Raw genomic sequence first — 55,794 nt, forward strand, 5'->3', positions numbered from 1 at the left:
AATTTTCATGGTAGTTTAAGTGCAATTCTTCACAAACACCTTTCATCCATAAGATTTAACTAACTTTATATCTTTTATTTGTTCAATATGTCTTTGCTCGTGTATGTACAGTAATTCAATCCATTGTTCTAAAGATAATTGACCAAATGCAGGATGTTTCGCTGCTTTTTTAGATAGGATAGACTTATCATCGATTGCACGAAGAACATTTAATAAATTTTCCCTTGATTTCGTTAATAAATTTAACATATTTTCAACATCAAAAGGCTCTTCAGTTGGTTTGGCAATTTCAGGTGATTCAAATTTTTTGGTTCTATCAGAAACTAAATGTATAGGTTTATGGGCGACACTCTCAAAGTCTTTATCCTTTAACCCATTTTCTATAGACTTGGAAAATAAATTTTCAGACAAATATAAATGATGGCAAATTTGGGAGATACTCCACTTATCCAGAGCAGGTTTGGCATTTAATTGTTCATAATTCAATGCTTTAACTTCCTCGACTAACTGATTGGTTGATTCTAACAATAAATCAAAAAGATTCATTTTATCTCTCCTTAAAATTCGTAGCATTGTTTAATATAAAAGTCATCCTACTTTAATTTTAACACTTGATATTAGTAGTTGGTACTAAAAATTGATTGTTCTTTCACTAAACTGCCTTGTTAGCCACCCATGAAGCGCAAAACCGGCGCTTCACCACAGAGAATGAAAATATTCCAAGGAGGCTATTCTGTTTTAATGCTGGCGAAGAAGGTCTTTTCACTATGGTGCCTTTGAGCCCATCCGTTAGTCTGACTCCAACGATCACGGTGTACCACCGACTGTCGCGCCCTATAGGGGTAGCACTCATGGTGATTAATCCTTTTCTGATCGTTGCTCCAGCTGAACCTTGAATTTATTTTTATGTAGAAAGGTGTCCAATTCACCACCGTTTATCAACCTTATAATAATTTTGCAAGAGGCTCAGCCTTTTTTTTAAAACTGATTTTGCTGGGTCTATTTTTCTATGTCTTTTTTCAGTTTTTATTTTCATGGGAGTGGAACAAGAAAAAGAGTCGCAGCTACGAATCTTTGTTAAACTCAAGCACCCGTTAAAAAGAAGAAAGGGCTTTATTCGTTGTTCCAGTATAACTCCCTTTTAATTTATTAAAGTTTAGTTTCTAACGTTATATTATATAGCCTCTAATTTCATTATTGCACCAAAATATTGTGAAGCAGTGGTAAAGGTAATAAATGCACATAGTTCACTTATTTCCTCTTCTGTGAAACATTCTCTCAATATATTAAAGATTGAATCTGATACATCCCCTTTTTGTTTTAAAAATACTTCTGTAAATCCTACTGCAATAGATATTTTTTCATTAAACTTATCTGGTTCAGGTTTCCCTTTCGCTTTACAATACTCACAGCCATTACTTTGTGCTAAAGTTCGCCTTACTTGTTCCTTTAATCCAGAAGATAGCAGTCCATCTTTTTCCAACGTATCTCCTAAGTGAGACCATGCTTCCATTACTTGTTTGTTATGTCCTAATAGCCTTTGAAAAGACGTTTCTCCAAAATTGGATACAACAATTCTTGCCATAAAAAGTACCTCCTTGTTATATTAAATAATGAGTTAATTATAAAAAATAAACTTGTTAAATCACATTAAATTATAAACAAATAAGTAATGAATTATTTAAATGATTAACGAATTTAGGAGGATTTACTTTAAAAATGAAAATAGATAATATTGATAAGAAAATAATAGATGAATTAAATAATAATAGTCGTCTATCAATGAGTGAACTTGGAAGAAGAGTGAATTTATCTTCCCCTTCTGTAACGGAACGAGTAAGACAAATGGAGTCATTTGGAGTAATAAAAAAATACACCTTAGAAGTTGATTATGAGAAATTAGGTTTACCAATTCAATGCATAATAGAAGCAACGGTTAAAAATGGCGACTATAATTCTTTTAAAAGTTATATAGAGAAACTTCCAAACGTAGAGTTTTGTTATCGTATTGCAGGAAATGCTTGTTATATGCTTAAAATGCATTTTGAAACTTTTGCTAAAGCAGAAGAATTCATTGATACTGTTAGTCCATTTGCACAAACTGTAACACATTTTATTTTTTCAAAGGTTCAAACAAATATAAGATTTGATATGGACTGAACAGCTTTATCTAAAGATTACATAATCCTATTTCATTTTTTCGTAAATAAATTGACAAATTTAATAAATTTTCGTCTTTTAAAATAGAATTTTTTTATTATCGTTATTCAACTAACCTGCTCCGTTACTTCAATAAGATATATTGTTTTCCTTTAGTGTTGAACGTATTTCGTAACCGAAATTACTAGGGAAAATTTCAACAAAGCCAATTTTACCTTCATAAACTTCGATTGTTCCTATCTCTTCAAAATCAAACCCTTCAAGTTTATCCTCGTTTTCTAAATATTCATTAAGGTAAAATGAACCACAATCGGGGTCGCCACATTCACATAGTCCTTTTATTCGAAGATTATCAACTTGATTTGTCAAGTCAATTCTGCATTTACCGATAAAATAATATTTAATTCTGTTTGCCAAGTGAGGTAAAACATCAATAAGGAACGGAAAATCCTCCATATTATCAACCCCTTTTTGGGACACTTTTATGACTATTTTAGCAGTTGTTCTTATTAAACTAAACTGCCTGTGACCGCTTGAAAGAGATGACACAGTTTTTGCTTGATAAATTGGGACACTTTTTTCCAGTTTGAAACGTACATTTTCACATGGAGAGGCATACATGATTGCCATGGTTAATCAGGCAGACCCTTGTTTGGCTGTTTCTGGAAATTAATTAATGTATGTTTTGGCAGTAAATTTATGAATCGATACTCAAGAAAAAATGTATATAAGCTAATATTTATACATATTTGTGAAGTTATACTTGCTGCACAAACGGGCAGTATAGCTTAATAGTGTTATATTAAATATAAAGAGCTTGGAGAATTTTTTCTCCAAGCTCTTTTAAAGGCTTTTTTCCTAATTTTAACTTTAGATAAGTCCTCTAATAACTAGTTAAATCATCATTATACTTTTTTCACTTCTAAATATTGAATATGATGACCATCACTTTGGTGTACTTTAAATAGATAGCCTTCAGCTTCTATTTCAGTCCCCGTTTTAATATCAAAATTTTGAGTTAAAAACCAACCGCCAATTGTATCCATGTCTTCGTTGAATAAATCAGTTCCTAATAAATGGTTTGCATCTTCAATGAGTAATTTAGCGTCTAGGATAAAATGATTTTCATTTACTTTACGAATTTCAGGCACCTCATCTTCATCAAATTCGTCTCTAATTTCACCAACAATTTCTTCGAGTATATCTTCAACAGTGACTATACCAGATGTACCGCCATATTCATCCATTAATATCGCTATGTGTATTCGTTCTTTTTGCATTTTTACTAATAAGTCATGAATGGGTATTGTTTCTATAACACGGATAACTGGGTTAATAAATGACTCTAATTTCAAGTCCTCATTACTATTTTTATTCATTATTTGATCAGTTAAAAATTCTTTAGCATTTATGAAGCCTAGAACATTATCTTTGTCACCATTTACTACTGGATATCGAGTATAGCTTTCCTTTTTCATTTTATTCATTACATCACTAAAATTATCATGAATTGAAATGCTAATCATCTCAGTACGAGGGACCATAATTTCTTTAGCAGTTCTTTCATCAAATTCAAAGATATTGTTCATATATTTTAACTCATTCTTATTAATTTCTCCACTCTTATAACTTTCAGACAATAAGATACGGAGTTCTTCTTCAGAGTGAGCTACATCATGTTCGGATGCAGGTTTTAACCCAAAGATTCCAACCAACATACGAGCAGAACCATTTAAGAACCAAATGAATGGATACATGATTCGGTAAAACAAAATAATTGGACCTGCAAAAAGAATTGTAATGGTCTCAGCTTTTTGGATAGCAACGGTTTTAGGAGCCAGTTCACCTACAACAACATGCAAAAATGTTACTAAGGCAAAAGCAATTCCAAAAGATAAAATATGTGTAACAGACTCATTCAAATTTAAACTCACAAATAATGGATGCAACAACTTTTCTACTGTTGGTTCACCCAACCAACCTAATCCAAGTGCTGTAACGGTAATCCCTAGTTGGCAGGCTGATAAATATTCATCTAAATGGGTTACTACCTTTTTCGCAGCGACTGCACCTTTTTTCCCTTCAGCGATTAGTTGATCAATTCTTGACATACGTACTTTTACCATGGCAAATTCTGTTGCCACGAAAAATGCGGTTAAAGCAATTAATAGTACAATTAAAATTAAGTTAATAGTGGTCAATGAATAGTCTTACTTGAGTAAGACCTACACCTCCTAGTATAGTTAGAAAATAACTTTATTCGTCTTGCTGATTTTCTTAAAATTCCAAAAGTTAATTAAGTATTAAAAGCAGAGTTTGTATTAATGACAGACTTTCATGTGAAATATTTTTTTTAATATATTCGATATTTTTTAAATCACTTTGAGCTAAAACCTCGGATACATCTTGTTCTAATCCTTTAATTTTTAGTCTCAGTTCAAGAACATCGATTTCTTCGGCATCTTTCTCTAAGATCATTTTTTTAATTTCATCTAATGACATATGGTCCTTTTTACATTGTTCAATAAAATTTAAACGCTCTATTGAAGATTGATCATAGTAACGATAATTAGAAGTAGAACGTTCTACTTTCAACAGACCAAGATTTGTATAATAGTCAATCGTTCTCTTGGTAACATTAGCTCTTTCGGCTAATTCTCCAATTTTCAATTTCTCAGTCCCAATGTTACCCCTCCAAACTATAACGTGATGGTTATGTTATAAACTATACAATCAAAATGATTTGTTATCAACTAATACGTAGTAACTATATAAAAGTTTTCAAATTTTCAATAAATTAGATTCGTCAAACTTATTAATTAGTTTGAGTATCTTTTGAATTGGGAAGATTTTCACTTAAAGTAACGGGTGCTTTACTGAAACAAGGAATAAACTAAGAAGTGCCTAAATTATGCAAGTTTTTATTCACTACTTGTATATTTAGGCTCTTTTTATATTCATAAAACATAATGCCTTTTTATTTGCCAAAAACAGTTTGACTTCGTTTTATAAGAGAATCATGTTCGTAGAGGCTCCGTGTTAAAGGACATTTATTTTAATCTAATTTCCATTTAAGTGTGTCACTTAAATGAGCAAAAACTGTGTCATTTAACTAGACGGTCACACTGCCCCGTTACTTCAATAAGATATATTGTTTTTCTTTAGTGTTGAACGTATTTCGTAACCGAAATTACTAGGGAAAATTTCAACAAAGCCAATTTTACCTTCATAAACTTCGATTGTTCCTATCTCTTCAAAATCAAACCCTTCAAGTTTATCCTCGTTTTCTACATATTCATTAAGGTAAAATGAACCACAATCGGGGTCGCCACATTCACATAGTCCTTTTATTCGAAGATTATCAACTTGATTTGTCAAGTCAATTCTGCATTTACCGATAAAATAATCTTTAATTCTGTTTGCCAGGTGAGGTAAAACATCAATAAGCAACGGAAAATCCTCCATATTATCAACCCCTTTTTGGGACACTTTTATGGCTATTTTAGCAGTTGTTTTTATTAAACTAACCTGCCCCGTTAGCTTAAGTATAATTGTTCACAATCTACTTGTTTTGTATATTTATATTTGATTATTTCACATAGTATATAACGCTTTCCAATAGCTAAAAATAAAATACAAAATTAAAGGGGTAAAGATAAATGCGGCAATTTATAGAAAATTTAGACTTAGGAGCAAAGGGATTGTGGTTTCCTGTTGCAGCAAGTGTTTTATTTGCTATAACAGCCCTTATAATCCCCAAAAAGAACATTTCTTGGAGGGAAATCTATATTACATTTGGGGTAGTAGGGTTTGTTACTTGGTTTAGCGATGGTTTAATTGCCAGGGGTTTCGATCTTTTTGATATAGGGGATCCGAATAAAGCTGGACTTGGAGATATTCTCAGTTATACCTTTATACCAACCTCACTTGCAATACTTTATTTAAATTTCCTTACAAAGGATAATAAATGGAAATTGACAATCGGTTTCACTTTAATATCACTTTTAATAGAATTTGGGATGGTCTATGTTGGGTATATGAAATTTAAAGGATGGAATTGGTTAATTTCAATAATTGTGTTTCTTATTGCTTTCGGTCTTATACTACCAATTCATATTAGGTTAATTAGAAATAAGTAACTATTGCTAGATAGAATCTGCATACTTCTAATAAATTTACAAATAATACCTCTAATTGCATACATTTGAGGTGAAAGATTTGTATCGTAAATCAATTGATAATAAGTTGTTTTTGCTTATTTTTATGGGGATAGGAAGTGCAATCCTATCCAGTATCTTTAGCGGTATTATCATTACTTATCTTTAAAAGGACTGAAGCAATCGTCAAAAACCCAATCTAAAGGTGAAGTTGTTAATCTTGACAGTAGGGTGAGAAGGGGCTATTAATTTTGCCTTTTATGACGCCCTTTGGGTCAAATATGACATAAAAGAGTACAATATTTCACATTCTTGCTCTCTATGATGGGGTAGCGCCAGGAAAATGTATATCGTTAAATATAAAAAGCCCAGCTAGATCGTTGAAATGAAATGGTGCTTTCAAGTTGCTGATGAAAATATATCTTTCGTTTTTGGGATTTGCTAAGGTGCTTCATGAATGCTTCTTCCCACTGTTTCCGAAGATCGTTCTTTTTGTTTTTGAATTCTCACATTCTAATTTCTTATTAAATCAGTGAAAGACAAATTTCTTAAACTATCAATTTGTTTCTGTCATTCTAAATTATAAGGGAGTTTATTTCATAGGAGATAACTATAGATTCCTCTTAAACAATATCCCCGCTTGTTCTGCCATCACACGAGATGGAACTGTCATTCCATTCTTAAGCCACCATCCAACTAACCCTACGAAAGCTGAACTGAAAAATTGAACAAAAATTTTTTAAAAAAGGACCTACTGTCAGTGACATATTACTGTCGATGACAGTATACTGTTATTAACAGTAAGGTGTTGCCGAAAAAATTTTACATTCAAATTAGGGGGTTATATATTTCATGAAACATACAGGGAGACATACAGGTGCATTTCTTCTGCTGTTTTTAACAGAGGGAGATAGCTATGGAGGGAAACTTCTGCAGAAATGTGAAGAAGAGCTTCCCATCAATCCAATTGATAGTGCCATTCTTTATCGCACATTAAAAACATTAGAGAAAGAAGGTGCTGTTGAGTCTTATTTGGACACATCTGATCAAGATAAGCTGATAAAAATGTACAAAATTACTACAGTTGGAAAAAGAAAATTAGAAGATTTTCAAATAGATATCGAAGAAAAAATGAAGAACTTATCATTTTTCTTAAATAAATACAAAGAATGGAAGGAGTCTAATCATGATTAATGGTGCTATCCTTTACGCTATGGCTCTTATTCTTCTCAGTATTTCTTTTATAAAAGATCGAAATAAAACAAGAGATGCTCTATTAAAGTCATGGAAAAGCTTTCGTAATATTATACCTGACATGCTATCAATTATGCTTTTCGTTGGACTATCACTATCTATATTAACTCCATCCTTAATTTCTTCAATCATTGGAGATAAATCTGGATTGACAGGTATTGTTTACTCAGCATTAATTGGATCTATTGCACTAGTTCCAAGCTTTGTTGTATTTCCTCTTGGACATACATTAGTCCAAAATGGTGCAGGACTCCCTCAAGTAGCTGTATTAATGTCTACATTAATGTCAGTAGGAATCACAACTTTACCTATGGAACAAAAGATATTTGGGCGAAGTTTTGCCTATTCTCGCAATGCATCTGCACTGTTAATGTCTCTAATATTTTCATATATTATTTGGGTGGTGATGGGATGAATGAATTAAAAAGATATCGTTTCTTTTTCATTTTATTATTTGGGCTCATTATCCTTACTTTTATTAACCAATCGGTGGGATGGAACGCGTTCCAATTAACAGGAAAAAGCATTTTAGATATGCTGTTTCTACTCCCTCCTGTCTTAATCTTCGTAGGTTTGCTTGACAAATGGGTGGAGAAAGAAACACTAATTAGATATATGGGGAGGAAATCAGGCATCTATGGCATTTTGTTCTCCCTATTATTAGGAGTTATTGCAGCTGGTCCCCTCTACGTAGCTTTTCCAATTGCGGCACTTTTATTAGAAAAAGGAGCAAGCATACGCTATATTGTATTTTTTTTAGGGGTTTGGACAACTGCAAAATTACCGGTTATTGTATATGAATTTGCTTCATTTGGAGTTAAATTTACACTCATTCACATTTGTTTTGGTTTGTTATTTTTCTATTTAATGGGTATTATCTTCGAGAAATTTTATAAGCATCGACAATTGTTAAAGTTTGATATAACTAAAGACGTTTAGATTTAGATCGATAAACTTCGTGGCATCTTTTCGTAAGAACATTTTCGAAAATTGCCTAGAAACTTAGTTTATGGCCCTTATTAAGCCCCAAAAGCAACAAAGTTTACGAAAAGAGCCTTACTAAAAAAGGGGGTTATTCCATTTCAAGGGCTTTCGTGCAACTTCAACAAGGTTTTGTGCCATTCCAACAGGGTTTCGTGCAACTTCAACAAGGTTTTGTGCCATTTCTAATGGGTTTTGTGCCAAAATCTTGGGGTTTTGTGCAATTAGACAATATATGGAAAAATACCCACCTGAATACGGTGCTCCTCATCGAATCAAATGAAAAAAATTTCGGTGCGATTGCGGATTTTTCGAATAAACGGAAACTGGTCCAATTTGTTTAGAAAGGATTAGAGCTTTGAAAAGGTGTTCAATAGAAAATACCTACACTATTAAATGTAGGTATTTTCTTTGTTTTAGTCTTAGCTTTGCTACTTTTTAAATTTTTGAGTAATTTTACTAAAAAAGGGTGTGATCTCTTTAAGTAATGGTTTATATTGTTTGGTTGTCGTAACGAAGGTGTCATAGGTTTCCATAAGTAAGTCAATATCAACATTGTTCATAAAGTTTTCTATTTTACTCTGGGTGTTTTGAGTCTGTTGCTGCCTGTTTTTATGAGGTGTTGCAGGTTCCTTTTTTCTACGTCCAAAAAACCAATCATCTAAAGACGATCGTTTGTTTTGTTCCGGATTTTCTTTTACATGATTTTCACTTTCTTTGCGTGTTTCTCTACGTTTACGGTTTCCAAACATGAATCTTGAAAAAGGGTCTATTTCTCTCGTCGGCTTTTGTTCTTGATGATGATCCCCGTCCAAAATACTTCTCCACCTCGCTTTTATCCTCTCTTAGATAAGCTATGATTGATTTTGTATCAAAGTGTGGATACTTGTACAAAAAAATAAAAAAGCAGGCATTTTGATTATTTTTAAAAAAATTCAACCCTTTCTCAGCGCTTGTCCAGTCCGCTTTATTCTTTTTGCATAGTTTATTAGGGAGAGACAGGAATCTCTCATCCGCCGTAAAAAACAGACATATTATTACCTCCGAAAAGGAGCGGATGACACCAGCATTCGCTTCTTTTTGTTTTTTATCGGTTGATCCAATTTACGGTACGATTGCGGATTTTTATAACAAGCGGGGACTTGTCCAATCATGTTTCGGTGGAAAAAATATATTAATTGTAGGGATGGAAATTACTCCCTCAAAAACGAATAGGTGGTGAAGAAGATATGGGCTATGGTTGTGGAGGTTCCGGTTACGGCGGCGGCTACGGCGGTGGTTATAGCGGCAGCAGCTTTGTTTTAATCGTTGTATTGTTCATTCTATTAATTATCGTTCTTTCAACATTCTAGTTTTAGGGACAATCTGAACGTGTTTCATTTTTGATTTAAATCATCATTTTCAAAATGGGGTGAGAAACATGAGTGATGGACATAGAAGTAGTTCAACTGCGTTAATCGTTGTACTTTTCATCTTGCTTATCATTATCGGAGCTTCCTTCATGGGAGGCTACTAATTCAATAAAGTGACAGGTCACTTTTTTGAAGGAAGGAAGGACAGGATGGAATAACCCTGTCCTTTTTTCATACATAAATCAACAGAATACCTCGTATTCTGAGCAGCCTGCTTGAGAAAGGAGGCAAAAAATTTTTCTAACCTTTCTCAACGCTTGTCCAGTCCTTCTTATTCTTTTTGCATAGCTTATTAGGGAGAGACAGGAATCTCTCCGCCGCCACCAAGCACAGACATAGAGTCACCTCTGGAAGTAGCGTATGTGATAATGCATACGCTACTTCTTGTTTTTATCGGTTAAGAAAATTGACGGTACGATCGCGGATTTCTTCAAAAAAACGGAGCACGTCCAATCACGTTCTCTTGTAATAAATATAATAATGGTGGGGATGTAATTAACATCCACAAACGAAATAGGTGGTGAAAAGATATGGGATTTTGCGGTTACGGTGGCGGATACGGCGGTGGTTATAGCGGCAACAGCTTTGTTTTAATCGTTGTATTGTTCATTCTATTAATTATCGTTCTTTCAACATTCTAGTTTAGTGGAACAATATGAGCTTGTTTCAAAGGAAGGACAGGCTGAAATAATCCTGTCCTTTTTTCTTACCTATTTAAACATTAGTTAACTTTTGAGTATTTGATTTCTGCATAGTTTCAACAAATTCACAAATAATATCTTTACTTAAATACATTTGAGGTGAAGGATTTGTATCGTAAATACAATTGATAATAAATTGTTTTGGCTTATTTTTATGGGGATAAGAAGTGCAGTCCTATCCAGTATCTTTAGCGGTATTATTATTACTTTATCTCTAATAGCCTTAAAGAAATCGTCAGATACGCAATCGAAAGCTATGTAGTAATCTTGACAGAAGGACTAAACGGGGCTATCGAACAAAATTACATAAAATAAAACATCGTCAGTCAAAAAGGGGTTTATATATGCCTATTACTGAATTGATTCTTAGACTTGCTATTGCCTTTATTACATTATTAGCCTTAACAAGGGTTATGGGCAGAAAAGAAATATCCCAAATGACCTTTTATAATTTTGCATCTGCGATTTCAATTGGTACATTAGGTGCTTCGCTTGCCATAGACCCTTCCATAAGTATCACAAATGGACTAATAGCGTTAATTGCCTGGAGTGCTTTTACAGTTATCACGGGATTTTTGGATTTAAAATCCTCAAAATTCCGATTAGCTGTACAAGGTGAACCCGTAATTCTCATTAAAAAGGGGAAGATAATGGATCAGGAGCTTCATAAAGCCCGTTTAGACTTAGACGCTTTAAATTCTTTATTACGTAAAAAAAATATATTTGCTGTAGCTGATGTTAATTATGCCATTTTTGAAACAGATGGGTCTCTTTCTGTTATGAAAAAAGAATCGATGCAGAATTTGACTAAAGGTGATATGAATCTTAATCAGAAGTATGATAATGTTCCCCCTATTTCAACATCTGTCATAGCCGATGGTGAAATTAATCAGAAGAACTTAGAAAAATTACATCTCAATAAGAAATGGTTAGAGCAACAATTGAAACAATCAGGTATAGATTCTATATCTGATGTCTTTTATGCCGAAGTCCAAAAGGATGGAACACTTTTTATTGATGCCAAAAATGACATTCTACACTAACCAATTCCGGAGGGGGTTATCGCCCTCTTTTTTATTTAAAATTGATTCGATTTAAGATTTTTGCTTTTTGATAATGAAAGATGGATTTCGATAATTCAAAGATGGTTCCGTTCGTTAAGCATACGGTATTTTCAATAATCAATGCCGGATCGAGCGGATGAACCTGGAGCAGTCCCGCACTGGCTTCATCGATTTTTTCGCAATTGATGACTTTGTCCGCAAAACCAATCGTTAATTTTAAGTCCTCTATCAGGTAACTATAAATAGAACTCGAGGCGATGTCTTCGTTTAAGTAGGGGACAATGTCTTTTTTAAAATAACTTATTTCAATCGAGAAGGGTTCTTGATCGACGATACGGAGCCGCTTAATGTAATAAAGCTTGGTTCCGACTTCACAACGCAGTTGTTTTGCTTTCTCTTCATCGGCTTCTAGCACGTGTAAATCGAGAATTTTCGTCTCAATTGTTTTTGAAGTCAAATCTTTTGTTAAGCCTCGAAGACTGCCTAAATTGATCGTATCGGTTTCGGATTTTTCCCGTAAGAACATCCCGCTGCCTTGGACCTGATAGATGTAGCCGCGATTGACGAGCTGAGTAATTGCTTTACGGATCGTATTTCGGCTCACTTCGAACGTATTTATCAGTTCATCTTCGGTCGGCAGCTTTTTCGTTTGATCAAATTTCCCATCCCGAATGTCCCGTTCTAATTGATCCGCTATTTCTTTATATTTTACCGCCATATAATCTCCCTATTGTTTCGTTCCATTATTTACTGACTTTATTATACATCAAGCCTCCTGATTAATATCAAGAGGCTTTCTTTTTTACTTACAGCTCTTCGCCTCTTGTCTCAATGATATGCTTATACCAATGAAACGACAGCTTTTTCTTTCGGTTTAAGTGATCCTTGTGATCGACGTATATGAATCCGTATTGCTTTTTATAGCCGTTTAACCAGCTTAACAGATCAATGACCGACCAGGCGTAATACCCTTTTAAATTTATACCTTCTTGGATGGCACGCTTAACGACTTTTAAATGTTTCTCAATATATTTAATCCGCGGAACATCGACGATTTCACCCTCAATAATCGGATCCTCATCACCGAGTCCGTTTTCGGTTACATACATTTTGATATCACCATAACGCTCTTTTAACATATGGAGCCCGTCTAAAAATCCTTGCGGTGAGATTTCCCAGCCCCATTTCGTATAGGTTTTATCCTCCATTTTCACGGTCCGATAAAAGCCATCAAACGACGGGTTCCCTGGTGTTAGTGTCGAGGTTTCTCGTGAATGTTCCATGGTTGAAACGGCTTCGTGATTTTTTTCGACGCGAATCGGCTGGTAATAATTCAGTCCGATAAAATCATTTTTTCCGGCATTTCTTTTTAAGGTATCCAGCTCTTCGTCTGTCCAGCTTGGCGTCCAGCCTTTCTCCTCCAATTGCTGCACCACGTAAGACGGATATTCGCCTTTTAAAATGGGGTCATAGTACCAAAACGTTTCATATTCATTGGCATGCCGGGCCGCTAGGGCATTCTCGTGTTGATCATCTACGCTGTAAGCGGGTAAGAATACATGAGTAATCCCAATCTCGCCGTAATGGTTTAGCCCCTTATAGACTTCGACGGCTTTTGCATGGGCATAAAACACGTAATGCGTCGCTTGAAAGTATTTATTCTCATCGTTTTGGATCCCAGGCGGATGCGCCCCTTTTAAATAGCCTAAGCCGGTAAACATAACCGTTTCATTGAAGGTAATCCAATGTTTGACGCGGTCGCCGAAGGACCGAAAACAAATTTCTGCATACTTGACGAAGGCTTCCGCTGTTCGCTTTTTCGTCCATCCCCCGACTTCTTCCAGCGTCAGCGGCAAATCCCAATGATAGAGGGTAACAAATGGCACAATTCCGTATTTTAAACATTCATTGATGACATTATTATAAAATTCTAGACCCTTCTCATTTACTTCACCGTCTCCAGTTGGCAAAATTCGTGCCCATGAAATCGAAAACCGGTACGACTCCAGTCCCATCTCGGCCATTAATTGAATGTCTTCTTTGTAGCGATGATAATGGTCGATCGCTACATCTCCGTTGGTACCCTCATACGTTTTCCCCGGAATCTTTGAAAAGACATCCCAATTGGTTACCCCTTTACCATCTTCATTCCACGCTCCTTCTACTTGATAAGAAGCAGAAGCCGCGCCGAATAAAAAATCATGTGGAAACTTCATTTATTACCCCTCCATTTTTATGCCAACTTATTAAATTTATCACTATCTATTATATTTATAGGTACAAATAATAAAATAATTATATACTCTTTTTTTATATTTGACTAGAAAAACTTCCTAGATAGTATCTACTGAAATGGATCATTAAATCCGAGTGCGATTTATTATAACCTTCCCCCTTCGTTCAACTACTAACAAGAATGCTAAAAAGCCAGGGGGTTTTCCTGGCTAAGGTCATTGTGTTTGCCTCTTATGGAGAACCTTTTATTTTTTGGACTGGATCTCGGACCGTGGCAGGATTTTAGTTACCTTTTTTAATCATGCTGGGATGAAAATTTTAGGTTAAGATACTAGATTCCCATTCTAGCAAGTATAGCAACAACAAAAATCAGAGTGATAGTTTGGCGATAATGGATTTGGCCGGTCTGATCAGGAATTCCGCTGCTTATCAGATCTATTTCGCCATCCAGTAGATTCATTCCATGGTTTACTGTCGACTTTCTTCATTTTACTGTCCACTTTTCAATTTTACTGTCCACTTCTATCTACTTACTGTCCACTTTCCCCTGTTTACTGTCCACTCCCACAATTTCAACCTCAAACTACTCAAAAATCCAGTCGCTAGACTGGATCAGGTAATTTTTATTCCTACTTATTCCATTGGACCAGCCTAAATTCAGGATCTAAAACCATTAAGTTACCTTCTGACGCTTTTTTCTATTCAAGCAGAGTAAATTTCAAATTTATGAGCATTTTAAGTAAGTCGAGTAGACAAAAATATTCGCATACTACATCAATGAAAAAAGGGTTTAAAAAATGACAGTTGGAAAAGATGTTCAAACCGCTTTAGCAAGTTTAAAAGGTGCACAAGCAAGCTTTGAAACTTTTGCTTTAGCAACCGATAACCAGATTGCAAAACAGCTTTATCAAAAAGCCGCTCAACAAACAAAATCCGTGCTTGAAAGCCTTGAACCTCGTCTTCAAAAAATTCAAGGGGAAGAACCTCAGTACAATCAGCAATAAAGTGTAAGCGTCTTTATCAAAAATGGTAAGATATCCCAGATACATTTTCTGGCGGTCGGAATATGATGTTATATAAAAAATTCTTGTCCATTTTCCAAAACCATCCTTTCTAGGATGGTTTTGTTTTTTAGAACACCATTTATTCTGTTACATATGTTTTTAGCTAAAGTACATCAGAAAAAATCACACCCGAAAGATGAATTAGTTATTAATTTTCACTTTGGATTCTCATTAAGATGATAACATAATTGAACAACACCTGAAGGAAACCTTTTTGTTTCAACCAGTTTTAAATTCACCCGCTGCTTTATGTCAATAAACAAGGGTTTTCCTTCTCCCAAAATAATAGGGTGAACAGATAATCTAAATTCATCAACAAGTCCTAGATTTAAAAAGGTTGTAATAAGACTTGCCCCACCATAAAGCCAAATATCTTTTCCAGGCTTATTCTTTAATTTAATTACTTCTTCCACAATATTTTCATTTATAAATTTTACGTTATTTTCAGACTCTTTTTGTGTTTTGGAAAACACATATTTCTCTTTACTATGTACCAATTCCCAAATTTCTTTTTCTGTATCAGAAACTTCAATATCAGGGGTATACTGACCCCATAAATCATAACTTTTTCTTCCATATAAAATAGTATCAATATGATTTAAGAAATTATTGAAGTCCATATCGGGGTCCATAATGCACCAGTCTACTTCCCCTTTTGGACCTTCAATAAATCCATCTAAAGTAACTGCCAGATCTAAAAGTATTCTTCTTGGTCTTTCGTTATTAAACACGTTTTTTCCTCCTTATAGTCAGACAACATAAATTATATCCACAAATTTATGTAAAATCTCTTCTAATTTATCAGCCTTATTTTCCAGTTTAGATTACTAAAGTACTTCAACAAATCACTGATAATATTAAGCAACATAAGTCTGTTTGTTTGAGGATTATAATCCCCAACTGTAGCCGTAACTGTTAGGAAAATCCTGCTGGCATAGTACTAGATACCTGTGGTGTTCGTGCCCTCTGTACCGGTGGGCAGTTAAATGGGAATTTGAGTTGTAAAAAAGCTGGGAAGACCAAGCTTTTTTTGTATGATTCAACAAAATGAACCCAATAATAAATGAAAGCAAATCAAGGGATTATTAATTTGAGGTGATATAATGCCAATCCTCGATGTTGATGAGAGTACCCTTTACTACACTATTAAAGGTAAAGGGATTCCAATCATATTTATTCATCCACCTGTTCTAACTTCTATAAATTTCATATACCAGTTAGAAGAACTATCTCGTATTTTTCAGGTTATCACCTTTGATATACGAGGCCATGGAAGGAGTCCCTTTTCAAGAAAACCTGTTACCTATCCACTAATCGTTGAGGATATAAAAAAACTAATGGACCATCTGGATATTAAACAAGCCTTTTTATGCGGATATTCAACAGGGGCATCTATCCTATTGGAATTTTTGTTATCAACATCAAAAGGGCGTGCTTTAGGTGGAATCATTATTAGTGGAATGTCTGAGGTAAGTGACTGGCGTCTAAAAAACAGAATACGCCTTGCTAAAAACCTTGCAAGGATTGGGGCATTGCCTGCATTAGCTCGGTCAATATCCAATAGCAATTCAAATACAAAAGAGTTGTTTGACAAGATGTTACTAGAAGCTAAAAAAGGTGATGCTAGAAACATCTTGCAATACTATGATTACAGTTTGAACTATAACATTTCCGATCAACTAGAGAACATTACAATGCCAATTTCCCTCATTTATGGCGGAAAAGATAAAACATTTTATCGTTATGCACAACAACTACATACGAAACTACCTCAAAATGAAATAACCTTTGTTGAAGGCATTAAACATCAGGTCCCAACAAAAGCAGCAAGTGAATTGAATCAAGTTATTTATCGTTTTATCCAAAATTTTTCAGAAACAGAGGTGAATAAGCTTGGATGTTAAACTATTTCGTTTAATAAATTTGCTTTCCGGACGTCATTTATTAATAGATAAATTAATGATACTTATTTCCAAAAAGATGAAATTTGTTTTCTTCATTATTTTAGTGATTTTGCTTTTTAAAAAAAAGAATGTAACTATTGAAGCAGCCGTGTCTATCATGATTTCGTTATTCTTGCATTTTATAATTAAGTTATTTTATTTTAAGCCTCGTCCATTTTTAGAAGGGAGAGTAGGTATACTTACCCCTTCTAAATTCGATTCATCCTTTCCAAGTAAACATACACTACTAACTTTCGCCGTTTCAACAATAGTCCTCTTTAATCAACGCATCCTTGGATCTATTATGTTGGGGTTTTCTTTTTTAACGGGATTGTCACGAATCTGGATAGGACATCATTATCCATCTGATATTGCAGGAAGTGCTGTATTAGGCTCTTTTACAAGTGCGATTATTCATAAATTATTTCAAAGAAAATGGCAATGAAAACTCTTAAGAAATTTCACTGCCTTCTTTCCTTGGTTTACTTTCCGCTTTCTTCACTTTACTGTCCGCTTTTGATTTTTACTGTCCACTTCTATCTACTTACTGTCCACTTTCCCCTATTTACTGTCCACTCCCTCATATCACCTCAAACTACACAAAAAGCCAGTCGATAGACTGGCTCTGGTAACTTTTACTCCTACTTATTCCATTGGACCAACCTAAATTCAAGACCTAAAACCATTAAGTTACCTTTTTAATAAACCCCACCTAGTCAAGTCCATTTAAATGGAAAGGAAGCCTACTCTGGGTTCTTTCTTTCATTATGTTTATTTCGAAAAGGGACATGATTGATTTAGGTTGTTCATAAATTGTAAGAGCGATTTAGAAAAGGGGGAAAAGATATGGAAATTCCGGTTACTGGGTTTATCATTCATTCAAGTGATTCAGATATGGATACTGAGCATTCTCACCAATTATATCTGACGTCTTGGAACGGCACACCTATTCATAGACATCATTTTTCAGGAGTGACCTCTTTTATGGGAGGGCATGACCATAGATATACAGGGGCAACAGAACCTGCCGCTACTGGTGTACAACATACTCATAATTACTTTACCGTGACTTCGTTGGATGATGGCCATAAACATGAAATCCGAGGCACAACGGGTCCTGCGATTCCCTTACCTGGTGGAGTTGGACATTATCATAATTTTCACGGAGAGACGACAGTTAACGGAGTCCATCCTCATTCACATAAATATAGTGGTACAACTAGCCCTAGCGCCTAGGGAAGTTTCACCCCATTTAAAAGCCGATTTCCTGATGGTTAAGGAATCGGCTTTTTTTTGGCTTCTTAACTGGGGCATCCGTAAGCTTAATAGGGGTACCACTCCAACTCATTTCTCTATTAATTTTTCACTATCCGTTTCACCCATGTTAAAACACACATAGACTAATGATGACTTTACAAATTATTTATCTAAGGAGATGACTGTATTTTGTATAACCCTTACCAATACAATCCTTATCACTTTAATCAACAACATCATTATAGCCCACACCATTATAAACACACAGTATTAAGTAACGTTGAACCTCTTGTTCAATATGGATTACATGAAGCCCAGCACACTTCTTTTCCTCATGCCTTACGAGAAGTTGCGGCTATTACGTACCTTATGGGTATGGGATATGAACCTGCTGTAGCCCGCAAGATCGTTGAGTCTTGGGAAATCAACGAGGCATTTTACCCAGGGCAGATATAATTCCTACCCTTTCAAAAGGGTAATGAAGCACCGTTTACACGGTGCTTTCTGTAAATTTACTTGTCTATTTTTTGATTACCCTCTATTCTATAGAACGTACATATTCGGCTATTTTTAAAATTTCACCGTCTGTAAATGCAGGCTTTCCTTCATATCGAATTCGCTTAATAACCTCTTCAATCGTATTAGCACTGCCATCATGAAAATAAGGTGCAGTTGCCCATACCCCTCTTAATGTTGGAACATCAAAGTGAAGAGTATCTCTTGGGGTTGTAAAACCTTGTCTAGCATTACCTTTAGATGGTTTATCTAACGGATTAGTAGTACCGATATCATGCAAATAATTAGTATTGCTAGTTGTCAAATGACCGTTTTTATCTATAGCCTTTACGCTATCTGTAAATTGAGCCCCTGCATGACATGCAATACATCCTGCTTTCCCTTCAAACAATTTTCTTCCATCCTCTGCTGTAGAGGTTAGGCTTCCATCCTTATTACGGTATGGACTTTTTGGGACTGGGAATGAATCTGGATCATCGAGATAAGCAAACATCGCATCATACATATGCTCGACATCTTCAGGGAGTGGTTTTCCCGGATCAAATTCTGTCATGCCACCCATTTCACCCTGCACAGTCAATAGATAATCCGTAAAATCATCACGACTGCCATCCCACATAAATAATCCGGTTTTAGTCGTTAAAACATTGCTTGGAACATCTCTTGGTCCTTTTGGAGTCTTTAAAGTAAGTCCATTTATTTCACCATCAGCATGACAAGAAATACAGCTCATCCAATTATTCCCTGTAATTCCTGTCGCAAACTCCTCGCTATTGGCACTATAAAAGATCGTTTTCCCTTCTCTTACTAGCGGGGACAGAGGATCTTTTGATATCAACTCAAGATTTTCACCTTTCATTTTTGCACGAGCGTATGGACTGTCTCCTCCTATAGAAATCTCGGCAAGATCATGACTCATAGCGTTGTGAACATAAACGGATTCGCCATCTGGTGAAATCACGGCACCTCTTGGGTTATTTCCTTCTATTCTTCTTAAAATCTGTGTTGCATTACCACCACGATTTAAATCGAACACCACGAGATCTTCGCTTCCAGACATGACAACATATGCTTTGTTACCGTTTGGATGAAAGACGACATCATAAGGATTTGAGGTAATGATTGTGTCATTCTTTTTATCTGTAACATTTATTTCTTCGAACAATTCTTTCCGTTCTTCAATCAACTCTTCATCAGTCGTTAAATCAATGACAGAGATGGCTGGAAAAATCGTTTCCTGAAAATGAATAGGAGTATCAACATTTGTTAACAAGTGTGGAATCCAAGCTTTTTTTCCATCGGGATCAATCACAAATTGTTCTAATGTATTTGGAATCCCTTGGCTTTTTTTGCGATCGTTATTATCTGGTGAATCGGCAAGGGAAATTACTTTACTTATTTTTTCAGTTTCGGTATTAATCACACTAATTTTCGCATCTAAATAATGCGGAACATATAACTTATGCCCATCTGCCGTAATCGCTAATGTTCTAGGTCGATCGCCGACTTTAATCTCTGACTCAACCTTTTTATTAGTTAGATCGATTACTGATAATGTACTAGATCGATAGTTTGCAACATACAGCTTTTTGCCGTCCTGATTTGTTACAACACCATATGGTTCAATTCCGACATCAAGAGAATCAACCACTTTTTCTTTTTCAATTGATATGATGTCAATTTTATTGTCATACCTACAGGAAACATACAAACTATTTTCATCTGGTGAAAGGGTTAGTTGTACCGGGGATTTTCCGACTGGTATTTCAGCTGTCACCTTTTTTGTTTGACTGTCAACAATGGTAACTGTATTTACATCAATATTGGCTATATAAATGGTATTACCCGCCTTATTCATAACAATATTGTTGCTGTTAACAGCATAGTCCCGAACAACTCCCGGCTCTTTCTCGTTTACTGCTTTTATTCTTTCCTTACAACCAACTAACGCCCCCATCAATAGGAGCGTTAACCAGAAAAGGGCAATTTTCTTCACGATTACCTACCCTCTTTATCTTTATTTTTTTACTTCAACAGGTACAAGAACAGGTGCAACGCCGTATTTACCATGACCAGCTTGAGTTTGTGGAACTTGATCTCCATCTGTGTTTCCTGACTCATCACCATCAATGTAAAAATCACCTGTATCCCAGAATTCACTTGCCTGCATTCCTTGTTTAAGATCTGGACCATCTATGACAGTTTCATAAAAATCAACATATCGTGAAATAATGGTTTCCACTTCTAATGCTGCTGGCTGTTTTTCATCACCTTCCATATTGCTTAAGTTATTAATCGCGACACGTAAGACAGCAGATACTCCACCTGCAGTAAAGGCATCATATTTCATTTCGCCTTTCACAGTTTCATAGGCTTTTGCCTCATTATCCCAAAGCATTTCATCCATTGCTTGATAAACGGTACGAGCAGCATTACGATATTTTTCATCCTTTGTTGCAAGATATGCTGCTGTTAAGCCGCGAACGGCCCCAAGTTGTGCATTTAATGTTGTTTCCTCATCTGCACCTTTACCGAATGTATAGCCTTTTGCAACTAAGCCTGAATCTGTCATCAGTTTATCAATGATAAAATCTGCTTGTTTTGTAATTAGTTCAATTGCACGTTTACCTTCAGCTGTATTTAATCCTTCAGCGTCTTCCGCATTTGCATATCCAACTGGAAGACCATCAATTGCACGCTGGAAAATACGAAGTGATTCAATTGTATAGCCTGCATTAAACGTATCTACATAATTTCCTTGCTCTTTACCATTATGTTCAGCTACAAATGCACCTTCTTTTTCATTAAAGTGCATGGCGTCAATATTTTTAAACACATGAAGCAGTACGTCACGGTTAACAGAGTATGGATCATTTACAATCACATCGTTTTCTGCTTTGTTATCAAGATTTACTTTTGGAGCAGCAGGATAAGGATCACTATCAAAAAGTGCTCGGAATGATGGTGCGACATTTTTATTTTCCGGACGCTGATCTGTCGTGCCGAAGAATTCAGATGAAGGGTAAAGCATTAACCATTGATCTGTTAAAATACTGCGCGCATCTGTTACTTCTAGTGACGCGGCATTAGGAACGTCTGAATTTCCGTCCTCTTTTACTTGGATTGTATGAGGTAAATAAACATAGCCTTTTGATGGATCATACTGACTTCCAACACTTGCAGGAATTAATCTCTTATCATTTGCCTTGAAAAATAAGTGATTACGAACGTAATTTAATTTGTTCCAAATTTCCTCTACTAGAATGGCCCCCTGCATACCATCTGCTGAGCTAACACCAATGGCAACACTTTCATCATGATCATCTGTGGGTGTTTCACCTTCCAATTCTTCATCACCGTCTACAGTATGAAACCCACCCATAAAATCTCCGGCCCAAAGAGCTTGTTTTAAGAATGCTCCACCATATGCTGCCGGATTTAAGACTTTATCCATTTTATTACGATCCCATCGAAGCGACTTAAAGTTAACTTGATATTGAGGAACGTATGTATTTTCTTCTCCTGAAGCATAGTTAGAAGTATCTACTTCTTGAATATAATGAGGATCACCTTTTGCATATTCAATAAAGGTAGGAAACATATTCCTATGAATCTCTTCACGAGGATAGCCAACTGCATCAGCTAATTTATAGAAACGCTCTGCTAATAATTCATGTGATTCTTTCCCCTGCTTTTTAGCTAATTCCTTGACAACTGGACCATTTATTAAATGTAGCCCTAATCCTGATTTTTCTACAACTTCATACATTGCTTCCTCTGAATATTCATACGATTCAATTCCTGCTGTATAATCAAACTTTGTGGGCGAATCTAATTTTTTTGGATCAAGAACATCCAAATCAAGTCCTAGTCCCTCTACTAAGGGTTCTCCTGAAAGTTCAAATTCTGCATATGCGAACATGTTACCTGCTGTATCAAACGTATAATTTGTCACAGGTACTGTTACAGAAGCGTTTGTCACTTCCTTACTTACATGTTGCTCTTGTTCTGAGTTTTTTTCTTCTTTAGCAACTTTCTTATCGCTCGTACATCCAGCAGTTAGTACTAAAGTGGATGCAAGTGCAATAGATGACATCACTTTCCATGGCTTGTTTTGCATAATAATATCCTTTCAACATAATAATTTTATCTATCATCATAATTAAATAAAAAATAAATTGATTAATAGCTAATAAACGACTATTTTTTCAACTAATCTATAGAAAAAATTCTTATTAATTAAGAAATATTCTTAAGAATCCTATTTGGTATAACAGGCTCTTCTAACTTTTTGTTCTTAAAAGAAAGCTTTTGATCTATTCCAAAATATCGGTCTAAACTGAAAACATAACTACGTTGTATAAAAAATAAAATTGCAAATGCGCTTGTATAAAGGGTCAGACTTATTAAATTCATATTTCCTGAAAGAATAAAATTCACATGCATAAAAAGACAAATAAAAACAGAAGGAATAATCATCAATCCAACGATCAAACATATTCCCAAAATAATTTGCACAATAGGAATTGTATAATTGAAGAAAATAACATGATCTAATGCTACATGTTCAATGAAATACTTATAAAATTCTGGAACATTCGGTTTTTCTACTGCTGTTAATAAATAATGTTCGATAAAAACACCAGGTTCACTAAACCAGTGTTTTTCACTAATCTTCGTTACACCTGCTAATAGCCATCCTACACCAAAAAGAATACGCATTACAGTTACCAATAATTGCAAGACCACTTTATTAATTAATGTACTCATTATTATCACCTCCTACGAATCTATTAAGAATATTCCATAACGAAAATGATAATGATTATCATTTTCGTTATGATTTTATACTTAAATGATAATCATTGTCAATCAAAATTGAGTGAAAATTACAAAATATATGCTATAATGAAAAATTTGATAGTTTAAAATAGAGTAGTATAAATATTAATTGTAAGAATAAGGAGAAAAAATGGATCGATTTAAAAACGTTTTAATTATTTCTTTTTTAATAGCAAATATTATCGGACTTTGTGTTTGGATTTTTTCTATATTGAAATAGAAAAATTCCTTTATTAACAGCCTCCTTGAAAAGTTAATTTTTTAATGGAGTAACCTTATTCCACTAACCTGAACCGTTTTTGAACAAGAAAAAAAGGCTGCCAAAAAGACAACCATATCTTGATACAAACAATTTTTCATAAGAAAAAAGAGTGACTAATTAAGTCACAATTCAGTTCAATTTCCAACTATTATTTGATTTTTTTTACTAAATGTTTTAAAGAAAGGAATTGAATAAAAGATTTTTAAATTCCCCTTTATATAAGGACTTTTCACTTTGTACTTTATTCAGTTATCAATTCCAGACAATAATTGATAATCATTATCAATATCTTATTTAAATAATAATTGAAAATGATTATCAATGTCAATAATAAAAAAGAGCGACTTTTCAGTCACTCTTAAAAAATTTTTCTTTATAAAAATATAATAAAAGCGTTATCTAATTAGAAATTTTGATGTTATTTTCATCATAGGGTATCATCCAAAGTTCATTCGTCAAAGATAAGGAAAAGGAGGTGTGATACGAATGGCACAAGATGTTCTTTGTGAAGTAAATAACTGTACCTACTGGGGCAACGGAAACAAATGCAATGCAGATGCTATTTATGTAGTCAGTCATAAAGGCAAACAGGCATCCAATAGTGAAGAAACGGATTGCAAAACATTTGTTCCAGAAGTATAATTTTCGTTGGGATAGCCTTTTAATGGTTATCCCTCTAATATTTATAGTATTGATAATAATAATCATTTTCATACATGTTTATGGATATTTCTTATATTATTGGAAATAGGAACTGAATAGAAAATAACATTAGAATTTTTATTACAAAAAAAGAGCAGCATTTCAGCCGCTCCGATGTTATCCCTTTCTTCTTATTTTCGCTTGAACATCTGATAATTTTGTTTTAAATAATACCTTGTAAATCAGATTAAACTCCAATTTCCTCTTTATAAGCATACGATTCTTTGAATAGCTGTTCCCACTGTTCATATAGGCTTTTAGCTGTCTGATAATCATCGAAATCCGCTTTTAAATCTTCCTGTAATTTCTCTTTTAAATTGCGGCATGATGCCTCCCATTCCTCTAAACTTTTTATATCAAAAAGTTTTGAAAACCTTGGTTCCATACTTTCCCAATTAGAATAAATGGTATTACACCATTCCAACAATTCTTCACGGTATTGTCGTTCTTCGTCTAAATCCACACCTTTTTCTGTATCAACTTTAATCTCCACTTGATAAGCAGCCCTTTCCATTAATCCTTCATGGAATGGTTGTTCCTCTTCCCATTCCAAACGTGTATCAGAACCGACTTTAATCTCTTCTTGATAAGCATTCGTTTCTTTGAATAGCTGTTCCCACTGATCATATAGGCTTCTAGCGGTCAGATAATCATCGAAGTCCACGTTTAAATCTGACTGTAATTTCTCTTTTAATTGACGGCATGATCCTTCCCATTCCTCTAAACTCTCCCTATCATAGTGCTTGGTAACCTTTGGTTTCATACTTTCCCAATTAGAATAAATGGTATTACACCATTCCAACAAATCATCGCGGTATTGTTTTTTTTCTTCCATTTTGAAACATTCCCCTCACCAAGGTTATTTATTTTTTCTTATCCTGATTATAAGGACCACAAATTTATACTATGTTCCACGATTGTCCTAGGATTAGACATTCACCCATAGGTAAATAACAACATGACATCATAAAACGGAGAGGTTTCAAGATGCTATTTATCAGCTCTAAGTTTTTATTCATGATTAAATTTTTTATTGGCAATCCAAAAATTTGTTACCCAGAGTGTCAGCAAAATACAAGCAATTGTTAGTAGTACATTGACTATTTCGTTTAAATTTACCGAACCTGTGATTAGGGATTCCATTGCATGTTTACTCATGCTGGCTGGATTTACATAATCAATTGCTGGATTCAAACCGACGATAATTCTGCAACCCAAAAGGTAAACAATTGAAATTAGTGCGATAATACCTTGACTGTGAAAAATAGTACTAATCATCGTAGTAAAAGATACGATATAAAGAACCCATACAAGATAAAACATTAGTGCAGCAATCATGTCTAAAAATGGAACATCTTCGAAAAGATAATTTACGTAAAGAAACGAAGAAAGGTACCCAATCGTTACACTAAAAGCTAGTATCAAATAATTTGATACAATTTTTCCAGCGATATATGAAATAACAGTAACAGGTCGTGTTAAGATAAAGGCCAACATACCATTTGATTTATCTGTTTGAATTATCCCCATCATTGAGATAACAATAATCATAATCCCAAGCTGATCAAATTGGGACCCTAACGTGGTGGCTAGTACTTTTCCTCCTTCTTGAGCTGTCACACTCGAATCTATTGTAATGCCAGTCCCTCCTCCTAACGATTCCAAAATGGATGGCAAGTAATAAGTTACAATTGGTTGAGTTATTCCTAAAAAGAGAAAGACAATCGGTAGCCAAATAACTTTAAAATCACGTACCATTTGAACAAATTCTTTTTTTGTTAGTACAGTAAAATTATTCATTTTTCACACCACCAATTTTAAAAATATTTCTTCTAAACTATCATTATTGATTTCAAATTTTACGATGTCCACGTCGTGAGAGAGTGCATTCATCAGGAGCATATTTTTGTTTTTTTGGATGTTTTCAACCTTTATTTGGACTTTATTCCCTATGACCTCGACTTCCTTCACATAAGGTAATTTTTTTATCATGCCAATCCATTTTTGATCATTCGATATGATTTCTAAATTTAATTTATTTTCGTTATTTCGGTTCAACAGTTCAGTGATTGTTGTATCTTCTATTTTTGTTCCATTTTTTATGATTACAAATCGTTCACATATTTCTTCTGCATCGCCTAATATATGGGTTGATAATAAAATAGTAGTATCTTTTTTTATTTCCTCGATCAGGTTTAACACTTCTCTTCGCCCAATTGGATCTAATGCAGATACTGGCTCATCCATGACAATAAGTGAAGGCTTATGTAATAGTGCTTGTGCAATACCAAGTCTCTGTTTCATTCCACCAGAAAATGTGCCGACTTTTGAATTTCCTTCACCTTCTAGTCCGACTTTTGCCAAAATTTCAGGGATCCCGTTTGTTAATTCTTCTTTTAGCATTCCAGAAAGTTGACCCATAAACGTAAGCGTTTCTTTCGCTGTCATCCAATGAAAAAAGTTAGGGTACTGTGGCAGGTAACCAATTTCCCTTTTCATTTTCGATATTTTTTTCCCATTCAACAAAACTTCACCAGAGTCTGAATTGATAATGTCTGAAATCACTTTTATTAATGTGGACTTCCCTGCCCCATTCGGACCGATTAATCCGACACATTCTCCTGAATTCAGTTCCATCGAAAAATTATTGACAGCAATTTTTCCTTTAAATTTTTTCGTAACATTTTTGATTTCTAATTTCATATTCTCTCACTATCCTTTCTCCCTATGGTGAAGTACAGAATAGGTCCAAGTGTATTGGCAAATAGAATAATTAGCACCCATGGGAGCATATTTTTTCTTGTCTTTCTATGTCGGTATAAATCAATTAATGCAATTAAAATTAATATCGTACTTACTACAATAACTGGCATTATTATAGGTAGAAAAGCCATAAAATCAATATCCTTTAGGTCACCCAGACCATATTGCAGCTTCATTTCCATCATTCCCTCCAATTTCATTCTCATTCTTAATAATGATAACTAAATTGCAGGTGTGTTGCAATAGCTATTCTCATTATTTATAATGAGATTAAAATTAAACAATGAATGAGGTGAAATTGTGAGTAACAAAATTGAAGTTATCATGCATCCAGTAAGAATGAAAATTTGCCAAGCATTAATGAGAAATAAAGAAAATGGACTAACACCATTAGAAATGGTAAAAATCATTAAAGATGTACCTCAATCAAGTCTATATAGGCATATACAAACCATGGTGGATTCCGGTGTCATCCACGTTATTAATGAAAAAAAGGTGAAATCTGTTTCCGAAAAATATTATGCCTTAAATGAAGAAGAGGCAAGAATTGACGTAGATGAATGGAAAAAAGCTTCTAACGAGGAAAAATTAACCTACTTTTCCTATTATCAATTATTACTTATGACTCAATATCAAGATTATCTTAAGAAATTAGGAGAACAAAACTGCCAAGAGGACCTTGCTGCTTTTTCTGTAGTTGAATTAAAGATTGATGAGGAACACTTTATACAATTTCAAAACGAATTAAACGATTTATTGACTAAATACTACAATACTACGAGCAAGAAAACAGAGTCTCCGGTTCGAACAATTGCTTTTACAATTATTCCAGATGCTTAACACAAGTCATAATTGACCATTTTCTAAATGGTTATAGCATTAACTAACTTGCTTCGTAAGTAGAAGAAGGAAATAGGGATATTGGTCTATCTTACCCCATAAAACTTAGTACTTTACACTCGTTGACTAAAATATCAGTTTAAACGATAATGATAATCGTTATCATTGATAATAATTATCAATTATTTAGGGGGCTTTATTATGTTTATTAAATTTTTAAAGGAAAACCGTTTGGTCTCACTGCTGCTTACTTTACTTCGACTCTATCTTGGTTGGCAGTGGTTAAATGCTGGTTGGGGAAAAATCTCAAGTGGAAAATTTGATGCAAGCGGCTTTTTGTATGGAGCAGTAAAAAATATGTCTGGTGAACACCCTGCTGTTCAACCTTGGTGGGGAAATTTTTTAAAAGAGGTAGCATTACCATATGTCGATCTTTTTAATGTAATCGTTCCTTGGGGTGAATTTTTAGTAGGTCTCGGATTAATTTTAGGTATTTTCACTTCATTTTCTATTCTAATGGGGCTTACTATGAACTTTGCGTATATGTTCTCTGGAACAACAAGTACAAATCCACAAATGGCTTTACTAGGGATGTTTATTCTAGTTGCTGGACTAAATGCGGGAAAAATTGGTTTGGATCGATGGTCCATACCATTTTTAAAAAGATTATTTTTAAAAAAAGCAGCGAAAGAACAATTTCCCCAAAGTGCTTAAAGGGAACACAAAATCAGCGATTTGCCTAAAAAAACGAGAAACGTCTGCTTTATAAGCAAACGTTCTTTGGAGGTAAATCTTTATAAATATTTGGATTGGGTGTAGTAATAATATATGTACAAGATATTAAAACTGAATAGGCAAGTGCTGAGCTAAATGAAAAAAAGTTCTCCAAAATCAGGCTTAACTCATTGGTTATTCACATGAAAGGCTGCATAAGCTAGAGTGTAGCCAAAACCCCATAACCAATCCATGGACCATACACCTTCATGAGTTATCGTTTCAACCAAAAAAGCCCTTAAAGGGCTTTTTTTAGTTAAGAATAATTGTTTTTTCTTAGAAACAGATGACTGCTCCTACGATGATTAACAAGATAAACAATACAACAATTAAAGCAAAACCGCCGCCAAAGCCGACACCGCCGTAGCCACAACCACCAAAACCACCATAACCAAACATATTATAGACCTCCTTTAGGATTATTCCTTACAATTTATGTTAAGAAATTAAGAATGGGAAGGGCTTTTTCACTAGGTCTTTTACGAGACAACTACATTCCCTCTTACGAAACCCGCCTTATGTTACGAATAGCTCATTTCTTTAAAATCTTAAAACCTAAGAAAAAACCATTCGGCAGTTTTTTGTCGAGTAGATATAGGACGTAAGCCGTTACTTTTGTCCAATGGTTGCATTTATTATAGTAATTGCTTTTAAAAGCGCTTTGATAAAGGGTTTTTAACCATATTTTAGGCAAATACACTAATTGGACCATGTGGAGGGTATTGAATGGCAGTAAAAAAGAAAGACAAGTTCTTTAATCATTTAACTCGTATTTCTTTAAATTTAAAAGAAAGTGCGAACTACTTTGCTGACTACAAATTAAAAAATGTTAGTGATCTTAAAATTTTTTCCGAAACGATGAAAGAATTTGAATTAAACGGAGATGCCATGGTTCATGACCTGATTAGAGATCTAAATAATGCCTTTATCACTCCATTTGAGCGTGAAGATATTTTAGCTCTTTCCATCAGCATGGATGATATTCTGGACGGTTTATACCATACAGCTGCCCTATTTGAAATGTACTCTATAATTGAAATGGACGACTTTACGCTTAAATTTGTTGATGAGATCAAAAATTGTGCCACGGAAATTGATGCAGCGATTGAACTGCTTTCCACTAAGAAATTGCTTCATATAAGGGAACATGCAATCAAAATTAAAGAAATTGAGTCGAATTGCGACCATATTCTGCGTGCATCCATTAAACATTTATTTACCGCTGAGAAAGACCCTGTCCGAATTATTAAATACAAACAAATCTATGAAGGACTAGAAGAAATCGCGAACTGCTGTCAAGCAGTAGCGAATTCGTTTGAAACCATTATTATGAAGAATGTGTAACACGCTTCATCCTCCAGAAAGTATTTGTTCCTCCATATTGCACTATATCCCACGAAAAAAAGCCTCAAACCTGAGGCTAATTTTTTTGGTACAATTTATTGTATAGATAGTAAAGTCATTTGTTGACCCCTTTTTCCTTCAAGTGTTAGGGTCACTTTTTCCCCTTGATGTTCAAATAATTCATTTACCATGCTGCCTGATGCTTTGGCAGCATAGGTGATCCCATTAGATGTGATAAAACGAAACGTTCCTTGAGGGTCAACCCCACCTATATATGCTGCAACTTTTATTTGATTCGCAGCCGTTGCTGTTGTGGCAGGGATTTTGATTTCTTGGCCAATTTTCAACTTGGCTGAGTCCACGGTTGGATTTAGTTCTTGAATCGATGAGACCGAGATCGTAAGGGCTTTACTGATTTTTGTAAAATTGTCACCGGGCTTAATCACATACACTGATGTACTTGGTTTGGTTGTTGCTGGCAGGTTCGTAGTTAAATAGGTTTCACTCACATACGCTGCTTTGCCATTGAAATTAATCTGAGCCCAACCATTTATAGATGCTTCGACAGAAACGCGATTGTTTAATCGCAACGTACCTATTACAGCACTGCTCGTAGTGGCAGCTTCCCTCACTCTCAAGGAAGTGGCCGTTACATACATGGGTTTGGCTTGAGTGACCGCTGGTTTCGTCGTTTCTTCTTCTGTGGTAAGATAATTGGCACTCACAAAACAAACTCTTCCTTTGATCAGAATGCCAGCCCAGCCGTTTTCTATGAAGGAGACCTTCACTACATCCCCTTGTATATATTTTCCGATGACACGGCTTTCTGTGGTCGGGTGTGACCGAACATTTAGCGTGGTGGCGGTAACTGTTCTGTTATGTACTTTTGGTAAAAGAATTTTTTTACCGTTAATGGATGTTCGTCCATTGGCCTCTACTATTTCTTGTGCTGTTACTCCATGTGCTGCAGCAATCTCTTCGATTTTTTCACCGCTTTTTACCTGATATGTATATTCCTGAATAAAGGCTGCATTTGATGTGCTTGCAAAAAAACTAAGGACTACGGTAAAAATACCCGTCACGACAAGTTTTTTTACTGGGCTGGTTTGTATCCATTGGTTCACCTGTGACACATATGTATTCCAATTGGCACGAATATCTTGTAGGAATCCTTTGACATCTAATACATTTCGAATATCAAAATAATGGACGCGTTGATCATATTCGCGTTTTTCCATCCTTGAAGTGAACTCTGGGACAGGTTTGGGTTGCTTGCTTTTTCCGTGGGTTTCTTTCCTGATTCGTGTTAATTCACCATTTACAAATAATTCTTTCGTCATAATAACTTGTTCTCCTATTTCCTGTTTAGGGTCATTCATTTGTTGTCATTTAAGAAAAATGGACGATTATGTATTTTTATTAAGGCAGACGATCATGGTTAACACTAAATGCGGCCCATGACCATTTACCTCCCCTATGTATATTTCGACATTTTCCATCATTTTCTGTCCCAATTTTCGTTAGTTTTTCAGAAATCTACGAAAATACTGGAGACTGACTACATCACAATGGCAAATTTTTCAAGGGCATTCCCCTATATATTTGCATACGTATATAAAGAAGGAGTGAAATACAGTGAATGCTCAAACAGAAAATACAAAAGAATCCAAGGAAAATAGTAATTCTGACAAGGAGGAACTGATTTCACAACTTGAAAAACAAGTTTCCGTTGCTGTCTGGATTCAATTTATTGGTCAAATAATGGAGGCGTATTATTTATCTAAGATTATGTTGATTGATGAGGAAGTCCGATCGGATGCCAATGAAAGACAGATATTACTGGGAGCATGGATTCAAACCATGGGACAATTTTTGGAAAGTGTTGGTACTACGAAACAAGTATTAACGGATGAGGAAAGGCTCACGTTGGAAGCTCAAGAAATCACCAATTTGGGAGATTGGTTACAATCCTTAGGGCTTGTATTAGAATCAAACGCAGGTACGCAAATTATTCTGGAGGAAAAAAAGAAGGAATTGGAACCGACCGAGGAGTTCCTGCCATAACTGTTATTTATTTGTTGAAGTTTGAAGACTTAAATTGTTACATGGCTAAACAACTACATTGAAAAAAGGAATGGGTTGGAAATGAATCAATCGAGTATGCTCTTGTTTAATGAAAATGATAAAAGACGGATATTTCTGCGACCTCATGCTTTTTATCACCATTTTCACTATGGGATACCACATTTCGGCGCCCCTTTAATAGGCGGGTTTATGGATGGATGGTTTAACCGCCCATTTTACTCTCCATATGGTTACAGTTCCCCTTATTATGGTTATGGTTATCCTGGATATTATTCTTATTATTAGTTTAATGTCTTTTTTAACTGCCAGGTGCAAGAAATTATAGTTGAAGATGGGGTTGCGGCTGCAACTCCTTTTCTAATTCCACTAACGGCCGTTTAGTTTATTAAGATATCTTCCATCTGTTTAATTGAGTGCCAGCTCATGTTATAATGAGTAACTTAGGATCATTACTACTTTTACTTATAAGTGAACGGATGCCAAGAAAAGCCTCCGCCTAGCGATAAAATTTGAGGTGTAAGAGAATGAATAAACGATGGACGATTGGTAAAATTAAAGAATTTGTTGAGAACCATTCGGAAAGCAAGTTGCTAACGACGGAATATCAAGGTTTTTCGCAAAAGTTACTATTTACATGTGCATGTGGCAACAACTTTGAGAAAACATTTACGAAATTTAAAAATAATAACCAACGTAAATGTGACGTGTGCCAACCTCCAAAAGCGACACGATAACGTATAGCGAATAAACGAAGTGCCAATTTCTATTAAAGAGAAGTTGGCACTTCGTTTATTTTATAGGGGGAATAAAAGTGGATTTAGTTTGTAAGTTTTTCATTAAGATACTATTTAAAAAAACGGTATGAAAAGACTACTTAAAATGGATATAAATTGCCGTTGATTGGAAAAAATATAGATTTTATCCCTTTTTAAATCGAAGGTCCTATTCTAAATGAACTGTCTATCGACTACCAGACTATTTTTCTATTTACAATCTACATATTCAATTAATAAATCCCCTTTATAATCAAAGCCGTGGTAAAGAATGTATTCTGAGAGGGGAATATGAAGCATGACAAATGAGAGATCTTTGGACGAATTAATTAGGAGTTTTAACGAACAAAATTTGAAAAAGAATGTAGACCGCCGCAGCTTTCTTCATGGAGCCGGCAAGATTGCGGGGCTGTCCCTAGGGTTGGCTATTACTCAATCAATGGGAGGATTTAAAGTAGATGCTGCTCCGAATTTCAGCGAATACCCGTTCACTCTTGGTGTTGCTTCTGGCGATCCGCAATCTGACAGTGTCGTTTTATGGACAAGGTTAGCTCCGGATCCGTTAAATGGCGGAGGAATGCCCTCTCATATCGTTCCCGTCAATTGGGAGCTTGCAACAGATGAAAACTTCCGCAGCGTAATCAAACGAGGAACAGAACATGCTTCTCCCGCCCTCGCCCACTCTGTCCATGTAGAAGTGAGCGGCCTGAAGGCGAATACGGTTTATTATTACCGTTTCAAGACCGGAAATGAACTAAGCCCTGTTGGAAAAACAAAAACCCTTCCGGCAGCAGGTGCCAGCGTAGCAAGCATGACGTTCGCATTCGCTTCCTGCCAGCAGTATGAACACGGTTATTATACTGCGTACAAGCATATGGCGAAAGAGGATCTCGATCTTGTGTTCCACGTTGGCGATTACATATATGAATACGGTACGAACGAGTATCTTTCGGCAACGGGCAATGTCCGTGCCCACAAAGGCGATGAAATTATCGCGCTTGAAGATTACCGCACTCGCCATGCCCAATATCGTTCAGATGAACACCTAAAGGCTGCACACGCTGCCTTCCCATGGGTTGTTACATGGGATGACCATGAAGTGGAAAACAACTACGCAAATGTCATTCCAGAGAAAGGCCAGTCTGTTGAAGAGTTTATCAAGCGCCGGGCCGCTGCTTACCAGGCTTATTACGAGCACATGCCGCTTCGCAGGTCGTCATTGCCTCACGATGGAGGCATGCAATTATACAGGGATTTCACGTATGGTGATTTGGCAAACTTCTATGTTCTTGATACACGCCAGTACCGTGATGACCAGGCGAATGGTGATGGAACGAAAGCTCATACGCCGGAATCCTTGGATCCAAAGCGCACTCTTCTTGGAACAGAACAAGAAAAATGGCTGCTTGGCAATCTTGGAAACTCGAAATCCCATTGGAACGTCCTTGCCCAGCAGATTTTCTTTGCGCAGCGCAAATCCGGAAGCAGCACGGCCCCGAAATTCAGCATGGATTCATGGGATGGCTATCCGGCCGCACGCCAGCGCGTTACGGATTTCGTTGCTGGACATAACATCAACAACGTGATCGTTATCACTGGAGATGTCCATGCAAGCTGGGCTTCTAACCTGACAACGGATTACAACAATCCAGACGCTCCGATTTTTGGAGCAGAGTTTGTGGGTACATCGATTACTACAGGAGGAAACGGATCGGATTGGCGTGCAGACACAGCCAAATCTTTAGCGGACAACCCGCACATCAAATTCTTTAATAATTACCGCGGTTACGTTCGCTGCCAGGTCACTCCGCAACAATGGCGTGCAGATTACCGTGTCGTTCCATTCGTAACTGAGCGGGGAGCAGATATTTCAACAAGAGCGTCATTTTGTTTATGAGAAAGACCAAAAAGGGATAAAGGAAATTGCAGCCACCACGGTGCCTATGGGTATCAAAATGTCTGCAGAAGTGGAAGAAGACCGCCACAAAGCCCACGCACGTGCGCATGAAATCCAAATGGAGAAAAAGCGCAAACGCGAAGCCGTTCCTAATTAAATAAGATAATACCTGTAGAACAGCGGGCGTTTCATACGAAGGATACAAAATAGAATAGTCTATTTTGTATCCTTTTTAATTTGAGGCATAATATCGTAGTTATTCCTAGAGTACAAAGATTCAAACTCTGAAATAAGAAATTTTTACAGTATAGATTCAAAGATAGTGAAAGAATGGGATTTTTATTGCACCTGTCAGTTGAAGAGAAAATAGTAATAATTTTAAGCTTTTTGGTAAATTTTAAAATAAAAACTGTTGAAATTAGGTGTTCCTATTGCGTGTTGTTCTGTGCCTAACTCTGGTACTTTGTTGCTGGAAATTTGGAGATCTAAAAAATTGGAGAAAATATTACCCCACTATTTTATACCTGATTGTAAATAATTTATTATATGGCTTCTTTGTTAACGGAAAATATTTTCTATGGAAGTTGAAACCTGACTTTTTATTAAACCATACCTTTTCAGTATTAATTCAAACCTTCATCAATTTTCCATGTATTGTCATACTATTTTTGTCCTATTTACCTAAAAATCGGAAGAATCAAATAATGTATTTACTAATATCGGGAGTAATTCTTGTTGGTATCGAAGGTATAATGTTTATTGGTGGAAAAATCACCTATCATAACGGTTGGAACTTCTGGTGGTCCATCGCCTTTAATTTCTTGTGGGTTATTATGTTGAGATTTCATTACCTTAAGCCGATTCCAGCTTGGTTGGTTTCTTTTTTATTTACAGCTTTTTTTGTCATTTATTTTCATGTGCCGTTGCCTTAACACAAGTAAACAACGGAAAAAGATTTTTACCGTTGATTTCAGACTTTAAAAAAATTTAATACCTAATCACACCGAACTTATTGTAGGTGCATTGGATACAAAATTCTCTATTCAATAATCCCAGTGAACGGAGCATATTAGACGGAATGGGACGGCAAAAAAATGGTTTAAATGGACGGGAATTTTTTTCTTACTTACCTGCCTATTGGATATTATTGCTTCCCTTGCTTTTCCTCAGTAACTAACTGGGACGAAGATTATTAAGACCGCTTCGAATCTTGAAGGGGTCTTTGTATGTTTATATAGATGGGCTGATCTAACTAATGATTTAGTTAGATTTTTTTGCGATGGGCATACTCCTACTCAAGTTTACTGGTATAAGAGAGTGATAGTTTGGCAATAATGATGATAGTTCCATATTCGAGGGGGTTATGAGGGTGAAAGAGAATAGGTTATTATTGTCAGAGTTTGCGAGTGAGGAAGGTTTTGAGCTTAACAGCTATCTTACCAGTTTGTTTGAATATTTTTCTAGTTTGACTAAAAATGAAGGTACAAAGATCGAGCCAACCCCTTGATTTGTGAGGAGTGGCTTTTTTTGTGTGTTCATTTTACTGTGTTGGGGGTTGAGAATGGGGTTTCAGGCATTTTAGGATTTTATTCTGGCAAACCTCCAAATTGTGGATTCCGCCTACTTGTGGAGGGATTCCGCCGATTTTTGGATTTATTCCGCCAAACTGTGATGGGATTCCGCCAACTTTGACTACTATTCCGCCAAACCCCTTTTTAGTTACCTTTTTTAAGAAGAATCTTGCCTAGATTAGGGTCATTTTAGATTTGGAGTGATTTATCGGCCACTTTCTGGATTTATCGGCCACTTTGAGCATCTTATCTGCCACTTTTCGATTTTATCGGCCACTTGTCTTTTTCCTGCTCCAAATCCCCTAGAAAACCACTAAAAACTAAAAATCCAAGCGTTCAGCCTGGATCAGGTTATTGTCTTTCCTTTTTTGCAGCGGACCACCCTAATTTCAAAACCTAAAACCATTAAGTTACCTTTTTTTATTAAAACCCTGCTTCCGCCTGAAATTTGGTGTCATGAAATTTGGTGTCAGGCACCACGAGTTTTGCCGTCGATTTACCTGAAGTTTGGTGTCAGGCACCACTATGCTCGAAGGAGTATTGGTGTCAGGCACCACGATAATTGCTTTGAGATGAATTGCGGTGCGATGGGGTTTTCGCAAACGTTTCCTATTCGGCGAGGGCGATTTTGGGTTCATTTTTCAAAAATATGTTTTGGATTGAGGGTTGCCTTCCTCTTTGGGCGTGTTTTTGGGTATAATAGAGGAATATGGATTTTTTGGAGGGGGTTGTGGCTTTGGAGTCGACGCCTGCAAGTGAACGGATTGAGCTTTTTGGGGATCAGGTGCGGGAATTGCTGCACCCGACGGTGACGGAGGATGCGAAGCTGGTTCAGAAGGGTTTGATGTTGTACCGGCAAGGGCTGGTGAAGCAGTTACAGATATGGAATGAGCAGATTACTGCGACGGTCCAGGATGTGACGCCTTGTTATGTGAAGTTGAATTTTGAGTTTTTGTCGCGGAGTGAGTGCTCGTGTCCGACTGAGGGGTTTTGCCGGCATCAGATGGCGGTGTTTTTGAGTGCTTATTCTCGGGTTGGCAGTGTGGCGGATTGGGTTGCTGAGTGGCGGGAGCCGATGCGTGAGTCGAAGGCGGTTTCGGACTGGGGGCTGCAGACGGCGAAGGATTTGATTAGGGCGAATGGGGTGTCGAAGCCGGATTATGGGCGTTGGGTTCATTCGTTTGAGGTGAGTTTTGATACGCTGCTGGCGACGAAGAAGTATACGAGTCCGTATGTGATTCCGGAGTTGTTTGGGATTTATGAGCGCCGGATTCATGCGAGTGCGCCGGTTGAGCAGGAGTGGCGCTTGCTGTATGAGTTGGTTGGGATTGTGGTTTCGTTTCGGAAGCTGGCTCGGCTGAGTGAGCAGCTCGGGCATGATGAGGATATGGTGAAACGGGCTTATTTGCATTTGTTCCATAATTTGATGGATGATGCGGAGGAGCTTTCGATGAAGATTGGCGTGCAGTCGCTGCCGTTTGATTTTGATGAGTTTGTCGATAAGTTACGGGAGGATACGTTTGAGCTGTTGACGTGTACGCAGGGGTTGGCGTATGAGCGGATTTTCTTGTACCGGTTGTTGTGGATTCATTTTTTCAAGAAGAAGGCATGGCGTGAGGAAGAGTTAGTGAAGATTCAGGCGCGGATGAAGGAGCTGCAGGATTGGGAGAGCCCTGCCCCGCTGCTGCTGGCTGGGATCCATTTGAATTTCTTGCTTGGGGATGATGAGGCGGCGTTGAAGTTGACGGGTCCGTTTGGCGATGAGGAGATTGCACCTTATTTGGTGTATTGGATTGAGTATTTGTCGGGTCTGAAGGCGTGGAAGCGTGTTGGCCCGGTGATTGAGTTGTTTTTGCAAAAGGTGAAGGGCTATTTGGAGTGGCTCGGCGGGTATCATAGTTGTTCGACGTTTGTGCGGAATGCGCTGCGGGCAGTGGCGCCTTATTGTGCGGAGAGTGACCGGGTGGATTTGTATGAGCGGGCGATGCTTTCGATGCTGCCGTATAGTTTTGGGGATTATGAGTATGTGTTGTTTGAGCGCGGGCAGTATGATCGCTGGGGTGAGCTGCAGGCGTTTGTGGGCTTGGATTATTATGAGTTGCCGAAGGACCGTTTGAAGCTTGTGGAGAAGGAGCGGCCTGAGGTGCTGCTGGCGATGCTGCATCAGACGGCGCAGCGTGAGATTGATCAGAAGAACCGGGCGAGTTACCGGATGGCGGTACGGCATTTGAAGAAGCTACGGACGCTGTATAAGAAGCTGAAACGGGTCGATGACTGGGAGTATTTCTTGGATACGTTGATGGAGCGGACGAAGCGGCTGCGGGCGTTTCATGAGGAGTGTAAGCGGAGTAAGTTGATTGAGGGTTGATGGGTTTTTCTTGATAGAGCAAAAGGTGCCAATTCTCGTGGCACCTTTTATTTTTGTTATTTTTACCAGGGGCGGTGGTGCTGGTTCGTTCGGATGTAAATTTGAACAGGGATGGTTACTGTTGAAGCAGGCTAAGTAACAATAACGAATGTATGTTTTGGGCTATGGCCTGATAGGTAATCTCGAATTCTGCATGGTCCCCTTCTGCATGGCTGACGGGAATGCTAATTCCGAGGGAGTCGCTGGTGAAATAGCTAAAGGTGTCGGACTGATTTTTGGTACCGATATTGTCGAGTGAATCGGCGTTTGTGAGCATGTTTAGTAGGTCGCTTGGGTGTATGCTGTTCAGGATGCCTTGGTGTTCAGGCTTCATGGATTTGGCGTTTTGCTTGAGATTTCTGACGAAGTTTTCATCGATATTGATCATGTCTTTTAATTGTAGAATAGTTCCCGTTTCGATGTCGATATTGGTTGTATAGTAATGATTATTGGGATGGGCTGCACCGTTCATGTACCCCACTCCTGTGTATTGAATGCTCAGCAGGCTGGGACTTTTGGATTTGATTTCATAATTGATTTCGAGGGTTAGTTCTTGAACCTCGGGCAGGTAGTAGTTTAGTACTTTGATGGCTTCTTTTTGTATTAGTCCGTTAATGGTTTTCTCCTTTTGCTGATCGCTTGATTTCGTGAGTTGGGGATAGTTTATTTTGATATTGTTTTCTGTGTAGGTTGTTTTTGTTATTTCGTAGGGATTACTGGATGGACCTGGATTGTTAGGGCTGCTATTGTTGTTATTGTTGTCGGGTTGTTCGGCGGGTTTTACGCCGGGGTTGGTGTCAGGTTTTTCGGCGTCGTCGGGTTTGTTATCGGGTTTTTCAGCGGGTTTATCGTTTGGATTTTCAGTTGCTGGCTCCGGTTGTGGATCACCATTCGTTTTCGAATTATTCCCTTGGCTGCATGAGGTTAATAACAGAAGTAAAAAGATTAATAGCGTTATCATGAGATTCTTCTTTCCCATATACGGTCTCCTTGTTTTTTGTCCTTAAAAGATGCAAAACCACAGCTGCTGCTTCCATTGTTAGTTCCAGGTGGAACTGGTTTTCGCCATCAATTATATGCAAAGTTATTCGTTTTATGTTACTACTGCGGGTTTTCCTTTCTCAGGTCATTGTCTTTCCGATTATGGAGAACCAGCACTTATTAGGGGATGGATCCCTTGCCGGGGACTACTTTTAAGTTACCTTTTTTAACAACAAACCACGTACAAATATACTACTTAAGGAAGAACTTCAAGCCTCGCCCTCCTCTAACCACACTTTTTTGGGTATAATAGAGGATATCGATTTTTATGGAGTAATTAATATTTCATTTATGAGATTTTTTGGAGTTAATTTTGGTGTCATTTTTGGTGTCATTTATGGTGTCAGGCACCGCTCGTGGACACTTTAGTTATTTTGTCCATATGGAGCGGACATTTAGTTAGAATTAGCTAGGTTGACTGGTATTGTGGCTTGTTTATTTTAAGGGGAAATTTGTTTTGTGCTATTTTGGATGGGTTTTGTGCCATTTTAATAAGGTTTTGTGCCAATTCAGGGGGCTTTTGTGCCATTTTTAAGGGGTTTTGTGCAATTAGACACTTTTTGGAAATTAACAACTAGTAAATAGCTTTGATGTTTGTAAAATTATGCATTTTTTGGAGATTTCCATCTAACTTTGTTCTCTCCCCCAATAAAGGAGTTTTGGATCGATGCTTAAAACAAGGTTTATGAAATTGCTGACAACTAAATTAGGGGAAGGTCGCTTTCTTCTTACTGCGGAGGATGAACGGGGTCATGTGATGAGCCCGTTTAGATGGAAGAATCTCGTTTTCAGCAGTCATGAGGAAAGCTTCTTTGGTACGCTCCTTGAGACCGAGACGGTGAACGACGTCGAGGGTGTGGTGGTGAGCGGCTGGCATCTGGTTTCGCTTTTTGCCAAGGAGTCGTTTAATCGCTATATCGAATGGGATTGGAATGAGCAATCTGAGATTTGCCTGGCGGCCGCCCATTCCCTGTATGAAGGCATCGTCGAAAAGGATTGGCTGCCGGACTTTTCGGTCTGGGAGCAAGGGGATTTCCGTTGGAAGCTTCCTGAACGCGTGAAGGATGAGTTTGACCCGTCGTTTTGGGAACAAAGGATTGAGGAGTCTGAGCCCGCCGTCGACGAACTGGTAGGCCATGAGCTTGGGACGACCAAAAACTATATCTCAGATTTGTACAACGATGCCCTCGATGGCTATTTAACGCGGAATTCAGCAATGAAGGAGTTATTCGGGCCGAAGCTTGATTTGCTCCGGAAGCAAAATATTTCCGGCGGTGAACTCGCTCGTTATTTTGATGAGGAAAGCTGGCTGGAATGGGTCGGAATTAAGGAAAGCGACACACCTTTTACGATCGGGCTGCGCTTAGATGAGCCGGTTGATGGCGAAGGTGCGTGGAGTCTGGATTTATTTTTACGAGGAAAGAAAAATGTCGATGAGGTTTATGATGTAGATGGGACCACCAAGATCCCAGCGAAGTGGCGTCCATTTTTAGAAAAAGTTGACCGGGAGCGGGAGCGCTGGGTGCGATTGATACCTTGGTTGGGCGAAGAGGGCTACTTCAAAACGCATCTGAGCGAGGAAGAAGCATGGATGTTTTTGACGGAGGCGAGTGAGACGCTGGTGGCGTTAGATGTCGAAATCCTTCTCCCATCCTGGTGGCAGGCGATGAAAAATGCCAATCTGAAAGTGAAAGCATCGCTGAAAGGTGGCTCGAGTCACCGGCCGTCCTTCGTTGGGCTTCAGGCTATGCTTGATTTTAACTGGCGCTTTTCGATGAATGGTGTCGACTTGTCCGAAGATGAGTTTGGGAAACTTGTCGAGGAAAAAAGACGGCTTGTCTTCATTCGCGGCCGTTGGGTGAAGCTTGACCCGCAGTTTATTCGACAAATACAGGATATGATGAAACGTGCTGAAAAAGAAGGGCTGCATGTCCGTGATTTGCTGGAACAGGAATTGATGGAGTCGGATACTGCTGAAGATGAGTTGGATAATCCAAAGGCGTTTGCGAAAATTCAAATTGAGTTGAACCGCCAATGGAAGCAAATGATCAAACAGCTGGCGGAAGTCCACGAAATTCCTCTCGAGGATGTGCCTTCTGGTTTGCAGGGTGAGCTTCGTCCTTATCAGCAGCTGGGCATGAGCTGGCTCTGGTTCTTGCGCCAGTACGGGTTTGGCGCCTGCCTAGCCGATGACATGGGTCTCGGAAAAACTGTCCAGCTGATCTCTTACCTATTGAAGGTGAAAGATGTGGTCGGGGATGAATTGGCTGTGGTGCCTGACACCCAAACTGAGGCGAAAAAACGCCGTAAGAAGGATGAGGATGCGGCTGCAGTTAAAGTTCCAACGAAGGCTGCGTTGATTATTTGCCCGACTTCTGTGCTTGGAAACTGGCAGAAGGAGCTGGAGCGCTTTGCACCAGAGATGAAGGTGTATTTGCATTACGGGTCGAACCGTCTGAAAGAGGAGGCTTTTGCGGAGAAGGCAAAAGATGCCGATATTGTTTTGACTTCGTATGGCCTGAGCCACATCGATTTGGCGGAGTTTGAGTCGCTGATTTGGAGCTCGATAGCGATTGATGAGGCGCAAAACATTAAGAATGCCCAGACTAAGCAATCGAAGGCGGTTCGCAGGCTGCGCGGACGTCATCACATTGCGCTGACAGGAACACCGATGGAAAACCGCTTATCGGAGCTGTGGTCGATCTTTGATTTTACCAATCATGGCTATCTTGGCAGCTTGGGGCAATTCCAGAAAAAGTTCGTGATTCCGATTGAAAAAGATGAGAAGAAAGACAAGGTTCAGCAGCTGCAAGCGTTGATCCGGCCATTCTTGCTGCGTCGCACGAAAAAAGATGAAGAGGTTGCCCTTAACCTCCCTGACAAGCTGGAGCAAAAGGAATATTGCCCGCTCACCGCTGAGCAGGCGTCGTTGTACGAACAGCTCATCCATGACACGTTTGCGGAAATTGAAAAACTGTCAGGCTTCGAGCGCAAGGGGTTAATTTTACAAATGTTAAGTAGATTGAAGCAGTTGTGCAACCACCCTGCCCTCTATTTGAAGGAAAAATCGGCTGGGCGCGAGCTGCTGGAGCGTTCGAATAAGCTTGAGAAACTTGTTGAATTAATTGATGCCGTTTTGGAGCAGGGCGAAAGCTGTCTGATCTTCACCCAATATATCGAAATGGGTGAAATGATTCGGAGTACATTGAAGAAGAAGTTTGGCATTGAGGTGCCGTTCTTGAACGGAAGTGTGCCGAAAGTGAAGCGTGACGAGATGATTGAGCGATTCCAGAATCAGGAGTTTCCTGTGTTCTTACTGTCATTGAAAGCAGGCGGAACCGGGCTGAATCTGACGGCGGCCAATCACGTTATCCACTACGACCGCTGGTGGAATCCGGCTGTTGAGAACCAGGCCACCGACCGTGCCTACCGGATCGGCCAATCGCGCTTCGTTCATGTGCACAAGATGATCTGCACGGGTACCCTCGAGGAGAAAATCGACGCGATGCTAGAGAAGAAGCAATTCTTGAATGACCAGATTATCCAGAGTGAGAACTGGATCACCGAGTTATCGACAGATGAGCTGAAGGATTTGGTTTACCTGGGGTAATGTGGTTTTTCGTGTAATGATGGTGTCTGTGCTGGTAATGGTGTCAGGCACCATCTTGTAGGACAATTTTGAGGAGCTAAATATTGCATAACAAATTAATAATAAAACCGCTCAGAATTATCACTCTGAGCGGTTTTTTTCACTTAAAGATACTCTTAGATTAACATTTGCATTTTATTAATTTCCTGTGTAAAGGAAGGAAAAAACTATATACTACAAAATACAACGGTATTGAAATGAAAAAGCTCCAGCCGTGTGGCTTCATATATCCTACTTTTCTCATTCCCCATTCAATTAATATAGAAATTATCGTAAATATAATGACTAGTATCCATTTATTTGTTTTCTTAAAATAGTTTAAAAAAATAACGGAAAGAGAGGAAGGAATTAAGCTGTAACTAATAAACTCACCGATTCCCGTGATATTCGGGTGGCCATAATCAACAAGGTCAAACATTTTTCCTATTAAGGAATCAGAAATCCAAGCAAAATAACCAATGACTCCAAATGTAACATACAACTCTCTCCAACCGATCTCTTTTTTGGGCATAAAAAGAGCATATAAAAACAATAGCAAACCCACACTGATCGGCAGCCAATTTCCCTGAGCATGTAAATCTAAATTCTTACTCAATGAACTCAAACGAATCACCTCTTATTTACTTTCTCCAAATTTATTGTGATTATTTCAAGTTTTGTCCTACGGATTGACTAGTCATTTAATTTAAGATTTGTAGATTATTACATCTAATTGATTTAAGCCGCAAAAAAATTCATTCTCAATAGAATGACTTTTTTACTGCTTTATACAAATTGATCTGTCGGATTGTTAAACTCTTGCACCCGTTAGTGTAAGTACATTCCTTCACAATCTTCCAACCGAAAAATATCAAGAGCTGTCCAAGAATAGGACAGCCCCTCGTTTTAAATATTTATTTTCGTGGACGATGTATACTCTAACTCAAATTAATAAAGCGAAGAACTTATGAATAGTGGGGTTTTTGTCTCCTGAATAGACACCGAAGTTGTCTATTTTTTTATTAAATGGTTTTATATGTTTTGTGAGAATATTGTCCATAATATATTATATGGGTTTCTTTTAACGACGACAGTATATTGTTATTTTATTGCCTTTTTATCACCATATTTAAGTGTTTATTACCACTTTATTGCTACTTTTAATACGACATCAATTATTTATTACATAAAAATCAAAAAATCCCCTGTCAAAAAACACCAGCGACTCATCCGTACTGATGTTTTTTTGACATTTTATTAAAGTAATTTTCCTAAATAATACGGCATATGGCGTCGCCACCAAATCCAATCATGCGAAACATCTTCGCCCCACTCATCAAACCATGCTGGAATTTGTTTTTCTTCAAAGGCTTCTTTTAATGTATAGTATGAAGGCAGCCCATCCTGTTCCCAATCACCCAGCCCGGTACAAATAATGATATCTGCTGAACGATATCGATCAATAAACCAGCCGTCATTTTGATTCCATATGTAATCACTCGGTGAATTTTCGTATACAAGCGGATCATTTCCGTAATCCCCAAAAAAGAAACGCACATCGTAAACACCGCTTAGTGCAACGGTTGTTTGGAAGACATCCGGATGTCTCAAGAAAAAGTTCAACGCATGATATGCCCCCATACTACACCCCGTTGTCATCATTGGATCAAACCAACCTGTTTTATGTTTAATAAATGGAATAGCTTCTGAAATCACATAACGGTCATATGCCTCATGAGCTAATGCACGGTCATGCGCCGGTTTTGAGTCGTGCAGCCAACTTTCGCTATCTATACTAGCCAATGTAAAAAATTGAACTTTTCCGGATTCAATAAAGTCATGACACACATCAATCATTCCAAAATCATAGTATTCAGAATGCGTCCCTCCAGATGAAGGAAAAACTACGATTGGCATGCCACTGTGTCCATATCTGTTTAACAGCATTTCACGTCCTAATTCGCCACTCCAATGGTTTAACTGTTCTATATGCATAGAGAAATCTCTTTTCCCAAATTTTTTCGTTCATGTACAAAACGGATAATGTCATCCACTTCTTCATGCGAATCTGCATTAATCGCATAAAATTGATTTCCTTGGAGTTCCGCAAACGCATCTGGCATGCGCTGTTCAAACTTCACACGGTCGCCAAATCGTTCATAAATAGCATTCGTATCATGTTTATACTCATACGCATCACGCTGTGTTACACCGACACAAAACTTGTTTTTTGCATCGGACTTCTTAAATTCTCCTCCTGTCACAAGAGAAGCATACTGAGCAAATAAATCAATGGAGTACGCGAAATTGTACATATCAATCGTGTAGCCGCCAGCCAAGCGGTTATTGTATTCAAGTGCAACATAATCCCCATTTTCTAATTTAAAAAACTCAATATGGAAAAAGCGTTCTTTCATGCCAAAAGCTTTCACAATCGCCTTTCCATAAGTTTCGAGCTTTGGATCAATTTCTTTTTGAATCACATAAGCTAAATCCAACTGACCATTAACGAGTTCCAGAGTTGGCACATTATATGTAAAGCTTGTTTGGAAAACAATGTTCCCTTCCTGATCCACTAAACCATCAAATGTACAAAGCACGCCTCCTTCGACATATGGTTCTAAGAAGTACACCTGTGCTTCTCCCCATTCTTCTTCAAAATGACGTACAGCCTCTTCTGAACTTAATTTAAAGGTTGCAGCTGATCCAACTCCATTATCCGGTTTAGCGATAACTGGCAGTCCTAATTCATCAATGGCTTTAGATAACTCCTTTTTAGTTTTAACGATTCTTCCTTCTACAACAGGCACATCTGCTTTTTTAAACAGCTTCTTCATTTCAGATTTATACTTAACTTTTTTCAAGTCATTCGTTTTATTGCCGTACACGTTAAATTGCTCACGCAACTGCGCATCAAGTTCTAACCAGTATTCGTTATTGGATTCAATGCGGTCAATTGGACCATGTTTATAAAATAAATATGCAACAGCACGTTTCACTTCATCTACATCTTCTAAATTATTCACACGATAATATTCTGTTAAAGAGTTTTGTAATTCGGAACCTAATTGGTCATATGGCTCTTCGCCAATTCCTAAAACATTGACACCTGCGTCTTTCAAACGATGAGCAAATGACTGAAAATTACCTGGATAATATGGTGATATCAAAATATAATTCATAAAAAAAGCTCCTTTCTCAGAATCAAAAAATTCATTATTTTTACGACTAAGGTACAATTATTTCAATTTATAATCAATCTAAACTTCCAAAAATATCCAAAAAAGAGATAGATTCCTCCCATGATCAAATTCAGTCAAATATAATTATTCAGTTCATTCAAGACCACTTCTCACTTAAGAAACGTAAACATTCTGGCAAGTGTTTTGCCCAAGATTTTTCATTATGATCTTCATCCGCAAAAATATTTAAACGAATGCTATCAATTGGAACAGAGCCTTTTATCAGTTGCTTATAATACTTAAGCGAGCAATCGATATATGCCTGCTTCATATTACCATACATCAATTGTCGATCGGCATCATCGCCTTCCTGAGTCCCAACTTGAATGTACACGCGTTGTTCAGGATCCAACTCTTTTCTAGCAATATAACTGTCAAAGGCTTTACTTGTAATCCAATTGGCTAAAGAAAAAATGCCTAAACCACCAATTTGATCTTTATATTCAATACCCATAAAAGCCGAAATATTTCCTCCAAGTGAACTGCCAATCATCGCTGTATGATATTTATCCGATTTAGTTCGGTAATGCTTATCCATAAACGGCTTCACTACTGTCATGACAAACTCAGCAAACTCCGCGCCTCTTCCGCCTAGTTCAATATCTTCAGGAAGTGGGCTTTCAGTAATTTTCCAAGGCGTATATTCATTAATTCGATCTTGTTCAGCGTTATCTATCCCAACAACAATCATCTTCGGAAAATCGGGGTTTTGTTTAATTGCCGGAATAACTTTCCATGAATACCCGCTATAAGCTTCACTACTGTAGAAAACATTTTGTCCATCATGCATATAGACAACTGGATAATTTTTAGCCTCATCTTTATCATAATTTTTCGGCAATAAAACACGCACGCGACGTTTTTCATTTTTATAAGACATATGTAATTGATGTGTTTCTAGTTTTAAATAAAAATAGGATTGATTCATTTTACCTTCCTCACTCCTTTGATATTACTTACTAAAGGTACTTATCCAGAGTAACAAAGTAATCAATTGAGTGAAGTTCCTTATTCAATTCGTGAAGATAATGTGTTACAGCTTCTACTAATACAGTTGTGGAAATGTATTTGTCTGTTTCAAACTCTTGCCAAATTGAATAAATTCTCCAATTATCTTAAATATTTAAATTACCTGTTATATAACCATTCATATAAGATCCATAATATTCTGGTCCAGTTGGTACATCTGTGTCTAAAACAAACGAAAATCTTATATCCATAGAATCACTCCTCAGAGAAATATTCTACATTAAAATCACGATTCCTTCTTCCACTTACCTGCGTCGTTAGTTAAATAAGAAAACAACAATTAATCAATAAGCTGTATCTGTCGGGGCATTCAAAAAAAACGGTATTACCTTAATCCTCTTGTGAAAAATACTCACTGACTTATGTAATCAGTGAGGAGAATGTGTGACGGTTCTGCTCCAATTTCTTCCTTAATACACAAACAAATTGAGAAAATAATAGTTATAGGGAGGTGATAAAACATGAACAATCAACCGGAAGGTACAAATGAACAGAGCGTCAAACTAGGAGGATTTTGTGAATTAGATGGAGACCCCATTCCAAATGGGGTCGTAGTTTGTATGTTTGATGAAGAGTACAAATGTGATCATGGTAGTTGGAAACCTACAGGTAGACCCTGTAGGGATAAGGATTAATTAAACATTACTTGCGCAATTCTGGAACAAGACAGTATAAATTGATCAAACTGAGACAAACTTCTCTTATTTTTCAGTATAATTTTGCTATTTCGCCTATTATGTAACCGCTTTTATGTGAAGTGATTCACATGTATAATAGGTTTATAAGGAATCCAATAACCCATTCCAGGGAGGAATCATGATGCTTACTGATTTTTTGTTTGAACTCAGAAACTGGTTGCTTGGCGAGCCAATGGATGAAATCCACGAATTCGAACGATTAGAATCAAAACATACCAGGGTTCACCACGATGAATATATTTACGAGATTATCCGGGTCCATTAATCCATTTTATACGTCAAAGAAGCCTTCATAATTTTAGAGGGCTTCTTTTTTTCGAACGAGACGAAAGAAATTCAGCTAGCATAGCCTCAAAAAAAGAAAGCAAACTAAAATCGTGGGGTGCTGAAATAGTTGCAGCCTTAAAGGAATAACTAAATGGGTGGTGAAAAAATGGCTAAAAATAAGAATAACCAATTTAGAAAACATAATACGGCTCTGCCAAAAGCAGATTTGGAATTTGCAGAGGAAAGAGGAAATGGCTTTGAAAAAGTCGCATTAAAAGCCCAAAAAAGTCATAATAAGTAAACAAAAACGGGACAGTTAACCTGTCCCTTTTGTTGTCTAATGGGGCGTTTCTGTTATGTGAAAGTATTGGAAAATTAAAGAGATTGGAAATTCCTAACGGGTTGCTTTGGTTTTCCTATAAATCTTCCGTTAACCCCTTCTTCAACTATCCTGCTTGAATTCTGTCGAAAAAGCAAAGGGATCGCCGCAGCACTCCCCGATCTTCAACTCTTGAAACCGTTAGTTGAACAATTTCGGGTTCATGTTTTTTTTAAAAGTTTATTTTTGAGGAAGAATAATCCTTACCTTACAGGAAATTCTAAGATTTAATTAGGAAAAATAAGGGGAATGTAAAATGGATATACCAAAATTAACTCCAGCAGAAATGACAAATTTATGGAATTCATATTTAATTAACACAATGACACAATGGGTTACAAGCTATTTTATAGCGAATTGTCAGGATGAAGATTTACGTCCTATCCTTGAGTATGCGGAAGAGATGGCAATAACAGAAGTCCAAAAGTCTAGAACTTTCCTAGAAGAGGCAAATCATCCACTCCCTCAAAAGTTTGATGCTGAAGATGTGGATGTTAATGCTCCTGCTCTCTTCACAGACAAGTTTATCCTCATTCTTAAAGGTGTGTTGTGTCAAGAGTCACTAGGTGTTTATTCACTTTCATAAAGCACTTCAACACGGACTGATATTCGTCAGTTTTATGAAGATTGCCTAAAAAATTCATCACAACTATTTAATAGGTTGGCTGACCTTATGATAAAAAAAGGGTTACACCATCCGGAAATACATATTCCTACTCCAGAACTTGTTGAAAAAGTTAGTAAGCAGAACTTTTTGGCTGGTTGGTTCACTGAACGTCGTCCACTAACATCTTATGAAATCACTCAATTAGTAGCCAACATTCGAATTAATGAAGTAACAAAAGAGTTTATGAGAGGTTTTGCTCAAGTCACTCGATCAAACGAATTTAAAAATCACTTTCACCGTGGAGCAGAGTTAAGGCAAAAGCATATTGAAATATTCCAATCAATTCTTCTTGCTAATGAATTACCTCAACTACCTTCGTGGGAAAGCGAGGTTACTGACACAACCGTTCCTCCTTTTTCCGATAGACTAATGTTGTTTAAAATGACATTGCTAACAGGAGCAACGGCAGGACATTATGGAGTTTCACTTTCAAGTGTCCTAAGAAAAGATATTGGAGCTCACTATACACGTTTAATGGCAGAGGAATTACTATATGGTGAGGATTGTATCAACTTAATGATTGAACATGAATTTTTGGACCAACTTCCAATGGCAAAGGAACGGAAATAAAGTCTTTTATTTGGAGATTAATAATGAAAATTATAAAGAACAATATATTTTAAAGTGTCATCTTTTCTATATATACAAGATGACACTTGATTTGTTTAACAGATAACGACCTACTTCCACTTTTAGAAATAACTTCTGTAATAATATAACATTACTCCAAGGGTAACAATGGTATAAGCCAGGGAGGTAAGGAAAACAACATTTGGTGAAAACTCGTACTTTTGTTGGTCAACTTTGACCCCAGTGGTGCCTTGAACTGTCATATCTAAATATCTTGAAGTGTGCCCGCCTTTTGAAGTAAAGAACCAAATAAAAACGGTGACTGCTAATCCAATAAAGAATGAATAATCAATGAATTTTGTATGGGTATAATACGTTATGCCATAACTCAATCCTGTTAAAACTAAAAACGTAATCATGATGGTAATTAGTCTTTTCATTATTTTTACCTCCCCTTTTAAAATAGTTATCTCTATATACGGAGCTTCCGCAAAGAGGTTCCAATTTTTGGGTTTATTTTAATATTTGTTTTTTATTTATAGAGGTACTGAAATCATTTAACCAGTCTTAAACAAAAAGAAGGACCCATATGGTCCCCCCTGATTACTCTTTTATCCCCAGCACCCGAATCCGCTTATAATCCGCGATCCACTCACCGTTACGGAATAAAACTTCTCTTAAGTTCTCTTCTACTCTCGTGATGATTAACTCTTTGGTGTCGCTTGTCACACCTTCGAACATGCTGGTGGCGAACATCTCGATCCAATTTCTTAAGCCTTGCTCTCCAGATAAAGGGGTCGGCCGATCAAAATGCTGGGCGTGGGTGACCCGAAATCCCACTTGTTCCATTATGGATGTGTATTCGCCAATGCTTGGGTAATACCAAGGGAACTGGAGCTGCTCTGATTTATACGTGGTTCCGTGTTCGCCTAATTGGTTAATGATTGCATCGGTAATTTTCTGGACGTTGCCTTTCCCGCCAAATTCAGCGACAAATCTGCCCCCAGGTTTTAAGGCATTATAGATGGACTGTAGAGCCTGTTTCGGAGTTTTAATCCAATGTAGTGTAGCATTAGAGAAAACTGCATCAAACTCGTTGGTGTACCCCATGTTCACAGCGTCCTGTACCTCGAAGGTGAGACCCGGGTACTTTTTTTGTGCCTGCTGGATCATGTTTTCGGATTTATCAATCCCAATAATATCGACGCCCAGTTGATTCAGTTGGTTGGCTAGATCCCCTGTTCCGCAGCCAAGATCCAGAATCTTTTCACTTGACTGTGGTGCTAGCCATTGGACCAGATCTCCTCCAAATTGAGAAACAAAAGAATGCTTCGTATCATATAAACTTGCATTCCAACTATCCTCCTGAACTCTATTAGCCATTTTCTCACAACCCCTTTTAGATACTCCATTTAATAATTATAGCAAAGGAATGTGAAAAATACCTGCTTGATGTCCCCCGCAGGAGGACAGGTGTCCATGCGCGGTGCCTGACACCATTATTGTGAAACCATTATTGTTTCTCGGCGGTTTTACTTATGAGAGACATGAGAATGCGCACGATTAAAAAGGTGGCTGCGATGGATGCGAAGCTATGTAGTGAGGTCCAGGATTTTTTATATTTGATTAATTTTGTGTTTTTTTCGAGCCAAGATTCAACTAGTGTCGATGGTAGTGTAAATAATAGGCACTTGGCCAGAATTCCTATAACACCTGAATTTCTAGTTACTTGATTGAAATAAATGCAGCTGATTGGGAAAATGAGATAGCTAAATAAAACACTTATGTCAAAGCTTTTTGATAAGTTAACAGGGTATTTTAAGTATCCTCTTTTTACTAATAAATTATCGAGAATGGTGGCAATATAGCTCTTCATTAAGAAAATAATCAGCCAGTCCTTTATAGGTGGCTTTCGAATTAAGTTCATAAACGTACCAATTCCAGAAACAAATAAAAACCTTAAGATGTTTTTTTCAAGCTGATTTCGCATTTTCTTCACCCCTCAAGCATGTCACCTTAGTTTATCCAATAAAGCTGAAAAAAAAGTACTGCATTTATTATTGTTGCTTTAATCTCTTTCCATTTACCGCCAGTGCTGCTTTCGCTTTGACACGGTAAATGCAAGCATAGAAATAAGGCCAATCTCAGTAGCGAGATCGGCCTGTCCACACCGAGCGGACGAATAGGTGCTTTTGTCCACGAACGGTGCCTGACACCAATGATGGATGACACCAATGATGGATGACATTAAAGATGTAACACCAATGATGGCACTAAAGATGGAACCAAAGGTAATTTAAAAGTCAAAGTTGTCGGGGTCTGGGCCGACGCGGTGGTTTTGGTTTAGGTTGTTGATTTGGTGCATGTCTTCTTGTGTTAGCTCAAAGTCGAATACTTGTGAGTTTTCGATGATTCGGCGTTCTTTTGTTGATTTTGGGATGGTGACGACGCCGTTTTGCAGATCCCAGCGCAGGATGATTTGGGCGACTGATTTCCTGTATTTTGCGGCGATTGCTGCCAATCCTTCATTGTCTAACAATTGGCCTTGCATTAACGGCGACCAGGCTTCCATCTGAATTCCCTGTTCACGGCAGAATGCTTGGACTTCCTTTTGGGTTAAGCGCGGATGGTATTCGACTTGGTTTACCATTGGCTTAATTTCTGCATCTTTCACCAGGTCTACAAGGTGGTGCACTTGGAAATTGCTTACCCCAATCGCACGTACGCGCCCTTCTTTATAAAGCGCCTCTAATGCTCGCCACGCCTCCTTGTATTTGCCCGCCACAGGCCAATGAATCAGATAGAGGTCCAAGTATTCTAATCCTAGTTTATCTAGGCTTGTTTGATAGGCCGCTAATGTGGATTCGTAGCCGAGATCGGCATTCCAAACCTTTGAGGTGACGAATAGGTCTTCTCTGGCTATCCCAGATTCCTTAATTCCTTGCCCGACGCCCGCTTCGTTTCCATAGATGGCCGCTGTATCAATGCTGCGGTAGCCATGTTGGATCGCTGTTTTCACCGCGTCCACTAACTCAGGACCTTCCTCTACTTTAAAGACGCCAAGGCCGAACCAAGGCATTTTTACTCCGTTATTTAATGTAGTTGTACTTTGTAAGTTCATCTAATGTTCCTCCTCGAGATTTAAGTTGTTAATTTTAACCTAGCAAGATCGTTTTACATGTTCTGTTAGGATGTTTTCGTAAAGATTACTGCTTTTTACTACTTTTCAACGCCTTAGCCGCTTAAATTTAGTGTAAAATTACACCCCATCAGCCGATTTTAAGATATATCAGCGGAAAATTACCTTTTATCAGCGATAAACCGATTTTATCAGCGAAACTAAGTCATTTATCAGCGGAAACACGATTTTTTCAGCGAATCAATATTTTTGGTACGCGCTTTTAATTATTATTGCTTTAGCAAGCTTCTTCTGATAATACTGATTGATCTCTCCGTTCCAACGCTCGACTCCATCCTGTTAGGATGGATGCTGTGAGGACCATTAAGGCTCCGATCCATGTGGTGTGGATGAGGCCAAGTGTGTCGGTGATGGTGCCGCCTAGGTAGGAACCGATGGCGATTCCGGCGTTGAAGGCGGCAATGTTGATGGCAGATGCGACATCGACGGCACTCGGAACGTAGCGTTCCGCGAGGATGACGACGTATACTTGCAGTCCTGGTACGTTCATGAAGGCGAGTAAGCCCATAAAAATAATCGTGATGAGACCCGCGATTTTGAATTGTGCGGTGAACATCAAGACGAACAGGACCACGGCCTGGACGATAAACATATAAAATAGGGAGCCAATCGGATTGCGGTTCGAGAGCTTTCCGCCCGCCATGTTGCCAATGACGATCGCCAATCCATAGGCGAGTAAAATTATTGCAATCGAGCCTTCTTTAAAGCCGGTTATTTCCTGTAGTAATGGTGACAAATAAGTAAAGACAACAAATGTGCCGCCATACCCCAGTGCCGTAATCGTGAATAGAAGTAAGAGCCGGCCATTGGTCAGGAGCTTGAACTGGTCTCGAACGCTGGTCTGGGTTCCTTTTTTCAAAAAAGAAGGAATGAGAATCCAGTTGGCGATGAAGCCGATGATGCCCACGGCGATAATGATGACGAAGGCGAGTCTCCAGCCATATTGTTGGCCAATGAATGTTCCGAATGGCACGCCGGTGACGGTGGCGACGGTGAGGCCGGAGAACATGATTGATATCGCGCTGGCGCGGCGGTTGGCCGGGACGAGGTCGGCGGCGATGGTGGAGCCGATCGACATGAAGACGCCGTGCGACAGCGCGGAAATCACGCGGGCCGCGAGTAGGACTCTGATACTTGTTGCGCTTGCGGCGATGCTGTTACCGATGATGAAGACGATCATGATCCAAAGTAATAAGGTTTTGCGTGACATGCGCGCTGTCAGTGATGTTAGGACGGGCGCTCCGAATGTGACCCCGAGGGCGTATAGGGAGACGGTTAGTCCGGCCGTTGTGACGGGAATGTGTAAATCGGTGGCGATGAGTGGCAGCAAGCCGACGCTGATAAATTCGGTGGTTCCGATCGCGAAGGCGCTGACGGCTAGGGCCAGTAGTGCGAGTGTGCTTTGCTGTTTATTTAAAGGCATGAATTTTCCTCCTTATTTGTGTGCGTTTATTTAAAAGGATATGATTGTTTTCATCCGGCAAATGTTATTATGGGATATATGAGGAATATTAGGAAGTACGCACTTTTAAGTGATATAGGTACCTTTGGGTGCGGTAGGTACTTTTCGGTGCCTGTCTGAATGAATGAGGAGGAGGATGTGTGATGGAGAAGAAGAAATACAATATATCGGTGGAAGCGACGCTTGAGGTGATTGGGGGGAAATGGAAGTGTGTAATTCTCTGCCATTTGACACATGGGAAAAAGCGGACGAGTGAATTGAAGCGGTTGATGCCGAATATTACGCAGAAAATGCTGACGCAACAGCTCCGGGAGTTGGAGGAGGATGGCGTGATTAATCGGATTATTTATAATCAGATTCCGCCGAAGGTCGAGTACGAGTTAAGTGAGTATGGCCGGAGCTTGGAGGGGATTCTGAATTCGCTTTGTACATGGGGCGAGAATCATATTACGAGGGTCTACGGGGATAAGTTTTCTGTCCTGGAGGAAAATGTATTGAATGATCATCTTAAATAGATGGTGGTATCGGTGTCAGGCACCGTTTGTGTTGTGAGTCTAGTGGCAATAGTGTTTTTGGTGTCAGGCACCATTTGTGATCTACGTCCACTG

The 55,794-nt window shown here is 37.7% G+C and carries 61 protein-coding genes and 1 pseudogene; 31 read left to right on the plus strand and 31 right to left on the minus strand.

Annotation, left to right across the window (positions count from 1 at the left end):
• Positions 1-42: 42 nt before the first annotated feature.
• Together J7E63_RS11825 and J7E63_RS11830 are read right to left on the minus strand one after the other, a co-directional pair.
• Complete coding sequence (locus J7E63_RS11825) at positions 43-546, minus strand: DinB family protein (RefSeq protein ID WP_215012329.1); 504 nt, start codon at positions 544-546, stop codon at positions 43-45.
• A 628-nt stretch (positions 547-1,174) separates the two neighbouring features.
• Positions 1,175-1,585 carry a carboxymuconolactone decarboxylase family protein gene (locus J7E63_RS11830; RefSeq protein WP_215012331.1) on the minus strand — a complete coding sequence of 137 codons (411 nt, stop codon included), beginning with the start codon at positions 1,583-1,585 and terminating at the stop codon, positions 1,175-1,177.
• 134 nt (positions 1,586-1,719) lie between these two features.
• On the opposite strand from J7E63_RS11830, the gene J7E63_RS11835 reads away from it, so the two are divergent.
• The gene (locus J7E63_RS11835; RefSeq protein ID WP_215012333.1) at positions 1,720-2,160 is read left to right on the plus strand and encodes an Lrp/AsnC family transcriptional regulator; all 441 of its coding nucleotides are present in this window, start codon (positions 1,720-1,722) and stop codon (positions 2,158-2,160) included.
• A 129-nt stretch (positions 2,161-2,289) separates the two neighbouring features.
• Here the strand turns inward: J7E63_RS11835 and J7E63_RS11840 are convergent, their stop codons facing one another.
• From J7E63_RS11840 to J7E63_RS11855, 4 genes are all read right to left on the minus strand, one after another.
• Complete coding sequence (locus J7E63_RS11840; protein ID WP_215012335.1) at positions 2,290-2,616, minus strand: hypothetical protein; 327 nt, start codon at positions 2,614-2,616, stop codon at positions 2,290-2,292.
• Positions 2,617-3,065: 449 nt separating this feature from the next.
• Positions 3,066-4,361 (minus strand): hemolysin family protein, encoded by a 1,296-nt coding sequence (locus J7E63_RS11845; protein WP_215012337.1) that lies wholly within the window; start codon positions 4,359-4,361, stop codon positions 3,066-3,068.
• 91 nt (positions 4,362-4,452) lie between these two features.
• On the minus strand, positions 4,453-4,830 hold the full coding sequence (locus J7E63_RS11850) for a MerR family transcriptional regulator (protein WP_215012339.1): 378 nt from the start codon (positions 4,828-4,830) through the stop codon (positions 4,453-4,455).
• A 468-nt stretch (positions 4,831-5,298) separates the two neighbouring features.
• A complete protein-coding gene (locus J7E63_RS11855) occupies positions 5,299-5,625 on the minus strand; it encodes a hypothetical protein (RefSeq protein ID WP_215012341.1) in 327 nt (108 codons plus the stop codon).
• Positions 5,626-5,861: 236 nt separating this feature from the next.
• Between J7E63_RS11855 and J7E63_RS11860 the strand changes: the two genes are divergently transcribed.
• Positions 5,862-6,299, plus strand: coding sequence for a hypothetical protein (locus J7E63_RS11860; RefSeq protein ID WP_251033504.1), 438 nt, complete (start codon positions 5,862-5,864; stop codon positions 6,297-6,299).
• Between the two features lie 628 nt (positions 6,300-6,927).
• Here J7E63_RS11860 and J7E63_RS30110 read toward each other — a convergent pair.
• Positions 6,928-7,053: a TetR-like C-terminal domain-containing protein gene (locus tag J7E63_RS30110; RefSeq protein WP_215012529.1), complete on the minus strand. Its 126-nt coding sequence runs from the start codon at positions 7,051-7,053 to the stop codon at positions 6,928-6,930.
• A 116-nt stretch (positions 7,054-7,169) separates the two neighbouring features.
• Between J7E63_RS30110 and J7E63_RS11870 the strand changes: the two genes are divergently transcribed.
• From J7E63_RS11870 to J7E63_RS11880, 3 genes are read left to right on the plus strand one after another with little or no spacing between them, the layout of a single operon-like run.
• A complete protein-coding gene (locus J7E63_RS11870; protein WP_214732936.1) occupies positions 7,170-7,511 on the plus strand; it encodes a PadR family transcriptional regulator in 342 nt (113 codons plus the stop codon).
• Positions 7,504-7,986, plus strand: a complete 483-nt coding sequence (locus J7E63_RS11875; protein WP_215012345.1) for a hypothetical protein — start codon at positions 7,504-7,506, stop codon at positions 7,984-7,986. Before J7E63_RS11870 ends, J7E63_RS11875 begins: the two co-directional genes overlap by 8 nt.
• Entirely contained in the window at positions 7,983-8,510 is a 528-nt protein-coding gene (locus J7E63_RS11880) for a permease (RefSeq protein WP_214732934.1), read from the plus strand. The genes J7E63_RS11875 and J7E63_RS11880 overlap by 4 nt, the downstream gene beginning before the upstream one ends.
• A gap of 473 nt (positions 8,511-8,983) precedes the next feature.
• Here J7E63_RS11880 and J7E63_RS11885 read toward each other — a convergent pair whose 3' ends face one another.
• Positions 8,984-9,367: a hypothetical protein gene (locus tag J7E63_RS11885; protein WP_215012347.1), complete on the minus strand. Its 384-nt coding sequence runs from the start codon at positions 9,365-9,367 to the stop codon at positions 8,984-8,986.
• Positions 9,368-9,781: 414 nt separating this feature from the next.
• Between J7E63_RS11885 and J7E63_RS11890 the strand changes: the two genes are divergently transcribed.
• From J7E63_RS11890 to J7E63_RS11905, 4 genes are all read left to right on the plus strand, one after another.
• On the plus strand, positions 9,782-9,904 hold the full coding sequence (locus J7E63_RS11890; protein WP_215012355.1) for a YjcZ family sporulation protein: 123 nt from the start codon (positions 9,782-9,784) through the stop codon (positions 9,902-9,904).
• 68 nt (positions 9,905-9,972) lie between these two features.
• Positions 9,973-10,068, plus strand: a complete 96-nt coding sequence (locus J7E63_RS11895) for a YjcZ family sporulation protein (protein ID WP_215012362.1) — start codon at positions 9,973-9,975, stop codon at positions 10,066-10,068.
• A 426-nt stretch (positions 10,069-10,494) separates the two neighbouring features.
• Complete coding sequence (locus tag J7E63_RS11900; RefSeq protein ID WP_215012369.1) at positions 10,495-10,605, plus strand: YjcZ family sporulation protein; 111 nt, start codon at positions 10,495-10,497, stop codon at positions 10,603-10,605.
• Positions 10,606-11,009: 404 nt separating this feature from the next.
• Positions 11,010-11,708, plus strand: coding sequence for a YetF domain-containing protein (locus tag J7E63_RS11905; RefSeq protein WP_215012371.1), 699 nt, complete (start codon positions 11,010-11,012; stop codon positions 11,706-11,708).
• Between the two features lie 31 nt (positions 11,709-11,739).
• Here J7E63_RS11905 and J7E63_RS11910 read toward each other — a convergent pair whose 3' ends face one another.
• Both J7E63_RS11910 and J7E63_RS11915 read right to left on the minus strand, forming a co-directional pair.
• The gene (locus J7E63_RS11910) at positions 11,740-12,447 is read right to left on the minus strand and encodes a GntR family transcriptional regulator (RefSeq protein WP_215012372.1); all 708 of its coding nucleotides are present in this window, start codon (positions 12,445-12,447) and stop codon (positions 11,740-11,742) included.
• An 88-nt stretch (positions 12,448-12,535) separates the two neighbouring features.
• Positions 12,536-13,945 carry a GH1 family beta-glucosidase gene (locus J7E63_RS11915; RefSeq protein ID WP_215012374.1) on the minus strand — a complete coding sequence of 470 codons (1,410 nt, stop codon included), beginning with the start codon at positions 13,943-13,945 and terminating at the stop codon, positions 12,536-12,538.
• 816 nt (positions 13,946-14,761) lie between these two features.
• On the opposite strand from J7E63_RS11915, the gene J7E63_RS11920 reads away from it, so the two are divergent.
• Complete coding sequence (locus J7E63_RS11920) at positions 14,762-14,968, plus strand: DUF1657 domain-containing protein (protein WP_215012376.1); 207 nt, start codon at positions 14,762-14,764, stop codon at positions 14,966-14,968.
• A 215-nt stretch (positions 14,969-15,183) separates the two neighbouring features.
• Here the strand turns inward: J7E63_RS11920 and J7E63_RS11925 are convergent, their stop codons facing one another.
• The gene (locus J7E63_RS11925) at positions 15,184-15,759 is read right to left on the minus strand and encodes a dihydrofolate reductase family protein (RefSeq protein ID WP_215012378.1); all 576 of its coding nucleotides are present in this window, start codon (positions 15,757-15,759) and stop codon (positions 15,184-15,186) included.
• A gap of 372 nt (positions 15,760-16,131) precedes the next feature.
• Between J7E63_RS11925 and J7E63_RS11930 the strand changes: the two genes are divergently transcribed.
• The 4 genes from J7E63_RS11930 to J7E63_RS11945 all read left to right on the plus strand — a co-directional run bounded on the left by J7E63_RS11930 (position 16,132) and on the right by J7E63_RS11945 (position 18,684).
• Entirely contained in the window at positions 16,132-16,932 is an 801-nt protein-coding gene (locus J7E63_RS11930; RefSeq protein WP_215012380.1) for an alpha/beta fold hydrolase, read from the plus strand.
• Positions 16,922-17,416 carry an undecaprenyl-diphosphatase gene (locus J7E63_RS11935; RefSeq protein ID WP_215012381.1) on the plus strand — a complete coding sequence of 165 codons (495 nt, stop codon included), beginning with the start codon at positions 16,922-16,924 and terminating at the stop codon, positions 17,414-17,416. Before J7E63_RS11930 ends, J7E63_RS11935 begins: the two co-directional genes overlap by 11 nt.
• Before the next feature lie 401 nt (positions 17,417-17,817).
• Positions 17,818-18,207, plus strand: coding sequence for a YmaF family protein (locus tag J7E63_RS11940; RefSeq protein WP_215012383.1), 390 nt, complete (start codon positions 17,818-17,820; stop codon positions 18,205-18,207).
• Between the two features lie 210 nt (positions 18,208-18,417).
• On the plus strand, positions 18,418-18,684 hold the full coding sequence (locus J7E63_RS11945; RefSeq protein WP_215012385.1) for a hypothetical protein: 267 nt from the start codon (positions 18,418-18,420) through the stop codon (positions 18,682-18,684).
• An 82-nt stretch (positions 18,685-18,766) separates the two neighbouring features.
• On the opposite strand, the gene J7E63_RS11950 is transcribed toward J7E63_RS11945, so the two are convergent.
• From J7E63_RS11950 to J7E63_RS11960, 3 genes are all read right to left on the minus strand, one after another.
• Positions 18,767-20,701, minus strand: a complete 1,935-nt coding sequence (locus J7E63_RS11950) for a beta-propeller fold lactonase family protein (protein WP_215012531.1) — start codon at positions 20,699-20,701, stop codon at positions 18,767-18,769.
• Between the two features lie 60 nt (positions 20,702-20,761).
• Complete coding sequence (locus tag J7E63_RS11955; RefSeq protein ID WP_215012387.1) at positions 20,762-22,864, minus strand: hypothetical protein; 2,103 nt, start codon at positions 22,862-22,864, stop codon at positions 20,762-20,764.
• Positions 22,865-22,983: 119 nt separating this feature from the next.
• Positions 22,984-23,514: a DoxX family membrane protein gene (locus J7E63_RS11960; RefSeq protein ID WP_215012389.1), complete on the minus strand. Its 531-nt coding sequence runs from the start codon at positions 23,512-23,514 to the stop codon at positions 22,984-22,986.
• 820 nt (positions 23,515-24,334) lie between these two features.
• Between J7E63_RS11960 and J7E63_RS11965 the strand changes: the two genes are divergently transcribed.
• Complete coding sequence (locus J7E63_RS11965) at positions 24,335-24,490, plus strand: DUF1540 domain-containing protein (protein WP_168241198.1); 156 nt, start codon at positions 24,335-24,337, stop codon at positions 24,488-24,490.
• A gap of 247 nt (positions 24,491-24,737) precedes the next feature.
• On the opposite strand, the gene J7E63_RS11970 is transcribed toward J7E63_RS11965, so the two are convergent.
• The 4 genes from J7E63_RS11970 to J7E63_RS11985 form a co-directional block, all read right to left on the minus strand.
• The gene (locus tag J7E63_RS11970; RefSeq protein ID WP_215012391.1) at positions 24,738-25,385 is read right to left on the minus strand and encodes a hypothetical protein; all 648 of its coding nucleotides are present in this window, start codon (positions 25,383-25,385) and stop codon (positions 24,738-24,740) included.
• A gap of 176 nt (positions 25,386-25,561) precedes the next feature.
• Entirely contained in the window at positions 25,562-26,350 is a 789-nt protein-coding gene (locus J7E63_RS11975; protein WP_215012393.1) for an ABC transporter permease, read from the minus strand.
• A 3-nt stretch (positions 26,351-26,353) separates the two neighbouring features.
• On the minus strand, positions 26,354-27,253 hold the full coding sequence (locus J7E63_RS11980; RefSeq protein ID WP_215012395.1) for an ABC transporter ATP-binding protein: 900 nt from the start codon (positions 27,251-27,253) through the stop codon (positions 26,354-26,356).
• Positions 27,250-27,489: a PLDc N-terminal domain-containing protein gene (locus tag J7E63_RS11985; RefSeq protein WP_215004817.1), complete on the minus strand. Its 240-nt coding sequence runs from the start codon at positions 27,487-27,489 to the stop codon at positions 27,250-27,252. The genes J7E63_RS11980 and J7E63_RS11985 overlap by 4 nt, the downstream gene beginning before the upstream one ends.
• Before the next feature lie 124 nt (positions 27,490-27,613).
• Between J7E63_RS11985 and J7E63_RS11990 the strand changes: the two genes are divergently transcribed.
• The gene (locus J7E63_RS11990) at positions 27,614-28,153 is read left to right on the plus strand and encodes a transcriptional regulator (RefSeq protein ID WP_215012402.1); all 540 of its coding nucleotides are present in this window, start codon (positions 27,614-27,616) and stop codon (positions 28,151-28,153) included.
• Between the two features lie 201 nt (positions 28,154-28,354).
• Entirely contained in the window at positions 28,355-28,867 is a 513-nt protein-coding gene (locus J7E63_RS11995) for a DoxX family protein (RefSeq protein ID WP_215012404.1), read from the plus strand.
• Positions 28,868-29,203: 336 nt separating this feature from the next.
• Here J7E63_RS11995 and J7E63_RS12000 read toward each other — a convergent pair whose 3' ends face one another.
• Positions 29,204-29,326 (minus strand): YjcZ family sporulation protein, encoded by a 123-nt coding sequence (locus J7E63_RS12000; protein ID WP_215012411.1) that lies wholly within the window; start codon positions 29,324-29,326, stop codon positions 29,204-29,206.
• Positions 29,327-29,653: 327 nt separating this feature from the next.
• Between J7E63_RS12000 and J7E63_RS12005 the strand changes: the two genes are divergently transcribed.
• Positions 29,654-30,271 carry a DUF47 domain-containing protein gene (locus tag J7E63_RS12005; protein WP_215012413.1) on the plus strand — a complete coding sequence of 206 codons (618 nt, stop codon included), beginning with the start codon at positions 29,654-29,656 and terminating at the stop codon, positions 30,269-30,271.
• Positions 30,272-30,366: 95 nt separating this feature from the next.
• Here J7E63_RS12005 and J7E63_RS12010 read toward each other — a convergent pair whose 3' ends face one another.
• Positions 30,367-31,611 (minus strand): SH3 domain-containing protein, encoded by a 1,245-nt coding sequence (locus J7E63_RS12010; protein ID WP_215012415.1) that lies wholly within the window; start codon positions 31,609-31,611, stop codon positions 30,367-30,369.
• Between the two features lie 295 nt (positions 31,612-31,906).
• Here J7E63_RS12010 and J7E63_RS12015 point away from each other — a divergent pair, with 295 nt between their 5' ends.
• From J7E63_RS12015 to J7E63_RS12040, 6 genes and pseudogenes are all read left to right on the plus strand, one after another.
• Positions 31,907-32,335 (plus strand): hypothetical protein, encoded by a 429-nt coding sequence (locus J7E63_RS12015; protein ID WP_215012417.1) that lies wholly within the window; start codon positions 31,907-31,909, stop codon positions 32,333-32,335.
• Between the two features lie 545 nt (positions 32,336-32,880).
• Positions 32,881-33,090 (plus strand): hypothetical protein, encoded by a 210-nt coding sequence (locus J7E63_RS12020; protein ID WP_214717985.1) that lies wholly within the window; start codon positions 32,881-32,883, stop codon positions 33,088-33,090.
• A gap of 337 nt (positions 33,091-33,427) precedes the next feature.
• Positions 33,428-35,183: pseudogene (locus J7E63_RS12025) on the plus strand (alkaline phosphatase D family protein).
• 265 nt (positions 35,184-35,448) lie between these two features.
• On the plus strand, positions 35,449-35,958 hold the full coding sequence (locus tag J7E63_RS30115; RefSeq protein ID WP_308161946.1) for a CBO0543 family protein: 510 nt from the start codon (positions 35,449-35,451) through the stop codon (positions 35,956-35,958).
• A 437-nt stretch (positions 35,959-36,395) separates the two neighbouring features.
• Positions 36,396-36,533, plus strand: a complete 138-nt coding sequence (locus tag J7E63_RS12035) for a hypothetical protein (protein ID WP_168240856.1) — start codon at positions 36,396-36,398, stop codon at positions 36,531-36,533.
• Positions 36,534-37,333: 800 nt separating this feature from the next.
• Positions 37,334-38,965: an SWIM zinc finger family protein gene (locus J7E63_RS12040; protein ID WP_251033505.1), complete on the plus strand. Its 1,632-nt coding sequence runs from the start codon at positions 37,334-37,336 to the stop codon at positions 38,963-38,965.
• A 115-nt stretch (positions 38,966-39,080) separates the two neighbouring features.
• On the opposite strand, the gene J7E63_RS12045 is transcribed toward J7E63_RS12040, so the two are convergent.
• Complete coding sequence (locus tag J7E63_RS12045) at positions 39,081-39,983, minus strand: PdaC/SigV domain-containing protein (protein WP_215012428.1); 903 nt, start codon at positions 39,981-39,983, stop codon at positions 39,081-39,083.
• Between the two features lie 729 nt (positions 39,984-40,712).
• On the opposite strand from J7E63_RS12045, the gene J7E63_RS12050 reads away from it, so the two are divergent.
• Positions 40,713-43,655, plus strand: a complete 2,943-nt coding sequence (locus J7E63_RS12050; protein ID WP_215012430.1) for a DEAD/DEAH box helicase — start codon at positions 40,713-40,715, stop codon at positions 43,653-43,655.
• Between the two features lie 160 nt (positions 43,656-43,815).
• On the opposite strand, the gene J7E63_RS12055 is transcribed toward J7E63_RS12050, so the two are convergent.
• From J7E63_RS12055 to J7E63_RS30725, 5 genes are all read right to left on the minus strand, one after another.
• The gene (locus J7E63_RS12055) at positions 43,816-44,298 is read right to left on the minus strand and encodes a hypothetical protein (protein WP_215012432.1); all 483 of its coding nucleotides are present in this window, start codon (positions 44,296-44,298) and stop codon (positions 43,816-43,818) included.
• Between the two features lie 632 nt (positions 44,299-44,930).
• Positions 44,931-45,668: an esterase family protein gene (locus J7E63_RS12060; RefSeq protein ID WP_215012434.1), complete on the minus strand. Its 738-nt coding sequence runs from the start codon at positions 45,666-45,668 to the stop codon at positions 44,931-44,933.
• Entirely contained in the window at positions 45,659-46,855 is a 1,197-nt protein-coding gene (locus J7E63_RS12065) for an ATP-grasp domain-containing protein (protein ID WP_215012436.1), read from the minus strand. The genes J7E63_RS12060 and J7E63_RS12065 overlap by 10 nt, the downstream gene beginning before the upstream one ends.
• 157 nt (positions 46,856-47,012) lie before the next feature.
• Positions 47,013-47,843 carry an alpha/beta hydrolase gene (locus J7E63_RS12070; RefSeq protein ID WP_215012438.1) on the minus strand — a complete coding sequence of 277 codons (831 nt, stop codon included), beginning with the start codon at positions 47,841-47,843 and terminating at the stop codon, positions 47,013-47,015.
• Between the two features lie 31 nt (positions 47,844-47,874).
• Entirely contained in the window at positions 47,875-48,018 is a 144-nt protein-coding gene (locus J7E63_RS30725) for a DUF7878 domain-containing protein (protein WP_483861485.1), read from the minus strand.
• Positions 48,019-48,405: 387 nt separating this feature from the next.
• Here J7E63_RS30725 and J7E63_RS12075 point away from each other — a divergent pair, with 387 nt between their 5' ends.
• From J7E63_RS12075 to J7E63_RS12090, 5 genes are all read left to right on the plus strand, one after another.
• On the plus strand, positions 48,406-48,579 hold the full coding sequence (locus J7E63_RS12075; protein WP_215012440.1) for a hypothetical protein: 174 nt from the start codon (positions 48,406-48,408) through the stop codon (positions 48,577-48,579).
• Positions 48,580-48,760: 181 nt separating this feature from the next.
• The gene (locus J7E63_RS12080) at positions 48,761-48,907 is read left to right on the plus strand and encodes a hypothetical protein (protein WP_215012442.1); all 147 of its coding nucleotides are present in this window, start codon (positions 48,761-48,763) and stop codon (positions 48,905-48,907) included.
• Positions 48,908-49,075: 168 nt separating this feature from the next.
• Positions 49,076-49,210, plus strand: a complete 135-nt coding sequence (locus J7E63_RS30120; protein WP_282599625.1) for a hypothetical protein — start codon at positions 49,076-49,078, stop codon at positions 49,208-49,210.
• A 334-nt stretch (positions 49,211-49,544) separates the two neighbouring features.
• Positions 49,545-49,874, plus strand: a complete 330-nt coding sequence (locus J7E63_RS12085; protein ID WP_215012444.1) for a DUF3231 family protein — start codon at positions 49,545-49,547, stop codon at positions 49,872-49,874.
• 87 nt (positions 49,875-49,961) lie between these two features.
• The gene (locus tag J7E63_RS12090; RefSeq protein ID WP_215012446.1) at positions 49,962-50,525 is read left to right on the plus strand and encodes a DUF3231 family protein; all 564 of its coding nucleotides are present in this window, start codon (positions 49,962-49,964) and stop codon (positions 50,523-50,525) included.
• Positions 50,526-50,647: 122 nt separating this feature from the next.
• Here J7E63_RS12090 and J7E63_RS12095 read toward each other — a convergent pair whose 3' ends face one another.
• From J7E63_RS12095 to J7E63_RS12115, 5 genes are all read right to left on the minus strand, one after another.
• Positions 50,648-50,965: a hypothetical protein gene (locus tag J7E63_RS12095; RefSeq protein WP_215012448.1), complete on the minus strand. Its 318-nt coding sequence runs from the start codon at positions 50,963-50,965 to the stop codon at positions 50,648-50,650.
• A gap of 163 nt (positions 50,966-51,128) precedes the next feature.
• Positions 51,129-51,908 carry a class I SAM-dependent methyltransferase gene (locus J7E63_RS12100; RefSeq protein ID WP_215012450.1) on the minus strand — a complete coding sequence of 260 codons (780 nt, stop codon included), beginning with the start codon at positions 51,906-51,908 and terminating at the stop codon, positions 51,129-51,131.
• 130 nt (positions 51,909-52,038) lie between these two features.
• Entirely contained in the window at positions 52,039-52,515 is a 477-nt protein-coding gene (locus J7E63_RS12105; RefSeq protein ID WP_215012451.1) for a CBO0543 family protein, read from the minus strand.
• Positions 52,516-52,821: 306 nt separating this feature from the next.
• On the minus strand, positions 52,822-53,646 hold the full coding sequence (locus J7E63_RS12110) for an aldo/keto reductase (protein WP_215012453.1): 825 nt from the start codon (positions 53,644-53,646) through the stop codon (positions 52,822-52,824).
• Between the two features lie 295 nt (positions 53,647-53,941).
• Positions 53,942-55,147: an MFS transporter gene (locus tag J7E63_RS12115; protein WP_215012455.1), complete on the minus strand. Its 1,206-nt coding sequence runs from the start codon at positions 55,145-55,147 to the stop codon at positions 53,942-53,944.
• A gap of 182 nt (positions 55,148-55,329) precedes the next feature.
• Between J7E63_RS12115 and J7E63_RS12120 the strand changes: the two genes are divergently transcribed.
• A complete protein-coding gene (locus tag J7E63_RS12120) occupies positions 55,330-55,701 on the plus strand; it encodes a winged helix-turn-helix transcriptional regulator (RefSeq protein ID WP_098932429.1) in 372 nt (123 codons plus the stop codon).
• The last annotated feature ends 93 nt before the right edge of the window (positions 55,702-55,794 follow it).

Source organism: Bacillus sp. ISL-75 (assembly GCF_018613095.1).

Excerpts from the sequence above, each read along its gene's own strand:
- J7E63_RS11825 (WP_215012329.1), bottom strand. The coding sequence starts at position 546 with ATGAATCTTTTTGATTTATTGTTAGAATCAACCAATCAGTTAGTCGAG.
- J7E63_RS11830 (WP_215012331.1), bottom strand. The coding sequence starts at position 1,585 with ATGGCAAGAATTGTTGTATCCAATTTTGGAGAAACGTCTTTTCAAAGG.
- J7E63_RS11835 (WP_215012333.1), top strand. The coding sequence starts at position 1,720 with ATGAAAATAGATAATATTGATAAGAAAATAATAGATGAATTAAATAAT.
- J7E63_RS11840 (WP_215012335.1), bottom strand. The coding sequence starts at position 2,616 with ATGGAGGATTTTCCGTTCCTTATTGATGTTTTACCTCACTTGGCAAAC.
- J7E63_RS11855 (WP_215012341.1), bottom strand. The coding sequence starts at position 5,625 with ATGGAGGATTTTCCGTTGCTTATTGATGTTTTACCTCACCTGGCAAAC.
- J7E63_RS11870 (WP_214732936.1), top strand. The coding sequence starts at position 7,170 with ATGAAACATACAGGGAGACATACAGGTGCATTTCTTCTGCTGTTTTTA.
- J7E63_RS11875 (WP_215012345.1), top strand. The coding sequence starts at position 7,504 with ATGATTAATGGTGCTATCCTTTACGCTATGGCTCTTATTCTTCTCAGT.
- J7E63_RS11880 (WP_214732934.1), top strand. The coding sequence starts at position 7,983 with ATGAATGAATTAAAAAGATATCGTTTCTTTTTCATTTTATTATTTGGG.
- J7E63_RS11890 (WP_215012355.1), top strand. The coding sequence starts at position 9,782 with ATGGGCTATGGTTGTGGAGGTTCCGGTTACGGCGGCGGCTACGGCGGT.
- J7E63_RS11895 (WP_215012362.1), top strand. The coding sequence starts at position 9,973 with ATGAGTGATGGACATAGAAGTAGTTCAACTGCGTTAATCGTTGTACTT.
- J7E63_RS11900 (WP_215012369.1), top strand. The coding sequence starts at position 10,495 with ATGGGATTTTGCGGTTACGGTGGCGGATACGGCGGTGGTTATAGCGGC.
- J7E63_RS11905 (WP_215012371.1), top strand. The coding sequence starts at position 11,010 with ATGCCTATTACTGAATTGATTCTTAGACTTGCTATTGCCTTTATTACA.
- J7E63_RS11910 (WP_215012372.1), bottom strand. The coding sequence starts at position 12,447 with ATGGCGGTAAAATATAAAGAAATAGCGGATCAATTAGAACGGGACATT.
- J7E63_RS11915 (WP_215012374.1), bottom strand. The coding sequence starts at position 13,945 with ATGAAGTTTCCACATGATTTTTTATTCGGCGCGGCTTCTGCTTCTTAT.
- J7E63_RS11920 (WP_215012376.1), top strand. The coding sequence starts at position 14,762 with ATGACAGTTGGAAAAGATGTTCAAACCGCTTTAGCAAGTTTAAAAGGT.
- J7E63_RS11930 (WP_215012380.1), top strand. The coding sequence starts at position 16,132 with ATGCCAATCCTCGATGTTGATGAGAGTACCCTTTACTACACTATTAAA.
- J7E63_RS11940 (WP_215012383.1), top strand. The coding sequence starts at position 17,818 with ATGGAAATTCCGGTTACTGGGTTTATCATTCATTCAAGTGATTCAGAT.
- J7E63_RS11950 (WP_215012531.1), bottom strand. The coding sequence starts at position 20,701 with ATGGGGGCGTTAGTTGGTTGTAAGGAAAGAATAAAAGCAGTAAACGAG.
- J7E63_RS11955 (WP_215012387.1), bottom strand. The coding sequence starts at position 22,864 with ATGCAAAACAAGCCATGGAAAGTGATGTCATCTATTGCACTTGCATCC.
- J7E63_RS11960 (WP_215012389.1), bottom strand. The coding sequence starts at position 23,514 with ATGAGTACATTAATTAATAAAGTGGTCTTGCAATTATTGGTAACTGTA.
- J7E63_RS11965 (WP_168241198.1), top strand. The coding sequence starts at position 24,335 with ATGGCACAAGATGTTCTTTGTGAAGTAAATAACTGTACCTACTGGGGC.
- J7E63_RS11970 (WP_215012391.1), bottom strand. The coding sequence starts at position 25,385 with ATGGAAGAAAAAAAACAATACCGCGATGATTTGTTGGAATGGTGTAAT.
- J7E63_RS11975 (WP_215012393.1), bottom strand. The coding sequence starts at position 26,350 with ATGAATAATTTTACTGTACTAACAAAAAAAGAATTTGTTCAAATGGTA.
- J7E63_RS11980 (WP_215012395.1), bottom strand. The coding sequence starts at position 27,253 with ATGAAATTAGAAATCAAAAATGTTACGAAAAAATTTAAAGGAAAAATT.
- J7E63_RS11985 (WP_215004817.1), bottom strand. The coding sequence starts at position 27,489 with ATGAAGCTGCAATATGGTCTGGGTGACCTAAAGGATATTGATTTTATG.
- J7E63_RS11995 (WP_215012404.1), top strand. The coding sequence starts at position 28,355 with ATGTTTATTAAATTTTTAAAGGAAAACCGTTTGGTCTCACTGCTGCTT.
- J7E63_RS12000 (WP_215012411.1), bottom strand. The coding sequence starts at position 29,326 with ATGTTTGGTTATGGTGGTTTTGGTGGTTGTGGCTACGGCGGTGTCGGC.
- J7E63_RS12005 (WP_215012413.1), top strand. The coding sequence starts at position 29,654 with ATGGCAGTAAAAAAGAAAGACAAGTTCTTTAATCATTTAACTCGTATT.
- J7E63_RS12010 (WP_215012415.1), bottom strand. The coding sequence starts at position 31,611 with ATGACGAAAGAATTATTTGTAAATGGTGAATTAACACGAATCAGGAAA.
- J7E63_RS12020 (WP_214717985.1), top strand. The coding sequence starts at position 32,881 with ATGAATAAACGATGGACGATTGGTAAAATTAAAGAATTTGTTGAGAAC.
- J7E63_RS12045 (WP_215012428.1), bottom strand. The coding sequence starts at position 39,983 with ATGGGAAAGAAGAATCTCATGATAACGCTATTAATCTTTTTACTTCTG.
- J7E63_RS12050 (WP_215012430.1), top strand. The coding sequence starts at position 40,713 with ATGCTTAAAACAAGGTTTATGAAATTGCTGACAACTAAATTAGGGGAA.
- J7E63_RS12060 (WP_215012434.1), bottom strand. The coding sequence starts at position 45,668 with ATGCATATAGAACAGTTAAACCATTGGAGTGGCGAATTAGGACGTGAA.
- J7E63_RS12065 (WP_215012436.1), bottom strand. The coding sequence starts at position 46,855 with ATGAATTATATTTTGATATCACCATATTATCCAGGTAATTTTCAGTCA.
- J7E63_RS12070 (WP_215012438.1), bottom strand. The coding sequence starts at position 47,843 with ATGAATCAATCCTATTTTTATTTAAAACTAGAAACACATCAATTACAT.
- J7E63_RS12075 (WP_215012440.1), top strand. The coding sequence starts at position 48,406 with ATGAACAATCAACCGGAAGGTACAAATGAACAGAGCGTCAAACTAGGA.
- J7E63_RS12080 (WP_215012442.1), top strand. The coding sequence starts at position 48,761 with ATGATGCTTACTGATTTTTTGTTTGAACTCAGAAACTGGTTGCTTGGC.
- J7E63_RS30120 (WP_282599625.1), top strand. The coding sequence starts at position 49,076 with ATGGCTAAAAATAAGAATAACCAATTTAGAAAACATAATACGGCTCTG.
- J7E63_RS12085 (WP_215012444.1), top strand. The coding sequence starts at position 49,545 with ATGGATATACCAAAATTAACTCCAGCAGAAATGACAAATTTATGGAAT.
- J7E63_RS12090 (WP_215012446.1), top strand. The coding sequence starts at position 49,962 with ATGATAAAAAAAGGGTTACACCATCCGGAAATACATATTCCTACTCCA.
- J7E63_RS12095 (WP_215012448.1), bottom strand. The coding sequence starts at position 50,965 with ATGAAAAGACTAATTACCATCATGATTACGTTTTTAGTTTTAACAGGA.
- J7E63_RS12100 (WP_215012450.1), bottom strand. The coding sequence starts at position 51,908 with ATGGCTAATAGAGTTCAGGAGGATAGTTGGAATGCAAGTTTATATGAT.
- J7E63_RS12105 (WP_215012451.1), bottom strand. The coding sequence starts at position 52,515 with ATGCGAAATCAGCTTGAAAAAAACATCTTAAGGTTTTTATTTGTTTCT.
- J7E63_RS12110 (WP_215012453.1), bottom strand. The coding sequence starts at position 53,646 with ATGAACTTACAAAGTACAACTACATTAAATAACGGAGTAAAAATGCCT.
- J7E63_RS12115 (WP_215012455.1), bottom strand. The coding sequence starts at position 55,147 with ATGCCTTTAAATAAACAGCAAAGCACACTCGCACTACTGGCCCTAGCC.
- J7E63_RS12120 (WP_098932429.1), top strand. The coding sequence starts at position 55,330 with ATGGAGAAGAAGAAATACAATATATCGGTGGAAGCGACGCTTGAGGTG.